General features: G+C 54.6%; 59 protein-coding genes and 2 tRNA genes (1 of these 61 running past the window's edge). 48 read left to right on the forward strand and 13 right to left on the reverse strand.

Translation table 11 applies throughout. The features are described from left to right. The first annotated feature begins 196 nt into the window (after positions 1-196). The 3 genes from AC27KL_RS06225 to AC27KL_RS06235 all read left to right on the forward strand — a co-directional run bounded on the left by AC27KL_RS06225 (position 197) and on the right by AC27KL_RS06235 (position 4,820). Complete coding sequence (locus tag AC27KL_RS06225) at positions 197-1,333, forward strand: 5-methyltetrahydropteroyltriglutamate--homocysteine S-methyltransferase (protein ID WP_340997896.1); 1,137 nt, start codon at positions 197-199, stop codon at positions 1,331-1,333. A 211-nt stretch (positions 1,334-1,544) separates the two neighbouring features. After that, on the forward strand, positions 1,545-2,777 hold the full coding sequence (locus tag AC27KL_RS06230) for an MFS transporter (protein ID WP_487169184.1): 1,233 nt from the start codon (positions 1,545-1,547) through the stop codon (positions 2,775-2,777). A gap of 360 nt (positions 2,778-3,137) precedes the next feature. Further along, positions 3,138-4,820 carry an FAD-dependent oxidoreductase gene (locus tag AC27KL_RS06235; protein WP_487169185.1) on the forward strand — a complete coding sequence of 561 codons (1,683 nt, stop codon included), beginning with the start codon at positions 3,138-3,140 and terminating at the stop codon, positions 4,818-4,820. A gap of 53 nt (positions 4,821-4,873) precedes the next feature. On the opposite strand, the gene AC27KL_RS06240 is transcribed toward AC27KL_RS06235, so the two are convergent. Next, positions 4,874-5,752 carry a LysR family transcriptional regulator gene (locus tag AC27KL_RS06240; RefSeq protein WP_212951341.1) on the reverse strand — a complete coding sequence of 293 codons (879 nt, stop codon included), beginning with the start codon at positions 5,750-5,752 and terminating at the stop codon, positions 4,874-4,876. A gap of 164 nt (positions 5,753-5,916) precedes the next feature. On the opposite strand from AC27KL_RS06240, the gene AC27KL_RS06245 reads away from it, so the two are divergent. Continuing rightward, entirely contained in the window at positions 5,917-7,140 is a 1,224-nt protein-coding gene (locus AC27KL_RS06245; protein ID WP_212951343.1) for an MFS transporter, read from the forward strand. A 66-nt stretch (positions 7,141-7,206) separates the two neighbouring features. Here AC27KL_RS06245 and AC27KL_RS06250 read toward each other — a convergent pair whose 3' ends face one another. Further along, complete coding sequence (locus AC27KL_RS06250) at positions 7,207-7,545, reverse strand: VOC family protein (RefSeq protein WP_036706551.1); 339 nt, start codon at positions 7,543-7,545, stop codon at positions 7,207-7,209. Positions 7,546-7,704: 159 nt separating this feature from the next. Then, positions 7,705-8,595: a LysR family transcriptional regulator gene (locus AC27KL_RS06255; RefSeq protein WP_036706553.1), complete on the reverse strand. Its 891-nt coding sequence runs from the start codon at positions 8,593-8,595 to the stop codon at positions 7,705-7,707. A 166-nt stretch (positions 8,596-8,761) separates the two neighbouring features. Between AC27KL_RS06255 and AC27KL_RS06260 the strand changes: the two genes are divergently transcribed. Beyond that, the gene (locus tag AC27KL_RS06260; RefSeq protein ID WP_487169186.1) at positions 8,762-9,460 is read left to right on the forward strand and encodes an O-methyltransferase; all 699 of its coding nucleotides are present in this window, start codon (positions 8,762-8,764) and stop codon (positions 9,458-9,460) included. Here the strand turns inward: AC27KL_RS06260 and AC27KL_RS06265 are convergent. Further along, positions 9,402-9,962, reverse strand: coding sequence for a peroxiredoxin family protein (locus AC27KL_RS06265; protein WP_487169187.1), 561 nt, complete (start codon positions 9,960-9,962; stop codon positions 9,402-9,404). The two genes, AC27KL_RS06260 and AC27KL_RS06265, sit on opposite strands and share 59 nt — an antisense overlap. Positions 9,963-10,045: 83 nt before the next feature. Further along, positions 10,046-10,720, reverse strand: a complete 675-nt coding sequence (locus AC27KL_RS06270) for a Crp/Fnr family transcriptional regulator (protein WP_487169188.1) — start codon at positions 10,718-10,720, stop codon at positions 10,046-10,048. A gap of 242 nt (positions 10,721-10,962) precedes the next feature. On the opposite strand from AC27KL_RS06270, the gene AC27KL_RS06275 reads away from it, so the two are divergent. The 9 genes from AC27KL_RS06275 to AC27KL_RS06315 all read left to right on the forward strand — a co-directional run bounded on the left by AC27KL_RS06275 (position 10,963) and on the right by AC27KL_RS06315 (position 19,265). Further along, the gene (locus AC27KL_RS06275; RefSeq protein WP_036706557.1) at positions 10,963-11,334 is read left to right on the forward strand and encodes a GntR family transcriptional regulator; all 372 of its coding nucleotides are present in this window, start codon (positions 10,963-10,965) and stop codon (positions 11,332-11,334) included. After that, complete coding sequence (locus AC27KL_RS06280) at positions 11,331-12,227, forward strand: ABC transporter ATP-binding protein (RefSeq protein ID WP_036706560.1); 897 nt, start codon at positions 11,331-11,333, stop codon at positions 12,225-12,227. The genes AC27KL_RS06275 and AC27KL_RS06280 overlap by 4 nt, the downstream gene beginning before the upstream one ends. After that, positions 12,224-12,907 (forward strand): hypothetical protein, encoded by a 684-nt coding sequence (locus AC27KL_RS06285; protein ID WP_036706563.1) that lies wholly within the window; start codon positions 12,224-12,226, stop codon positions 12,905-12,907. The genes AC27KL_RS06280 and AC27KL_RS06285 overlap by 4 nt, the downstream gene beginning before the upstream one ends. Positions 12,908-13,045: 138 nt before the next feature. Beyond that, positions 13,046-13,621 carry a spore coat protein gene (locus tag AC27KL_RS06290; RefSeq protein WP_036706567.1) on the forward strand — a complete coding sequence of 192 codons (576 nt, stop codon included), beginning with the start codon at positions 13,046-13,048 and terminating at the stop codon, positions 13,619-13,621. A gap of 181 nt (positions 13,622-13,802) precedes the next feature. Further along, positions 13,803-14,807, forward strand: a complete 1,005-nt coding sequence (locus tag AC27KL_RS06295) for a LacI family DNA-binding transcriptional regulator (RefSeq protein ID WP_036706570.1) — start codon at positions 13,803-13,805, stop codon at positions 14,805-14,807. A gap of 324 nt (positions 14,808-15,131) precedes the next feature. Further along, complete coding sequence (locus AC27KL_RS06300) at positions 15,132-16,547, forward strand: ABC transporter substrate-binding protein (protein ID WP_036706572.1); 1,416 nt, start codon at positions 15,132-15,134, stop codon at positions 16,545-16,547. Positions 16,548-16,712: 165 nt separating this feature from the next. Beyond that, positions 16,713-17,795, forward strand: coding sequence for a carbohydrate ABC transporter permease (locus AC27KL_RS06305; RefSeq protein WP_036706574.1), 1,083 nt, complete (start codon positions 16,713-16,715; stop codon positions 17,793-17,795). Continuing rightward, on the forward strand, positions 17,796-18,887 hold the full coding sequence (locus AC27KL_RS06310) for a carbohydrate ABC transporter permease (protein ID WP_340997913.1): 1,092 nt from the start codon (positions 17,796-17,798) through the stop codon (positions 18,885-18,887). It abuts the gene before it with no gap. A 293-nt stretch (positions 18,888-19,180) separates the two neighbouring features. Further along, positions 19,181-19,265 (forward strand) — tRNA-Leu (locus tag AC27KL_RS06315). A gap of 166 nt (positions 19,266-19,431) precedes the next feature. Here the strand turns inward: AC27KL_RS06315 and rplD are convergent. Then, the gene (gene rplD / locus AC27KL_RS06320; protein WP_487169423.1) at positions 19,432-19,857 is read right to left on the reverse strand and encodes a 50S ribosomal protein L4; all 426 of its coding nucleotides are present in this window, start codon (positions 19,855-19,857) and stop codon (positions 19,432-19,434) included. A gap of 408 nt (positions 19,858-20,265) precedes the next feature. On the opposite strand from rplD, the gene AC27KL_RS06325 reads away from it, so the two are divergent. The 10 genes from AC27KL_RS06325 to AC27KL_RS06370 all read left to right on the forward strand — a co-directional run bounded on the left by AC27KL_RS06325 (position 20,266) and on the right by AC27KL_RS06370 (position 29,180). Next, positions 20,266-20,350: transfer RNA gene (locus AC27KL_RS06325), tRNA-Leu, on the forward strand. Positions 20,351-20,540: 190 nt separating this feature from the next. Next, the gene (locus tag AC27KL_RS06330) at positions 20,541-21,161 is read left to right on the forward strand and encodes a PadR family transcriptional regulator (protein ID WP_487169424.1); all 621 of its coding nucleotides are present in this window, start codon (positions 20,541-20,543) and stop codon (positions 21,159-21,161) included. Between the two features lie 34 nt (positions 21,162-21,195). Beyond that, a complete protein-coding gene (locus AC27KL_RS06335) occupies positions 21,196-22,830 on the forward strand; it encodes an FAD-dependent monooxygenase (RefSeq protein ID WP_487169189.1) in 1,635 nt (544 codons plus the stop codon). A gap of 32 nt (positions 22,831-22,862) precedes the next feature. Then, entirely contained in the window at positions 22,863-23,297 is a 435-nt protein-coding gene (locus AC27KL_RS06340; RefSeq protein ID WP_339321610.1) for an SRPBCC family protein, read from the forward strand. A 554-nt stretch (positions 23,298-23,851) separates the two neighbouring features. Continuing rightward, the gene (locus AC27KL_RS06345; protein ID WP_487169190.1) at positions 23,852-24,331 is read left to right on the forward strand and encodes a MarR family transcriptional regulator; all 480 of its coding nucleotides are present in this window, start codon (positions 23,852-23,854) and stop codon (positions 24,329-24,331) included. A 102-nt stretch (positions 24,332-24,433) separates the two neighbouring features. After that, a complete protein-coding gene (locus AC27KL_RS06350; protein ID WP_487169191.1) occupies positions 24,434-26,560 on the forward strand; it encodes a monooxygenase in 2,127 nt (708 codons plus the stop codon). Further along, the gene (locus tag AC27KL_RS06355) at positions 26,553-27,038 is read left to right on the forward strand and encodes a nitroreductase family protein (protein WP_487169192.1); all 486 of its coding nucleotides are present in this window, start codon (positions 26,553-26,555) and stop codon (positions 27,036-27,038) included. The genes AC27KL_RS06350 and AC27KL_RS06355 overlap by 8 nt, the downstream gene beginning before the upstream one ends. A 226-nt stretch (positions 27,039-27,264) precedes the next feature. Beyond that, on the forward strand, positions 27,265-27,972 hold the full coding sequence (locus AC27KL_RS06360; RefSeq protein ID WP_487169193.1) for a TetR/AcrR family transcriptional regulator: 708 nt from the start codon (positions 27,265-27,267) through the stop codon (positions 27,970-27,972). Between the two features lie 37 nt (positions 27,973-28,009). Continuing rightward, the gene (locus tag AC27KL_RS06365) at positions 28,010-28,414 is read left to right on the forward strand and encodes a hypothetical protein (protein WP_487169194.1); all 405 of its coding nucleotides are present in this window, start codon (positions 28,010-28,012) and stop codon (positions 28,412-28,414) included. Between the two features lie 16 nt (positions 28,415-28,430). Then, positions 28,431-29,180, forward strand: coding sequence for a hypothetical protein (locus tag AC27KL_RS06370; protein ID WP_487169195.1), 750 nt, complete (start codon positions 28,431-28,433; stop codon positions 29,178-29,180). A gap of 105 nt (positions 29,181-29,285) precedes the next feature. Here the strand turns inward: AC27KL_RS06370 and AC27KL_RS06375 are convergent, their stop codons facing one another. Further along, entirely contained in the window at positions 29,286-30,194 is a 909-nt protein-coding gene (locus tag AC27KL_RS06375; RefSeq protein WP_487169196.1) for a LysR family transcriptional regulator, read from the reverse strand. 206 nt (positions 30,195-30,400) lie between these two features. Here AC27KL_RS06375 and AC27KL_RS06380 point away from each other — a divergent pair, with 206 nt between their 5' ends. From AC27KL_RS06380 to pstB, 4 genes are all read left to right on the forward strand, one after another. Continuing rightward, positions 30,401-31,324, forward strand: coding sequence for a phosphate ABC transporter substrate-binding protein (locus AC27KL_RS06380; protein ID WP_339325201.1), 924 nt, complete (start codon positions 30,401-30,403; stop codon positions 31,322-31,324). 85 nt (positions 31,325-31,409) lie between these two features. After that, complete coding sequence (pstC, locus tag AC27KL_RS06385) at positions 31,410-32,345, forward strand: phosphate ABC transporter permease subunit PstC (RefSeq protein WP_339321601.1); 936 nt, start codon at positions 31,410-31,412, stop codon at positions 32,343-32,345. Continuing rightward, the gene (gene pstA / locus AC27KL_RS06390; protein ID WP_339321600.1) at positions 32,342-33,238 is read left to right on the forward strand and encodes a phosphate ABC transporter permease PstA; all 897 of its coding nucleotides are present in this window, start codon (positions 32,342-32,344) and stop codon (positions 33,236-33,238) included. Before pstC ends, pstA begins: the two co-directional genes overlap by 4 nt. A 14-nt stretch (positions 33,239-33,252) precedes the next feature. Beyond that, positions 33,253-34,011 (forward strand): phosphate ABC transporter ATP-binding protein PstB, encoded by a 759-nt coding sequence (gene pstB / locus AC27KL_RS06395; protein ID WP_212951375.1) that lies wholly within the window; start codon positions 33,253-33,255, stop codon positions 34,009-34,011. A 100-nt stretch (positions 34,012-34,111) separates the two neighbouring features. On the opposite strand, the gene AC27KL_RS06400 is transcribed toward pstB, so the two are convergent. The 4 genes from AC27KL_RS06400 to AC27KL_RS06415 all read right to left on the reverse strand — a co-directional run bounded on the left by AC27KL_RS06400 (position 34,112) and on the right by AC27KL_RS06415 (position 37,146). Then, on the reverse strand, positions 34,112-34,534 hold the full coding sequence (locus AC27KL_RS06400; protein ID WP_340997941.1) for a universal stress protein: 423 nt from the start codon (positions 34,532-34,534) through the stop codon (positions 34,112-34,114). A 15-nt stretch (positions 34,535-34,549) separates the two neighbouring features. After that, on the reverse strand, positions 34,550-35,764 hold the full coding sequence (locus AC27KL_RS06405; protein WP_487169197.1) for an MFS transporter: 1,215 nt from the start codon (positions 35,762-35,764) through the stop codon (positions 34,550-34,552). A 109-nt stretch (positions 35,765-35,873) separates the two neighbouring features. After that, entirely contained in the window at positions 35,874-36,323 is a 450-nt protein-coding gene (locus AC27KL_RS06410) for a MerR family transcriptional regulator (protein WP_487169198.1), read from the reverse strand. A 235-nt stretch (positions 36,324-36,558) separates the two neighbouring features. Continuing rightward, positions 36,559-37,146 carry a helix-turn-helix domain-containing protein gene (locus AC27KL_RS06415; RefSeq protein ID WP_212951379.1) on the reverse strand — a complete coding sequence of 196 codons (588 nt, stop codon included), beginning with the start codon at positions 37,144-37,146 and terminating at the stop codon, positions 36,559-36,561. A 346-nt stretch (positions 37,147-37,492) separates the two neighbouring features. Here AC27KL_RS06415 and AC27KL_RS06420 point away from each other — a divergent pair, with 346 nt between their 5' ends. From AC27KL_RS06420 to AC27KL_RS06475, 12 genes are all read left to right on the forward strand, one after another. Then, complete coding sequence (locus AC27KL_RS06420) at positions 37,493-38,635, forward strand: polysaccharide deacetylase family protein (RefSeq protein ID WP_487169199.1); 1,143 nt, start codon at positions 37,493-37,495, stop codon at positions 38,633-38,635. A 153-nt stretch (positions 38,636-38,788) separates the two neighbouring features. After that, complete coding sequence (locus AC27KL_RS06425) at positions 38,789-39,214, forward strand: phage holin family protein (RefSeq protein ID WP_339321594.1); 426 nt, start codon at positions 38,789-38,791, stop codon at positions 39,212-39,214. Positions 39,215-39,301: 87 nt separating this feature from the next. Further along, on the forward strand, positions 39,302-39,589 hold the full coding sequence (locus AC27KL_RS06430) for a Dabb family protein (protein ID WP_036706623.1): 288 nt from the start codon (positions 39,302-39,304) through the stop codon (positions 39,587-39,589). A gap of 155 nt (positions 39,590-39,744) precedes the next feature. Continuing rightward, positions 39,745-40,170, forward strand: a complete 426-nt coding sequence (locus AC27KL_RS06435; RefSeq protein WP_339321593.1) for a DUF86 domain-containing protein — start codon at positions 39,745-39,747, stop codon at positions 40,168-40,170. 188 nt (positions 40,171-40,358) lie between these two features. Next, complete coding sequence (locus AC27KL_RS06440) at positions 40,359-40,808, forward strand: DUF948 domain-containing protein (protein ID WP_036706628.1); 450 nt, start codon at positions 40,359-40,361, stop codon at positions 40,806-40,808. A 22-nt stretch (positions 40,809-40,830) separates the two neighbouring features. Continuing rightward, positions 40,831-41,193, forward strand: coding sequence for a YtxH domain-containing protein (locus AC27KL_RS06445; RefSeq protein WP_487169200.1), 363 nt, complete (start codon positions 40,831-40,833; stop codon positions 41,191-41,193). 197 nt (positions 41,194-41,390) lie between these two features. Continuing rightward, a complete protein-coding gene (gene racE / locus AC27KL_RS06450) occupies positions 41,391-42,206 on the forward strand; it encodes a glutamate racemase (protein WP_339321590.1) in 816 nt (271 codons plus the stop codon). A gap of 218 nt (positions 42,207-42,424) precedes the next feature. Continuing rightward, positions 42,425-43,624: a M14 family metallopeptidase gene (locus tag AC27KL_RS06455; RefSeq protein WP_487169201.1), complete on the forward strand. Its 1,200-nt coding sequence runs from the start codon at positions 42,425-42,427 to the stop codon at positions 43,622-43,624. 137 nt (positions 43,625-43,761) lie between these two features. Further along, complete coding sequence (locus AC27KL_RS06460; protein WP_036706844.1) at positions 43,762-44,028, forward strand: hypothetical protein; 267 nt, start codon at positions 43,762-43,764, stop codon at positions 44,026-44,028. Between the two features lie 139 nt (positions 44,029-44,167). Then, positions 44,168-44,470 (forward strand): heme biosynthesis protein HemY, encoded by a 303-nt coding sequence (locus AC27KL_RS06465; protein WP_036706845.1) that lies wholly within the window; start codon positions 44,168-44,170, stop codon positions 44,468-44,470. Positions 44,471-44,582: 112 nt separating this feature from the next. Further along, positions 44,583-44,906, forward strand: a complete 324-nt coding sequence (locus tag AC27KL_RS06470) for a hypothetical protein (RefSeq protein ID WP_487169202.1) — start codon at positions 44,583-44,585, stop codon at positions 44,904-44,906. A 251-nt stretch (positions 44,907-45,157) separates the two neighbouring features. After that, entirely contained in the window at positions 45,158-45,982 is an 825-nt protein-coding gene (locus tag AC27KL_RS06475) for an aldo/keto reductase (protein WP_339321586.1), read from the forward strand. 142 nt (positions 45,983-46,124) lie between these two features. On the opposite strand, the gene AC27KL_RS06480 is transcribed toward AC27KL_RS06475, so the two are convergent. Further along, positions 46,125-47,264: a THUMP domain-containing class I SAM-dependent RNA methyltransferase gene (locus AC27KL_RS06480; RefSeq protein ID WP_340997961.1), complete on the reverse strand. Its 1,140-nt coding sequence runs from the start codon at positions 47,262-47,264 to the stop codon at positions 46,125-46,127. Between the two features lie 184 nt (positions 47,265-47,448). On the opposite strand from AC27KL_RS06480, the gene AC27KL_RS06485 reads away from it, so the two are divergent. Then, the gene (locus tag AC27KL_RS06485; protein ID WP_487169203.1) at positions 47,449-48,087 is read left to right on the forward strand and encodes an O-methyltransferase; all 639 of its coding nucleotides are present in this window, start codon (positions 47,449-47,451) and stop codon (positions 48,085-48,087) included. A gap of 116 nt (positions 48,088-48,203) precedes the next feature. On the opposite strand, the gene AC27KL_RS06490 is transcribed toward AC27KL_RS06485, so the two are convergent. Continuing rightward, positions 48,204-49,415, reverse strand: a complete 1,212-nt coding sequence (locus AC27KL_RS06490) for an MFS transporter (RefSeq protein ID WP_212951393.1) — start codon at positions 49,413-49,415, stop codon at positions 48,204-48,206. A 204-nt stretch (positions 49,416-49,619) separates the two neighbouring features. On the opposite strand from AC27KL_RS06490, the gene hemE reads away from it, so the two are divergent. From hemE to AC27KL_RS06525, 7 genes are all read left to right on the forward strand, one after another. Continuing rightward, positions 49,620-50,666, forward strand: a complete 1,047-nt coding sequence (gene hemE / locus AC27KL_RS06495; protein ID WP_339321583.1) for a uroporphyrinogen decarboxylase — start codon at positions 49,620-49,622, stop codon at positions 50,664-50,666. Between the two features lie 71 nt (positions 50,667-50,737). Beyond that, complete coding sequence (gene hemH / locus AC27KL_RS06500) at positions 50,738-51,688, forward strand: ferrochelatase (protein WP_487169204.1); 951 nt, start codon at positions 50,738-50,740, stop codon at positions 51,686-51,688. Between the two features lie 147 nt (positions 51,689-51,835). After that, a complete protein-coding gene (locus tag AC27KL_RS06505) occupies positions 51,836-53,326 on the forward strand; it encodes a CapA family protein (protein WP_487169205.1) in 1,491 nt (496 codons plus the stop codon). 41 nt (positions 53,327-53,367) lie between these two features. Further along, entirely contained in the window at positions 53,368-54,096 is a 729-nt protein-coding gene (locus AC27KL_RS06510) for a glycerophosphodiester phosphodiesterase (RefSeq protein WP_487169206.1), read from the forward strand. 37 nt (positions 54,097-54,133) lie between these two features. Beyond that, positions 54,134-54,748: a fumarylacetoacetate hydrolase family protein gene (locus AC27KL_RS06515; RefSeq protein WP_339321579.1), complete on the forward strand. Its 615-nt coding sequence runs from the start codon at positions 54,134-54,136 to the stop codon at positions 54,746-54,748. 1 nt (position 54,749) lies between these two features. After that, positions 54,750-55,550, forward strand: a complete 801-nt coding sequence (locus tag AC27KL_RS06520; RefSeq protein ID WP_339321578.1) for a DUF92 domain-containing protein — start codon at positions 54,750-54,752, stop codon at positions 55,548-55,550. Positions 55,551-55,710: 160 nt separating this feature from the next. Then, a protein-coding gene (locus AC27KL_RS06525) for an ABC-F family ATP-binding cassette domain-containing protein (protein ID WP_487169207.1) crosses the window boundary here: on the forward strand, positions 55,711-56,836 show its 5' portion. The gene runs 791 nt beyond the window's last position; the window shows 1,126 of its 1,917 coding nt (coding positions 1-1,126); the start codon lies at positions 55,711-55,713; its stop codon lies off the right edge, out of view.

Genomic DNA, 56,836 nt, shown 5'->3' on the forward strand with positions numbered 1-56,836 from the left:
CAATCTTCCGCTCGTGCGGGCGGTTGGTTCGGCCCGATCCGGTCGGGTCTTAGCGGAATTGCTCGGCGGGTATTTTTCTTGCTATAGCCTAAAACTATAACCAGATATAGTTTATTGGAGTTACTTTATAACGTGAGCATTGTGCTATCTTTTTTTAAAAGCCATTCATTCGAATCGGATAAAGGGGATAGGACAAATGAGTATCATCGAACATCAAGCCAAGCAACGAAACAAAACTCCGTTCAGACACGACATCGTAGGCAGCTTTCTTCGCCCGGAAGCGCTGAAAGCCGCGAGAAGAAAATTCCAAAACGGCGAGATTACGGCCGAGCAGCTGAAAAAGGTCGAAGACGAGGAAATCGTCAAGCTGGTCGCCAAACAGAAGGAGGTCGGCCTGAAAGCCGTGACCGACGGGGAATTCAGACGTTCCTGGTGGCATCTGGACTTCATGTGGGGGCTGGACGGCGTCGAGAAAGCGGAAGTCGAAAAAGGCTACCGGTTCCAAGGTGAGGAAACAAGAGCGGAAACCGCGCGTCTGACCGGGAAAATCGGTTTTTCAGACCATCCGTTCGTGGAACATTTCAAGTTCCTGAAAAGCGTTGCCGGCGACGACGTCGTTGCGCGCCAGGCGATTCCGGCACCGGCCCAGTTCCTTGCCGAACTGCAGCGTCCCGAAAACATCTGGGGCACCGAAGCGGTCTACGCCAGCCGGGACGAGCTCATTGCGGATATCGCGCAGGCCTATCGGGCGGCCGTTTTGGCATTTTACGAAGCGGGCTGCCGCAGCCTGCAATTGGACGATTGCACGTGGGGAATGCTGTGCGACCAAAATTACTGGAAAACGCGGCATGCGGCGGGGGAAGACGTGTCGCAAATCGCCGAAACGTACGCCCGCCTGAACGAAGCGGCCATCCGCGATCTGCCGGAGGACCTGGTCGTCACGACGCATGTCTGCCGCGGAAATTACCACTCCACGTGGGCTTCCTCGGGGGGATACGAACCGGTAGCGGAGAAGCTGTTCGGCATCGGGAACATCGACGCGTTTTACCTTGAATTCGATACGGAACGCGCAGGGGATTTTTCGCCGCTGCGTTTCCTAAAAGGCCAGCAGGTCGTGCTGGGACTCCATTCTTCCAAAACCGGCGAGCTTGAAGACAAAGAACAGATCGTCAGCCGGATCAAGGAAGCGACGCAATACGTCGATCTGGAGCATATTTGCCTCAGCCCGCAGTGCGGATTCGCTTCGACGGAGGAAGGCAACATCCTGACCGAAGAGCAGCAGTGGAAAAAACTCGCGTTCATCAAAGAAATCGCCGACGAGATTTGGAAATAATAGAGCGCAAATCCTTATGTTTTGCCTTCAGCCATCCGGCTGAGGGCTCTTTTTTTGCTTCCATGGCAAAGCGACGCCTTTAGCCCTGATCTTGGAAGAACGGGGCTTTTTGCCGTTTATGCAGGAAAGCCGTATTTAAGGATTGACCCTTACCTTGGAGGAGGCCTCATGATGGAATCCTAAAGACGGAAAAGGAAAGGAGTCCAACCCGATGTTATCTTCATTCAAACGGTTTCGCCACCGCTTTATCCGGATTATCCTGATCTCGAATTTGTTTTCGCAGATCGGAATCTGGGTGCGGAATTTCGCGATATTGCTGTACGTCATGGACAAGACGGAAGGAAATGCGCTTTACGTTTCGCTCGTCTCGGTTGCCGAATATGCGCCGATGTTTATTTTCTCTTTTATAGGCGGCGTGTTCGCCGACCGGTGGAAACCCCGGAAAACGCTGGTTTGGTGTGATTTTCTCAGTGCGGCATCGGTAGGGATCGTTTGGCTGGCTCTGTTGAGCGGGCTCTGGGAAGCGGTGCTGCTGACGACGTTGATTTCGTCCGTGCTTTCCCAATTTTCGCAGCCGGCGGGGATGAAATGGTTTAAAATCCACGTCCCGGACGAACTGGCCCAGCCGGCGATGTCCCTGTTGCAGACCTTGTTTGCCGTCTTTATGGTGTTAGGCCCGGTCCTTGGAACGGGCGTTTATCAAACGTTCGGGATTCAAGCGGCCATCGGCATGACGGGGATCTCCTTCCTGATGTCGGCCGCTGTGCTGCTGTTCCTCCCGCCGGACCGCCCCGGCAGCGGGCAGGAAGCGGCAGCTTCGCTTTCCGTGATTCGGGACATGAAGGCAGGGATTCGATATGTTGCCGGCCGAAAAACGCTGCTGCTGCTCAGCCTTTGTTTTCTGCTCGTTGGACTCGGCGTCGGGTTGATCTCTCCGCTTAGCGTCTTTGTCGTCACGGAGAAGCTGGCCCTTCCGGCGTCGGATTTGAAATGGCTCTCCATTCCTTACGGCCTGGGGGAGATCGTCGGCGGCATCGTCACGTTCGCCGCTGCGAGCCGAATTGCGCCGAGCAGGCTGCTGGTGCTGGGACTGCTGGTCAATGCCGCCGGCATGATCCTGACGGGCCTGTCGGGCATGTTATGGCTTGCCATGCTCGCCCAATTTGTCATCGCGCTGCTGCAGCCGGCGATTTTTATCGGCAACCAGACGCTGGTGATGCAGCATACCGAAGCCGAATATATCGGCAGGGTCACCGGAATCCGCACGCCGCTGATGACGGGGGCGATGCTGCTCATGATGGGGCTGGCGGGCGTTTTGAAAAACATGTTTCCGCTTGAATGGATATACGGATTCGCCGGCTTGTGTCTGGCGGCCGGTTGTTTGGCCGTGCTTCCGCTTCTCCGGATCCACGGCGATGCGGGCGGCACCGAAGAGGCGGTATAGCCTTTCCGGCGGCCGGCGCATTTATCGATCTGGAGCATATTTGCCTCGGCCTGCCGTGCGGATTCGTTTCGACGGAGGATGGCAACCTCCCGACCGAAGAGCAGCAATGGGAAGAAACTCGCGTTCATCCAAGAAATCGCCGACAAGATTTGGAAATAATATAGAAGGGCATCCGTATGTCTTGCCTTCAGCCGTCCGGCTGAGGGCACATTTTTTCGCTTCCATTGCCGGTCTGCTTCTGATATATTTACATTATGACCATTAATTCACTAAATGTACACAAAGTAAAATAAAATCGCATGATCCACTACAACAAGCGACCTGCATAAATTTTGAAGCAACCAAAAAAGGGGGATACGTATGGAGAAATGGGATGCGAGTTACGATGTGGTGGTTGTAGGTTCCGGAGCGGGCGGGTTGACCGCTGCCTTGACGGCACAATTGAAAGGGCTTACAGCGCTGGTGATCGAAAAAACGGATCAGTACGGCGGGTCGAGCTCTTTGTCGGGCGGCGCGATTTGGGTTCCGAACAACGTTTATCTCGAACGGGCAGGGTTGAAGGATACGATGGAAAAAGCGGAGGCCTACATCGAAGCGACGGTCGGCGACAGGGTGCCGGCGGAGAGAAAACGCGCGTATTTGACCCGCGGGCCCGAAATGGTGAAATTTTTGCATGAGCATACGAACCATGTCCGGTTCGAATACATACCCGGCTATTCGGATTATTACCCCGAAGCGCCCGGCGGTTTTCCGCAAGGGAGATCGGTGGAGCCCGTCGTGTTCGACCTGAAAAAACTGGGGGAAGAGCGGAAACGCATCCGGCGCGCGAACCTGCCGACCTACGGCATGGTCATGAACGCGTACGAATTCCATAAAGTCAACATGATCACCCGAACGTGGATCGGCAAAAAAACGTCGCTGAAAATCGGCATGCGGCTGATGCGTTCGATATGTACCGGCTACCGCCCGGCAGCCTTGGGGGAAGCCTTGATCGGCCGTTTGCGGCTGTCGCTGATGGAAGCGAAAGGCGATCTATGGCTGTCGACCGCTTTTTCGGATTACGTGACGGAAGGAGGCCGCGTCACCGGCATTCATGCGGTCCGCGACGGCAAGCCGGTCCGGATCGAGGCCAAACATGGCGTCATCCTGGCTGCGGGCGGCTTTTCGCACAGCCAAGAGCTACGGGAAAAGTATTTGCCGCACCCGACGTCCGCGCAATGGACTTCGGCCGCCGAAGGCCAAACCGGCGACATTCTCGCCGCATCGCTTCGCCTGGGAGCCCGAATCGACTTGATGGATCGCGTCTGGGGAGCGCCGTCGGCGGTTCCGCCCGGGGAAAAGCCGTTTTTCCTCGTGGCCGACCGCGGCATTCCCAATATGATGATCGTGAACGGAGCCGGCGAGCGGTACGTCAATGAGGCGGTGCCCTATCATGAATTCGTCGATACGATGTACGCCCAAAACAAGCCTGAAGCGCCTACCACCCCGTCGTGGATGATTTTGGACCAGCAGGCGAAAAACCGCTACATTTTTCTCGGCTTGTTCCCGGGTCAGCCGTTCCCGAAACGCTGGCTGGAAAACGGGTTCGTGAAAAAAGGCAGCACCCCGGCCGAGCTTGCAGGGCAAATCGGCATCGATCCCGCCAGGCTCACGTCAACGTTCGAGCGCTTCAACCGCATGGCGCAAAAAGGCGAGGACGAAGACTTTCACCGCGGCGAAAGCGCCTACGACCGTTATTACGGCGACCCGACGCTCCCGAATCCGAGCCTGGCGCCGATCGCGAAAGCACCGTTTTATGCCGTTCCCGTGGTGCCGGGCGATATCGGAACCAAAGGCGGGCTGGTGACCGATGCATGCGCCCGCGTGCTCCAGGAGGACGGGACGCCGATCGGCGGATTGTTTGCGACAGGCAACTGCTCCGCCGCCGTTATGGGCGAAACGTATCCCGGTCCCGGCGCAACGCTCGGGCCTGCCATGACGTTCGGGTATGTGGCCGCGACCTATTTGGCGGAAACGAAACAAGTCAACCGGATGAAGCTGTAGTTTGAGCGAGCCTTGATCTTCAACGAAGATCGGGGCTTCCGGCCGTTCCTCCGCTATGATTTGAGGCGTTCCTCGGCAAGATGGATGAAAGCCTGCGCGGCATGGCCCAAATATTTATCCGCCCGGTAAATGATGCTCATTTCCCTGTACGGCGGATCATCATGGATGGGCAGGAACCGCAGCTTGGGGTCGCCGATGGCTTCAACCAAAGCAGGCGTCTGCACGGTGACCCCCATGTTCTCCCGGACAAACCGGAACAGCGAAGGGTTGGACGTCGTCTCCACGACGATGTTCAGGTTAAAACCGTGTTTCCGGCAGAATTGCTCGACGAGCTCCCTTCCCCAGAACCCTTTCGGATACATAATGACCGGCAGGCCGTTCAGCTCGTTCAAGGAGACCGAATCCCTGCCGGCGAACGGATGCTCTGCAGATACCACTACGCCGTACTCCTCCCGGGGCAGGCAGCGTAACACGAGCCGGTTGTCGTAAAGCGGCTTGAGCGAGATGCCGATGTCGATTTCCGCACGGAGTACGAGATCCGCCACATCGACGGCCGAGACGATTTTGAGCCGGACGTTCGGATACCGGTTGCGGAAATCGATGAACATCGGGGTCAGGCGGAAATCGAGCTCGGAAGGCAGCACCCCGACGCCGAGCGTACCGCCTTGGTGATGGCGAAGCTCGCCGATCTCCAGCTTGGCGTTCTGCAAATTTTGAAACATTCCCCGTGCGTGCTTGAGCAGGACCGCGCCCGCATCGGTCAACGCGATCCGTTTGCCGATCCTGTCGAACAGGGGCATGCCGATCTCTTCCTCCAGCGCTTTGATCTGCAGGCTTAGATTCGGCTGGGAGATGCCCACCTTATCCGCGGCCTTCGTAAAATGCAGCTCCTCGCAAACGGCCATAAAATACTCCAACTGTCTCAGTTCCATATATCCACTGCACTCCGATCCTCAACCAAAATGTTTTCCGCCTGAAGGCGGCGGTTTCTTCGTATCATTTGTATAACAAATTATTATTATAACTTCAATATAATTGATAAATGATTCCTCTCCAAGTAAGATGTGTTCAAATCGATCTGCAAGGAGAGGGAATGATGAAAAAAACTTCACGGTTCATGATGGCTGCGGCCTTTATTTTAGCTTCTTTGAATCTGCGGCCTGCGATGAACTCCGTCGCGCCCATGCTGCAAGCCATCCAGCGGGATTTGGGCATGAGCGCCTTGACGGCAAGCCTGCTCACGTCCATTCCTGTGCTGTGCATGGGGATTTTTCCGGCCTTTGCGGTCAAGCTGGGCCGGCGTGCCGGGCTGGAGCGCGTCATCGCCTGGTCGATTGCGGTCATCGGCATCGGTACGGTGCTGCGGTGGTTTACCGGGTCGCCATCGTATCTGCTCATGACCTCGATTTTGGCCGGGCTCGGGATCGCCGCGGCGGGACCGCTTCTGTCGGGCTTCATTAAGCAGTACTTTCCGACCAAGGTGCCTTTCATGATATCGCTTTACACCGTATCCATGGCGGTCGGAGCCACGCTTTCATCGGGGATGTCCCTGCCGCTGGCGGACCGGATCGGTTCGTGGCGCGAATCGTTGGCAATTTGGGCCGTCCTGGCTGCCATCGCCCTGCCGGTATGGCGGTGGTCGGTTCTTCGCCATGCCCGGCCGTCCGCTGGAGAGGCGCAGACGAATCGTACGGCCGGATTGCCCTGGCGCAGCGGAAAAGCATGGGTTCTTACGATGTCCTTCGGCCTGCTGGCCGTCTTGTTCTTCTCGGTCACGGCTTGGCTGCCGCCGGTCGTGGAGCATATGGGTTACGGCAAAGCATATGCGGCGAACATGCTCGTCCTGTTTTCTGTGACGCAGATTCCCGTCGGCCTTCTGTTCCCTCATCTGCTGCGGCGTTTTCCTTCCCGCCGTTTCTGGCTGGCGCTGGGCGCGCTGGCGATGGCCGCCGGCTTCCTGATGCTCTGGATTTCGGCGGCGCCGTGGCTTGCGGCGATTCTGATCGGCATCGGCCCCGGCGTGCTGTTTCCGGTTAATCTGATGATGCCGATCGAGGCGGTAAGCGATACGGAGCAGGCGACGGCCTGGTCGGCCATGACCCAGTCGGCCGGATACGTGATCGGTGCGCTGGGACCGATGCTGCTCGGCGTAATCCACGATGCTGCGGGCAGCTATGCGCTGCTGATCCCGGTGCTGCTGACCGTCACGCTGGCGATGGCGGCGGTTCATCAGCTGGCGGCGAAGGCGGCCAAGCCCGAAGCGCCGGATGTTTTAAACAAGCCCAGAGAAAAGGAAAAAGCCCTTCCTTTGGCAGAGTAAGGAAGGGCCTTGGATGGAACATGTTCACGCCTGCCTGCCGACCGTTCGGAACCGCCCCTTAGCCGTTTAGCAGAGCACTTCGACCGTAAAACCGCCCGGCGCCTCGACATAGAACGTGTACCCGTGCGCATGCTGCGGAGGCTTGACGTCGTAGCCGTCCTCCAGAAGCCTTTGGTTGATGCGGTCGACCTGCTCTTCGGTCGGCTGCGGGAAGCCGACGTGGAACGTTTTGGGGTACTGCACCTCGCGGCCCTTCATCAGCGTCAGGACAAAGCCGTCATCGTCCAAGAGCACGGCGAAGTTGTCGCCGCGGGTAGCCCGGCAAACCAGGCCGAAATAGGTCTCCAGAAACGACCGGGACGCCGCCACATCGGTCACCGTCAAATTCAAATGGTTGATTTTCATATGTCTCCTTCTTTCCAAGTGGAGTATGGAATCGTCATTCACCTTTATTATATGACCTTCATGCAAGTGATAAGGTTACGGCATCATGGAGGGCAAGGGCTCAACTTGAAACGGATAAAGCAGTATAGTCCTCGTTAATCATGGGAACGTAGGGGACGGTTATTGCGGATGTTGGCGAATCAGCTCCACGAGATTGCGGGCCGCGGCGTTTAGCGGCTCGTTTTTGCGCGTGCAGATCGCGATGACGTTCTTTAGGTCGATGCCATCGACGTATACGCGGCATAACTCGCCCCGGGCGACATGCTCGCGGACGACCAGCGACGATACGAAGTTGGCTCCGTACCCGGCGATGACGGCCGTAATCGCTTCATGCAGCCCGTTGAACTGCAGGGCGATTTTCGGTGCGGGAGCGCTGTACGTCCGGCATAAAGCCAGCAGCCTTTCCCGGGTGGAGCTTCCTTCTTCGCGCATCACGAAAGGCTCCTTCACCATCTCGTGAAGCGAAACCCGGCGGCCGGCGTATTTATGGCTCGGCGCCACCACGAACCACAGCTCGTCTTCGAACAATTTTTCGGTGTTCACCGAATCCGGATATGCTTCCGGCAGCCCGCCGTAAATCGCCAAATCCACTTCGACGTTCAGCAGCTGCTTCAGCGCTCCGCTGGAATTGGTCGTCGTAATGGACATTTCGACCTGCTCGTACCGCTGTTTGAACTTGGCGAGCCATGAAGGAAGGAGGAACTGCGCGGGAAGATACGTCGCTGCGAGCCGGATTTGCCCGTCCATCCCCTGACGGTAATCTTTGGCGAACTGCTCGATTTGCTGCTCGACGGCAAACAGGCGTTTGGCCAAAACGGCGACCTTCTCCCCGGCATCGGTAAGCGCGATGCCCCGGCCCTGCGGGACCATAAGCGTTAAGGCCAGCTCTTTTTCGAATTTTTTGATTTGGGCCGTAATGGCCGGCTGGCTGATGTTCAGCAGCTCGGAGGCGCGGGTGACGCTGCCGGTGTTGGCAATTTCGTGGAACAGGCGCAAAGCGTGCAGGTTCATCGTTTCTCACCTCGGATTGATTCATATATGTAATGTATGAAAACGTTAAAAAGATATATTATTCTTATCATTATATTCCGGCTACAATAAAATCAAAAGCTGATTCTCTCCAATTTCAGGTCGGCTTTTCAAAAAGTGGATGCGAAATGCGAGGAGGAGATGGAACATGAAACAAACGTGGGAACAAGTGGATGAGTATATTACGGATTTGCTTTGCCCGAACGATTCGATTCTGGATGACGTGCTTGTCGCGAACCGGCAGGCGGATCTGCCGGAAATCGACGTGACGGGAAACCAGGGAAAGCTGCTGCAGCTGCTGGTGCAAATGCAAGGGGCGAAGCGGGTGCTGGAAATCGGAACGCTTGGCGCTTACAGCACCATTTGGATGGCAAGAGGGCTGGCGGAGGGCGGAAAAATCATCTCGCTTGAGCTGGAGCCGCATCATGCCGAGGTGGCGAATGCCAACATCAAACGCGCCGGGCTGGAGCATGCGATCGAAGTTCGGCAGGGGAATGCGCTGGAACTGCTGGAGGAATTGGAGCGGGAAGGGACGGAGCCTTTCGATTTCATTTTCATCGACGCGGACAAACCGAACAATCCCCATTATTTGGAGTGGGCGCTTCGCTTCTCCCGTCCGGGCACCGTCATCGTCGGGGACAACGTCATCCGGGACGGGGAAGTTGCCAGCCGTCACAGCACCGATCCCCGGGTACGAGGCGTCAGAACCTTTTTCGATATGATCGCCGGGGACCCGCGCATATCGGCGACCGCGATTCAGACGGTGGGCAGCAAAGGGTATGACGGTTTTATGATCGGGATCGTGCAGCAAACCGTTCAATCGCCTCAAAAGGCAAATGATCGGTAATGAGACTGCCGTAGTGGGCGACCTGAACGATTCCTTGTTCATCGATCAGAAATTCGGCCGGAATCCGGTTGAAATTGGAGCCTTCCTCCGGAATCAGTTTGAATCCGGCTGCTTCCACCCGGGCCGTAATCTCGTGAATGTCCGGCTGCGCTAACGTTGCCTTCATTTTCGCTTCCGAAGATTCGACGCCGTACCGCGCGTAAATTTCTGCCTCAGGATCGGCAATAAGCGGGAAGGGGGCGTTTTGCCGCCCGACGTATTGGCGGAGGTTTGCCTCCGGAGATTCGAAAAAGGCGACGACCTCCATCCCTTGCCGCTTCCACGTTTCATATCGCTTTATAAATTGCTGCACCCGTAAATTGCATAAAGCGCAAGCGGAGTTGCGGAAAAAGGCGAGCAGAAGGTTGCGGCCCGCATAGGCGTCCGGCGTGACGGGTTCCCCGTTCTGATCCGCCGCTTCAAACCATGGGGCGGCATCTCCGGGGCGGAGCTGATTGTTCATCGTGAATCCCTCCTAATGATCGGTAAAAGGCGTTTCTCGCCCGTACCGCTACCTTATCAGGAAGGTGCCGCCTCTTCTGTGACTTAGTCACCCAACATGTCTTCAAGCCTGTTTCTCTGCAAGATTTTGATCCGTCCCCGCCCGGTTTCCACCCATCCGCTGCGCGCAAACTTAAGAAGGGTCCGCGAAACGACCTCGCGCGCTGAATTCATTTCCTCGGCCAGCTCTTGATGCGTCGCGGCTACGAGCGGCTCCTGTTCGGTGGTCACGCGCAACAATGCTTTGGCGAGCCGCTTTTCTACGGGCATCCGCTCCTTTTCTCCCATCATGTCGATCATCCGGAACGTGCTTTCGAGCAAACCTCCGAAAACGGTGCTGCGGAACGACTCATGGAACTGCACCCAGCGCAAGAAACTGCTCCGGAGCACAAACAGCACGTCCACGTCCGTTTCGGCTACCAAATAGGCGGGATAGTCCCTTCCGCTCAGCCCGCTGAGCACAAGCAGCGAACAGATTTCCCCCGCGGAAAGCCTGTTGAGCACCGTCTCGTTTCCGTTTTCGTGAACCGCCGTAATCCGGGCCGTTCCGCGGAGCAAAAACATGCCGTACAACGATGCATCCTCCCGCTGGAAGATGTTCGATTTGGCCGGGAACCGTTTGACATGCGGCCGGGCTTGCTCCCATTCTTCCTGAGAAAGACCGCTCAGGGATGGGAAGACGTCGAGCAGGTTCGTTTCTTTTATCGTCTCTATGCTCATCTGTTACTCCCTTTCGATGGTGGTATGATCCCGGATGGCGCCGGTAATCTTCGGCCTCTATCATATCATGGCTTGCAAGATGAATTTGGTGGTTATTTAGGTTCGAGACCAATGTGAGGGTTGGACCGAGTCCGTTGTGACGCGGCCCGGCCCTTTTTTATGTTTTCCGGTTGACAGGAGGAAAGTTTTGGCATATATTGAGGTTAGTTACTTGAGTAATTAACCAGTTGGGTGGTGGAGAAATGGGGCCTATTATGGATGACGGCCGTCCAATATTCATACAAATCGCCGAGAAGATTGAAGACGACATCATTGCAGGGGGGCTGCCGGAGGAGTCGCAGGTCCCTTCGACAAACCAGTTTGCGTCCTTTTACCAGATTAATCCGGCCACCGCGGCCAAGGGAGTGAATCTTCTGGTGGATCAAGGCATTCTGTATAAGAAGAGGGGGATCGGCATGTTCGTGGCGTCGGGAGCAAGGGAGACGCTGATCGAGAAACGGAAGGAGCAGTTTTTCGAGCAGTATGTCATCACGATGGTTCAGGAAGCGAGGAAGCTTGGCATTACGATCGACCAATTGACCGACATGGTCCGGAGAGGGGATGGGAAGCAATGAACCGCATCGTAGAAGTAAACCGGTTAAATAAAACGTACGGCAGCGAAACCGTCATCCAAGACGTGAGCTTTACGATCGAGGAGAACAAAATTTACGGCCTTCTCGGCAGGAACGGAGCGGGCAAAACGACGATCATGCACATGATCACGGCCCAGCTGTTTCCGTCGGGCGGGGAGCTGAAGGTATTCGGGGAACATCCTTACGAAAACAACCGGGTGCTGACCCGGATGAGCTTCATCAAGGAAAGCCAGAAATATCCGGACGTGTTCCGGATCGCGGACGTGCTGGACATTGCGGCGGACCTCTACCCCAATTGGGATCAAGGTTTCGCCGAGCAGCTGATCGAAGATTTCCGGCTCCCCGTCAAACGCCGAATGAAGAAACTGTCGCGGGGCATGCTTTCCTCGGTCGGAATCATCGTGGGCCTCGCCAGCCGAGCGCCGCTGACCATTTTCGACGAGCCTTATCTGGGGCTGGATGCGGTCGCAAGGAACCTGTTTTACGAACGGCTGCTCGAAGACTATGCGGAACATCCGCGAACGGTCATTTTATCGACGCATTTGATCGACGAGGTCAGCAATATGCTGGAGCACGTCATCGTCATCGATAACGGAAAAATCCTGCTGGACGAAGAGGCGGACAGCCTGCGCGGCAAAGCGTTTACCGCCGTCGGTCCTGCTGCAACCGTCCGCGCTTGGGCGGCAGGGAAACAGCTTATACATGAGGAAGCGATCGGCGGCCTGATGTCGGCATCCGTGCTGGGAAATTTAAGCGCGGCAGAGCGGCGGGAGGCGGAAGCGCAGGGCATCGAACTGGTCCCCGTATCGCTGCAGCAGCTGATCGTTCATTTAACGAGCGGCAAAACGAATGGAAAGGTGGCTGAACTCGGATGAACCGGATGGCAGGAGTCATGAAAATGCATTGGAGAGACAAATGGAGCTGGATTTTTATCCCGTGGGTCGTCGTGCTGTTCAGTTTTGCGACCAACCTGACCATCGGCGGATTGACCGGGGGAGAGGAAAACATCAACTCGGGCGGTCTCTCATCGATATTTATTTATATTTTTGTGTGCAGCTTGATCGTGCAGGGGCAGACCTTTCCTTTTGCGTTGGGGCTGAACGTGCGGCGGCTGGATTTCTTTGCGGGCACGAGCGCGATGGGCGTGTTGGTCTCGGCGGCTTCGGCGGTTGTTCTGCTTCTTTTTTCGCTCGCGGAGGAATTGTCGGACGGCTGGGGCGTCAGCGTGCATTTCTTTAACCTTCCGTTTATGGACGGCATTTCTCCGCTCGGACGGCTCGGCATCTACTTTGTCGTGATGGTGCATATGTTTTTCCTGGGCTTCGTGATCGCCAGCATCTACCGGCGGTTTAAAAGAACCGGCATGTTCGTGTTTTTTGCGGCGCTTTTTGTCCTGATGAGCGTGGCCACCTTTGCGCTGACGTATTTTAATTTGTGGCTCGATCTGTTCGGCTGGTTCGCGAATCATTACATGGACATTTTCGTCTGGATGGCTCCGATCGCGGTTGTGTACGCGCTGTTGTCTTACGCCATGATCCGCCGGGCGACCATCTGAGGAACGCAGGGACGTGGCAGAAGCGGGAGGAATCGGCTGAACCCGTTGCCGCATCATGCATAAATTCCGGATAAAGAGCGAAGTTTATGGGATGGAAAACAATTCTAAAAACCATGATCGCTAAAGGAGATTTTGACGATGCCGTTAGGTGCACACGAAGCCCACGAACTCAACGAATTGCTGCTCAGCTGCACGAATTCCATCCAAAGCATGGCGCTTTTCATCGATCAGGCGACCGATCCGGTCTTAAGAAACATGATCACCCGCCATTATGCCGTGCACGTTCAGGATTACAATATGAAGGTCGAATACGCGAACCGCTTCAGTTCGCCCGATCAGCTCAACGTTCCGGCCATGCCGATGAATCCGCCGATGCCTGCGATGAATCCGGGTCCGCAGCAGTATCAGCCGCTTCAGCCGCAGGTGAAGCTCCATCAGCTGGACGACCGCGCGATCGCGACTTCTTACCTGCTGACATTAAAACGGGCCGGCCGGGAGTATGCCTGGTCCGCATTCGAATGCTCCACGCCGCAGCTTCGTTCGTTCCTGGAGAACGCATTCCAGATGTGCTCGCACCAGGCTTTCGAAGTTTGGCAGTACATGGCTTCCAGAGGTTATTACGCGGCCGTGCCGGCTTCACAGGACGTGCTGCAGCCGATGCAGCAAATGTACAAATCGGTGCCGGAACATCAGCCGGGCCGGTTGTACAGCTGACGACCGCGATCCGTTTATTGAGCCGCGTTTGCGCCAAGGTCCCTTGCGAGAGGGGCCTTTTTGCTTGTGCGGAACAAGCTGCAAACCCCGTCTGAAAGCGCTTCAAAAAATGTATTGCCAACGATAAAATCCCCTGCTATAATCGCCTTGAAAAGGTTTTCTTGTAAAGGAAGTTTTGACGATGAAGCCAACGATTAGAGATGTTGCCAAAATGGCGGAGGTATCCATCAGCACCGTATCCCGGGTGATGAACGCGCCCGAGTCGGTCAACGAGAACAAAAGGATCCGCGTTTTGGAGGCCATTGAGAAGCTTGGTTACCAGCCGAATTCGTTTGCGCGCGGACTGATTTACAACAAATCCTTTACGTTCGGCCTGCTGATTCCGGATATCGAAAACGTTTATTACACCGGGATTATCCGGGGCATGCAGGACGCATGCATCAAGCTGGGGTACAGCCTGATGATCTGCAATACCGACAGGGACCGAAGCAGGATGCTTTCGTATATCGACGCGTTTCACGAAAAGCAGGTGGACGGGATCGTATTCGCAAGCGACATGATGTTTCCGGAATACCACGAGAAGCTGGTCCGCTGCAAAATTCCGTTTGTGCTGCTGTCGACGCATTCCGAGGAGTTCGAGGTTCCCTGCGTCGAAATCGATGACGAGCAAGCGGCTTACGACGCGGCGAAGTTCCTCATCGAGCTCGGCCACCGGGAAATCGGGATGATCGGTTTCGACCACGAAAATTCGATCTCCGGGCCGCCAAGGTTCAAAGGGTTCGCCAAAGCCATGCTCGAAGCGGGGCTTGAACGAAACGTCCAGAGGGTAAGGGGAGCGGCGCACAGGTTTGAGCAGGCTTATCAAGCCGCGCATGAATTGTTCACCGATTTTCCCGAGCTGACCGCCGTCTTTTGCGTGGCCGACGAATTCGCGATGGGCGTCATCTCGTATTTGAAAGACCGCAACATATTGGTTCCGGGCCAGGTATCGGTCGTCGGCTTCGACAACCTCCGGTTCGCGAACATGTTTATTCCGAAGCTGACGACGATCGCGCAGCCGATGTACGACATGGGCTACCGCGCGGCCGAGAAGCTCCACGAATTGGTGACGACGGGCAAGGTCGAGGTTCTAAGGGAAAAGATGGAGCATAAATTGATTGTCAGGGAGTCTTCGCGGGAAAGGTGAGGCGTTTGCGGCGCTGGATTTGAAAAGCTTTTCAGAATGTCGCATCCCGGTTGGTTTTGCATGCTGCGCAGCCGGGTAATAGAGAGGGTTCCTATACTTATGAAAAAACATGGTTTGACTTGAATGAATTGAAAACGCTGTATTTTGAAAATAACCTTGATTTTGCAAGGAGGTGATCCGAGCATCCGCTGCATCTGTTCACCACGCGCCGAGACCGGAAAAGACAGTCCTGCGGCCGTTTGACGAAGACGCTTGCCTATCGTTGGCGCCAGAAAAAGTCAATCGACGTTTTTCAGCCTATTTCTAAAAAGGGGATGTTAGTGTATGACCAAAGGAAAAAAAGCCAGAACATCTTTGCTGCTCTCGCTTTGCTTGTCTTTTACGATGCTGCTGAGCGCCTGCGGAGGATCGGGGGATGCCGGGCCGACAACGGAACCTGCCGCCTCCGGAGGAGACAAAAAAGATACGGCCCAGGAAACCGCCGCGCCGGAAACCGGCACCGGCTCGCCGCTCGAGCTGGCGCTGCAGGGCAAATATAAAGGAACGAAAGTGACGATGTTCGGACCGTTCGTCGACGTCGACCAGAAGAAATTTGAAGAAAGCATCAAGGACTTCGAAGACAAAACCGGCATCGACATCCAGTACGAAGGCTCCAAAGAATTCGAGGCGACGATCAACGTCCGCGTCGACGGCGGCAACGCGCCGGATATCGCCGACTTCCCGCAGCCGGGCTTGCTCGCTTCGATCGCGAAAACCGGCAAAGTCGTCGATCTGACGAACATTCTCGATCAGGAAAAGCTGAAGAAAAACTACAACCAAAGCTGGCTGGACATGGCCACCATGGACGGCAAAGACGGCAAAATCATGGCCGGGATCTGGAACCGGAGCAACGTGAAAAGCCTGGTGTGGTATCCGAAAAAGCAATTTGAAGAAGCCGGCTACAAAGTGCCCGAAACTTGGGACGAGATGATGGCCTTGACCGAGCAAATCGCCAAGGACGGAGATCCGGCATGGGCGATCGGCATCGAAAGCGGCGCCGCCACCGGCTGGCCGGGCACCGACTGGATCGAAAACATCATGCTGCGCACGACAACGCCTGAAAACTACGACAAATGGGTCAAGGGCGAGCTGCCGTTCACTTCGCCGGAAGTGAAAAACGCGTTTGAAATCATGTCAAAAATCTGGATGAACAAAGATTACGTGTACGGCGGCACCAAATCGATCGTCACGACGGCCTTTGGCGACGCGCCGAAGCCGATGTTCGAAAATCCGCCGAAAGCCTGGTTTAACCTGACCGGCAACTTCATTACCAGCTTCTTCCCTGAAACCGCGAAAGTGGATCAGGACTACGACTGGTTCTACCTGCCGCCGATCGACGAAAAATACGGCAAGCCGGTGCTCGTCGCAGGGGACATTTATGCGATGTTCAACGACCGTCCGGAAGTGCGCGCCGTCATGGAATTTTTCACGACCGGCGAGTCCATCAAGTCCTGGGTGCAGTCCGGCGGCGTGATCGCGCCAATGAACGACGCCCCGCTGGAATGGTACAATTCCGAATCCGACAGACGGATGGCGAAACTCGTGCAGGACGCAACGACGCTTCGTTTCGACGGCTCGGACCTGATGCCGGGCAAAGTCGGCGCAGGCTCCTTCTGGAAAGGCATGACCGACTACGTCAGCGGAACCGCTTCGCTGGATGAAGCGCTGCAGCAAATTCAAAAAGGCTGGGACAACAAATAACGCAAATCATGGATCCATCGAACGAATCGGGGCGGTATGCGGCTGTGCGGCCGCCCCTTTTTTCCAAAGAATCTATATCCGATGATCCCTGCTTTAGCGGCGGCGCGCAATGCCGACGAAGCCGCTTACCGGGGGTTTTGAGATATCGAAGGGCAGGAACGACTTATGAATACGCAAGCGAAAAAGAATTTCAGCCTGAAAGCCGCGCTGCTCTTTGTCGTAGTGCTGCTGCTTAATATATTTGTCCACGGAGCCATCTTCATGCTGTTCCGGGATTCGACGCTGAATCCGCTGTTGACGGCGCTGTTTGCGGTCATATGGGGAGTCGCGGGCGTTTACTTGCTGTACCTTTCGTTCAGTTGGGCGGTAGAGCAGTTTCCGGAGCAGATCAGCCGCAGGATGCTGCCGTACGTTTTCATCGGGCCGGCCGTTCTTTTGCTGGGTTGGCTGCTGGTGCTGCCGGCGCTGCGGACGCTTTATTTAAGCTTTTTTAATGCATCTTCTGATAAGTTCGTCGGTCTGGGCAACTATCTGGCGATTTTCAGCGACCGGCTCCTCGCGACCGCTTTGCGCAACAACCTGCTGTGGGTATTCGTCGGTACGCTGGCCTGCGTGGCCCTCGGGCTGCTTATTGCCATCCTTGCGGACCGGAGCAGTTATGAGCGGATCGCAAAATCGATTATTTTCATGCCGATGGCCATTTCCTTCGTGGCTGCGGGCGTCATTTGGAAATTCGTTTATTATTACCAGCCCGGCACCGAGCAGATCGGCCTCCTGAATGCGATCGTGATCGCGCTTGGGGGCGAGCCGCAGGCCTGGGTGACCATGCTGCAGCCATGGAACAACTTTTTCCTGATCATCATCCTGATTTGGATGCAGACAGGCTTTGCGATGGTGATTTTTTCGGCGGCGATCAAAGGCGTTCCCGACGACATCCTGGAAGCGGCGCGCGTGGACGGGGCGGGGGAGATCCGCATCTTTTTCCGCATCATCATCCCGTATATCTCGACGACGCTGCTGACGGTCACGACGACGATCATCGTGTTCACGCTGAAAATATTCGACGTCGTCATGGTCATGACGGGCGGCCAATACGACACCGAAGTGGTGGCGACGCAGTTTTACCGGCAGTTCTTCATGTACCGCAACTTCGGGTACGGTTCGACGCTGGCGATTGTGCTCCTGATCGCGGTGCTGCCTGTGATCTACTTCAACCTTCGCCAAATCCGCAAGCAGGGGGGATTCTAAATGGCCGGAAAAAAGAAGAAAAAGGGCAAAAAGTGGCTCGTTAACCTTATCCTTGGCATCATTTGCTTCATTTGGCTGATTCCGACCGTGGGCCTGCTGATTTCTTCCTTCAGACCTGCCGCGGATATTCTCCAGACCGGCTGGTGGAAGGTGTTCCCGCATCAGGAATGGAAAACGACGGATACGATCAAGCTGTCCAGGGACGTGGACCTGCGCCAGCCGATCGAAGTGAACGGCAAAACCTACTCCGACGATCAGCTGAAAGCGGGCGTGAAGTCGGGAGACGAGCGCCTTATTTGGGAGAACCGCCGCAACCGCGAGATCAGCGTGCAAAAACCGGGTTGGGTGGCGAGCACCCAGCTGACGCTCGACAACTACAAAAACGTCATTTCCGGCAAAGAGTACACGCTGAAAGGACCGGACGGCAGCGAAACGAAGGAAAAGGGAACGGGCCTCTCGCAAGCGTTCTGGAATACGCTGACGATCGCCATCCCGGCGACCGTCATCCCGATCCTGATCGCTTCGTTTGCCGCTTATGCCTTCGCTTGGCTGCGGTTCCCCGGCCGGAAAACGCTGTTTGCGGTCATCATCGCGATGCTGGTCGTTCCGCTGCAGGTGGCGCTGATACCGGTGCTGAAGGATTATACCGCGCTGGGCCTGAACGGCAGCTATCTCGGCATCTGGCTGGCGCATTCGGCTTTTGGCCTGCCGCTGGTCACTTATTTCATGTATAACTTCATCAGCCAGCTGCCGAAGGATTTGTTCGAATCCGCCTTTATCGACGGCGCGAGCCATTTTACCATTTTCAGCAGGCTGATTTTGCCTTTGTCGGTGCCTGCGCTGGCTTCGATCGGCATTTTCCAGTTCCTGTGGGTATGGAACGATTATCTGGTTTCGCTCATCTTTATCGGCAACCAGCCGGAAGTGCAGGTCATGTCGATGAAGATCGCCGACCTCGTCGGCTCCCGCGGAAACGACTGGCACCTGCTGACGTCCGCTGCCTTCATCTCCATGCTGATGCCGCTGGCGATTTTCTTCCTGCTGCAAAAATATTTCGTCAGAGGGTTGATGGGCGGTTCGGTGAAAGGGTAAACGAGGGAAGAAGTTCCCGCTTAATGATAACATCGAAAAATACCGCATTCATGTTTTGCGTTATTTGGTCACGAACATGGGGCATGTCCGGAAAGAGCGCCGGAAAGGGGGCTTTGCGCGGATGTGCCCGTGTTTTTTCGGGGAGGGCCCGGGCATATGCGGAGGACGAAATTGGCGTCTTTTATTCTGGAGAACTTTTTCTAACAAAAATGCTTGACGATGAGAGGCTTGTCATGATATGATCTATCTTGTCGCCGCGAAAGAATACTTTCGACGAAGACGATGACCGATATGCGGTCGTGGCGGAATTGGCAGACGCGCACGGTTCAGGTCCGTGTGGGCTAACCCCCCGTGGAGGTTCGAGTCCTCTCGACCGCATTACATCAGAAAAAGCTCGCAGATTGCTTTTATAGCCGTTTGCGAGCTTTTTTGTATTTTTATCATGAAGTTGTTGTTCTCTACCAGGGCAGAAGGGACTTTGAAACGGTCACAGAGCTTAGAAGTCATGAGTACGGATTCAAGTCATGTATGGTATTTGCCTCATTTACGAGTACATTTCTGTGATCATCGTGACGGCTTCTTTGGCGATGATGAATCGATCGCATTTCAGAATTTGGTATACGTTGAGGGAATCGGCTGCGGCCGTTTCCGCCCCAGGGATGTTATTAGCGCTTTTCATCACAATGTTACCGATAGTAGGCGTAACGATCAGCGCCTTTTTATCCGCCCCAAGAACATGAAGCATAGCTACGATGGTCTTCGTCCTGTGATGTTCCCACTTGATCTCGTCGACGACAATGAATTCTTTGTTTTGGACCTTGCTGGACAATGCCGATTTTAGAGCGAGCCGCTTCACCTTTATATTGAGCTTGTATGATAGGCGGGTTGCTTCAATTCGGTCAATATCCGTTGAATCATTTCGTATTTTGAAGTTGATTTCATGTTTTTTCCGTGATGCTTGCAGCTTCAGTCGCTACATGCATCGATCGATAGATGGATAACGCTCCGGCATCCGTTTCATGTGATCGTGAACCGTACCAACGGACAATGAACGATTCACACCATTGTTTACAACCTCAAACATGTATTTCAGCCTCCTCAAATACAAAATCTAACCCCATGAATGGATTAGATCCGGTTCTCCCCGAATGAAATTACCAGCATTGCAGCACAACCCGTTTCGCTTTTCAACTTGGCATCTCGTCCATGCGCTGAGCGATCAAATTGGCGGTTGAAACGGCGGCGAGCTGCTGCAACTTCCCAGCGCCAAGGCTTGTCCACGCTTGAACTGATGTGCAAAAAAATGATTATTGACACTATTAGAAAATTGGTATATTATATATTCTGTTGCTGCTAAACAATGCAACGGTGGAAATATGCGGTCGTGGCGGAATTGGCAGACGCGCACGGTTCAGGTCCGTGTGGGCTAACCCCCCGTGGAGGTTCGAGTCCTCTCGACCGCATCCAATAAAAAGCTCTTGAATTTGTCTTTAGACAATTCAAGAGCTTTTTTGCGTATTCGGAGCGCGTGCGAGATTGGATCGTCGGATGGCCGATCTCTCCAGCTCTTTTTGCCCGAGTGCGCCCATTTTACGAAAATTTCCATAGGGTGGACTTATTCGCTTGACGCGTCATATTATTAATATTATGACTATGAATAACAACACGATCAAAAAGTCGCCTGTCGCATTAGCCATTCTTTGTTTTCTGATCGAGGAGCCCATGCATCCTTACCGTATGCAGCAGCTCATTAAGGAGAGGGGGAAAGAAGAAGTCATCAACGTTCGCCACCGAACGAGCATTTACCAAACGATCGACCGGCTGCATCGGGACAACGCCATTGCGATCCAAGGGAAAAAGAAGAATGAAGGGAAGCCGGATTTAGTCGTTTACGAAATTACGGATTTAGGCCGAAATGCCGCTTATTCATGGATTCGGGAAATGATCTCGACGCCTGCCCAGGAGTTTTTGGAGTTTCCCGCCGCCGTATCTTTTCTTGCGCTGTTAACGCCCGAAGAGGTTGCATCGTTATTCGCCAAAAGATTGGGCACGCTTGAAGGCATGCTCGCCCGGCTCGAAGATCAGATGCAATCGGAAACAGCGATGGGTCTGCCGCGCTTGTTTTTGCTTGAATCGGAATATCAGCAAGCGCTGTATTCGGCTGAAATCGCATGGCTTCAATCCGTTATCGCGGATATCCAAGCCGAAAGGCTGAAATGGAGCATGGAAGAACTGCGCGAGACAGCCCGGCGTTTGGAGCACGGCTTCGAATGAAAACCATTTTAGTTCCGAAAGGACGGATGTTGGAATGAATACACTCCTTGATCACTCCCCGTTTGATGAAACGGTTCCTGTCCTCGTTGTCGGAGGAAGCCTGGTGGGGCTTTCCTTCTCCCTTTTTCTGGCGCGCCAGGGAATACGGCCTTTGGTCGTCGAACGCCATCCGGGTACGTCGATTCACCCGCGCGTGTCGAGCCTGACGGCCCGAACGCTGGAAATATTCCGCTCGGCCGGAATCGAAGATGAGATCCGCCGCGAAGAGCCTCCATTCCCGCGGGAATTCGGCGTCATGTTCGTCGAAAGCTTGGCCGGACAAACGTTTGATAACCTGATGGAGGATATGAGCGCTTATTTTACGGATCTTAGTCCCGTGGAAGGAAACGGCATTGCCCAGGACCTGCTGGAGCCCGTCCTCCGGGAACAGGCCGAGCAAGCCGGCGCCCGGTTGCGATACAACACGGAAATGATCGAGTTTGAAGCCGACGGGGACGGCGTTTTGGCCGTCATTCGCGATCGGATCAGCGGGGAGACGCGCACGGTTCGGGCGAAGTATTTGGTTGGGGCCGATGGAAGCAAAAGCGGGATCCGCGCCAAATTAGGCATTGGCCAGCACGGGGAAGGGACGCTTTGCCATCTGGTCAGCATGGTTTTCGATGCGGATATTCATGAACTGTTTGCAAGCCAAAACGCGCATATGTGTTTTTTTGCCAACGATACGACAAGCGGCAGCCTTGTGTTGTACCCTGGAACGCACAGAAGACCGCATATGTACCGATTGGACGTTGTATATGATCCGGAGGAGGAAAGCATCGCCGATTATCCGAAGGAACGGTGCGTGGAGCTCATTCGGGCAGCGATCGGAATTCCGGGCATTCCCGTAACGGCCAAAAAGGTGCTGACTTGGGAAATGGCCGCGCGCGTCGCTGACCGCTTTCAACAAGGCCGCATTTTTTTGGTCGGCGATTCGGCAAGGGTTCAACCTCCAAGCGGCGGTTTGGGAGGCAATACCGGCATCGCCGAGGCGCAAAATCTCGCCTGGAAGCTGGCCGCGGTCTTGCGCGGGGAAGCCGGTCCGGATTTGCTGGCCACTTACGATGCGGAGCGGCGTCCCGTTGCGGATTACACGGCGGAGCAGGTCGTCATGCTGTCCCAGCAGCGCGAACATGAAGGGTCGGAGGGAATTAGCGTCAACACCCTCCATGTCAACATGGGTTACCGTTACCCGGAAGGCGCGATCGTGCCGGAATCCGGCGGGGAGCACCTCCCGAATGCGCAGTCGCCCGAGTTATGGACGGGACAGCCGGGAACCCGAGCGGCGCACGTCGTTCTGGAGCGGGACGGTCAGACCTTTTCAACATTGGACCTGTTTGGTTCCCGGTTCGTGCTGCTTGTCGGCCCTGAAGGACAAAACTGGATGGATGCGGCTCGACGTGCCAAAGATGCGCTCCATCTTCCGATGGATATCTATCGGATTAGCGATCATGAAGGTGATTTGGGCAATCCCGGGAACGATTTTCTCGATGCTTACGGAATCGCCTTGGCGGGAGCGGTCATCGTGCGGCCGGACGGTTACATCGGATGGCGGAGCAAGGCTGCCGAAACGGATCTGGAAGAAATGGAACGGGCGTTAACGGGTGCCTTATCGACCATTCTCTTTCGTTAACCCCTATACCCATGAAGGAAAGGAAGATGACCATGCTTGCGTTTGAGCATACGGAAACCTATGATTATCCTGCTTCGGGCGTTTTTTCGCGTCTCATTGATCTGGAGGAACGGGCTGCCTGGATTAAAGGCATTATCGAAACCCGCGTGACGCCTGAAGGACCGGTCCGGGTCGGGACCGAATATTTCGAAAGCGGAAAATACTCGGGCTTCAAAAGCGAAAAAACGATGGTCGTGACCGAACTTGTTCAGGATCAGTTGCTGATCTTGGAGACGGCGCCCAATGAAAAACAATCCTTTCGCGAAAGCTACCGTATTGAGCCGATCTCCGACGCGTCCTGCCGGGTTCATTTCGCCATTCAAGTCGGCAACGTGCCGAAGGTGGCCGAATTTTTTATGCGCCAATCGATGAAAAAGGAGCTGCCGCAAACCGCAGCCGGTTTGAAAGCGGTCCTCCAGGACTTATAAAAGGCTATTTTTTCACCCATTATCTTAACAATTAAGATCGTTGGTTTGAGAGAAAAATCCGACAAAGGCGACAGGGCGGCGTTCGCTCATCACAATTAAAAAGGCTTGCAGATTGCTGATAGGCGGTTTGCGAGCCTTTTTTCGCTGGCCCATAACCGTGGACGATTCGACGGCCGTCGCTCGGAAAGCGGCTGGCGGATCTCCCGCGCCATGGATCGGCAACTTGAACAATAATCGGTTTATGAGCCGCCGGCATTTGGTCGAGTGATCTCACATCCCAGGAACGAGTTGACAAAGAAAAAAACAAAACATAAAATAAAATTGTTTCATATGAATAAATATTTTAATTTCATGACCGAATTTTCTTTTAATTAAGCAATTTATATTTATTCTATAGAAACCATAACAAAATATTAAGGGGGTTATCCATAGTCTGAAAAACTGAATTAGCCGTTTCATTCACGGCTAAAATTCCTCCGGTTTGCTCATATTGTTTCTTGTGAAACTAATTTTAGATATAATTAAGAAAAAACGAGTCGAGGAGTTTGCCAATCATGAACAATACGAACCGGATGGTCAAAATTGCGATCCATGACAATTTCATTCGATTCCTTGAGCAAAAGGAACAATATGAGAACCGGGAAACCGCCGTTTTTCTGGAAGAACTCCGGAAAACGATCGAAGTGGAATCCACCCTGAACATGACGGAGCTGCACACCATCGCATGCATCGGGGAGCAGGAGCCGATCAATGTCACTTCGATCGCCGAAAAGATGAATCTAAGCAAAGGAAACACCTCAAAAATTACCAACAAGTTATTGAACGCAGGCTGGGTACGCAAGACGCAGCTCAACGATAACAAAAAAGAAGTGTATTTCCGGCTCACGACGGCCGGGAAAAAGCTTTTTGCCCTTCATGATGAACTTCATCACAAGGAACAGCAGAGGATGTACGAGTTTTTGGATAAATACAGCGAATCCGAACTTGATTTTATAAAGCGGCTGTTGGGAGATCTGTCGGACTTCTACCGTTAAGGACAGCGGTAAAGACGGCGGTGGATCCGTCCATGGCCTGGGGAGGCCCTCTTTTGTCGCTTTTATCTTCCAAGTTCGGGTTTGGGGAAAGAGGTCATGGCTATGGATTATGATGTGATACTGATCGGCGGAGGACCCGTTGGCATGATGCTGGCAGGAGAGTTGGCTTTGGCCGGCGTCAACGTCTGCATACTGGAACGATTAAAAAGCACCACGCCGTTTTCGCGCGCGCTTACCGTTCATCCGCGAACGCTTGAAATCATGGATATGCGCGGCTTGAAATCGAAGCTGCTGGATAGAGGGCGCCGTTTGCCGATGGGGCATTTTGCCTCATTGGATACGCCCTTGGACTTTTCGGTTTTGGATTCTTCCTCCAATCACACCTTATTTTTGCCGCAAAGCGAAACGGAAGAAGTGCTGGAGCAGTGGGCGCTGGACTTGGGCGTAGAAATACGGAGGGAAACGGAAGCTTTATCCGTGCATCAGGATGAGGAAGGCGTTGCGGTGCGCATGTCGGGCCCTCAGGGGGAGAGTACGCTCAGATCCGCGTACGTCGTCGGCACGGACGGGGCCAAAAGTTTGGTCCGAAAACAAGCGGGCATACCGTTCGAGGGCCACGACGCGACGTTTATGGCTATTTTGGCGGATGCCGCCCTTCCCGGCCTTCCGCCGATGAGCGTTATCTCCCGCATGGCGGAGAAGGGAATCGTATCGATTTTCCCTATCGATTCGACGACTTATCGAATATTGATGCTGGATCCGGAAAGATCGTCTGCATCCAAACAAGAGCCGGTTACGTTGGAAGAATTGCGATCGGCGCTGATGCGGACGGCGGGAAGCGATTTTGGGCTAACTGAAGCGAAGTGGGCGTCGCGTTTCGGGAATGCCACGCGGCAAGCGGGCCGCTATCGGGACAATCGGCTGTTTCTCGCGGGAGATGCCGCACATATTCATTTTCCGGCGGGAGGGCAGGGGATGAACGTCGGCCTTCAGGAAGCGGTGAACCTGGGATGGAAACTCGCCGGAGCGGTTCAAGGCTGGGCGCCGGAGTGGCTGCTCGACAGCTATCACGCAGAGCGTTTTCCTTGGAGCACGGCGATGCTGGGCAATACGGAAGCGCAGTTTACGCTGATGGATACGAGTCCCGGCGTCATGGAACTCCGGAGCATCATGTCGAAACTTCTTCTTCATCCGGAGGTGAACCGTCAGATGGCGGAGCAAATTTCCGCCTTCAATGTCCACTACGCGCCCGATGATCAAGCGCCGTACCATGCATTAAACGGAAAGCGTTCGACAGAATTGATTCTGCGGCTGAAAAACGGCGATTTGGCCAGTACTTACCAACTGCTCCGGTCAGGCAAGTTTCTTTTGCTGCATCTGTCTTCGGACGCGAAAAACAGCGGGGAGTGGGATCGTTATGGGCATCTTCAAGTGATCGAAGCTTCATTGGCTGCGAAAGCGCCCCATTGGGACGATGTTCACACCGCTTTGATCCGTCCGGACGGCCATATCGCCTGGGCGGTGCCCGTGTCGGACCCGGATCCGGCAGGCGCGATCAGGGACGGCGTCGTTCGTTGGGCAGGGGAATTGAGCAGCTTGACGGGCGGTTCGGGCGAACAAAAGCCGGGGGGGGGAAATAAAATGGATTTCATGAAGACGATCCAGGAGCGCAGAAGCATCCGCAGGTTTCGTTCATCCCCCGTGGACCCGGAGCTGGTGTTCACATTGCTTCGCGAAGCGCAGCAGCTGTATTCATACGGGGAGGCCGCCGCTTTCCGGTGCGTGTATGCGGGAACGCCGGATTCCAGGGAGCGTCTGGCCGCCTGCATGCTGGAGCCCATGGTGAAGAACAGGCTGGTCAAATGGCTGCCGGAGAAAGTACGGGATTTCGTCCGGAAAAGGTTCACAGATATACCGGGCCATCTTGCCGTCATTGCCGTCACCGGTCCGGACAGGAGGGAAAGCGACCTGAATTATGCTGCGGTTTGCGGGATCATGCAAAATTTTCAGCTTGTGGCCTGGCAGCGGCGGCTTGGAGTGCTGTGGGACACGGAACCGATGATCCAAAGCAAAGAGTTATTCGATCTGTTCCACATGAAGCCCGAAGAGAGGCTTGTCGGGATTTTTCACCTCGGATTTTTCGATAAAATACCGAAGGCCAGGGCAAGGACGCGAGCGGAAAAGAAATGGACCGTTTTGCCGGGAGGAGGAGGGGGACTTGTTGAATGATGCTAAAACCCGTTCCGGCGAAGTCCATTCATTAAAATATAGCGATAAATCCGTGTCGGAAAATCACGTACTCGATTTATTGAATATAGCCGTATGGGCTCCGAACGACGGACTGCGGGAGCCTTGGCGCTTTATCTTCATGGGACCCGGCAGCATGGACATCATGCGCGGCTTGCAAGATCAGGCTCCAGCCTGCCTGGTATTGGTCGTAAAAGAAGAGCATGACCTTCATAAAAGGGAGGAAGATGTTGCGGCGACCTGCTGCCTTATGCAGAATTTTCGCCTGCTGGCGCGGGAAAACAATCTCCATGTCCGCATGACGATGAATGATTGGATCTATGACAGAACTTGTGCCGGGCGTTTGGGTGTCCAAAAAGATGAACGGATCGTTGCCGTCTTGGAAATGGGTTATCTTGAACCAACGTTTGAACCTGTGGCGGCAGGGAATATGCCGGACCTTACGTTTGAGTTGTTGTAAGAAATTTTGGCATGTTTCTAGCGGTTCTCGGGCGATCCCGGCCGCTTCTCGGAAACAGGCTCGCAGATTGCTTTAAAAAGCAGCTTGCGAGCCTTTTGGCATATTCCGTTTGGACTTCCGGTCAACTTAGGTTAAAAATCCGTCTTTACTTTTTCTCAGCATATGGTATATATTGTTAGTGAGTTAGTCAGATAACTAACTTGATGAAAAAAAGGAGATCATACTCATGGCTAAACCGAATGTCGTTTCCAAGCAGGAGCTGATCGAAGCAGCCAAACAATGCATCGTGGAGCAGGGTTTGGAGAAATTGACTTTAAAAATGGTGGCGGAGCGCATAGGGGTGACGCAAGGAACGGTGTATTATCATTTCCAGACGAAAGACCGGCTCATGCTGGACGTCGTGAAAGACGTATGCGAGCGCTCATGGAATGCGTTCTCTGCTTTGCAGACCAAGGAGTTTGTCGTGTCGGAGGCGCTGGGAGCGGCCAAAGAACGGGGAGGGCCCGATTCCTTTTTTCACCGCTTGTTTCTATCGCTTGTCGTGTTCGGCCTGAAACATGAAGAAACGAGGAAGGAGCTCGGCGCCCTGATTTCGTTCGAAAACGGGGTGCTGGCGGAGAAGCTGCGGCAGCTTGCCTTCCCGGCACAAACGCCGCCTTTGGCGGAGCCTTCCGGGAGCGGGGAGCGGCAGCAAACGGATCTGCCGAAGGGCGGGGAACGGCGCCAAGAGCGGCCGGGGGCCGCGATCGCCGCAAACGAGGCGGAAGGCCGCCTTATGGGCATGTCGTTCGAGGTTTGGGCCATCGTCATTAACGCGATTTTTGACGGCTTGGCCGTGCAGAGCCTGGTTTCCCCCGAGCTGGACCGGGAAAAGGTGTTTGCGGAGCTGGGCGTTTTCTTTGAGCATTTACTTCGGAAGGCTGGAACGGACTAACATCTATTTTTGCATGGAAGGGAGCATTGGATTGGGCATGTTTTCGGAAAAAATGGGATTGACGCTGTTGTTTTCGGTGGGGGTATGGCTTGGGGCGACGCTGTTTTTTGTTTTTTTTGGCGGCATGGTGCTGGTCAGCCCGTACCGGCAGAGCTTTTGGCTGCCGTTTCTTTTGCTGGAGGCCGCGACGGGCGTCGTGCTGTACGTCGTGTTTGCGTTGTTTCGCCGGTTCGATCCGAGTCCCTACGCGGCCGTAAGGCTTGGCGTGGTGGGCAGCGCCGTCGGTTTAATCCTGGACACGTTTGTGATATGGAATAAGGGCGTCTTTTTTGCAGAGTTGTCCGATGAACAGCTGCTGGCCTTCGTCATTTGGATGGCGTTTGCTTACGGGTTGTATTTGCTGCTGCCGCTGCTGACGGTCAAAAAGGGGACGCCGTTTTGAGAGGAGCCAAGGACGCATGCTGCGGAGCAGGGACGATATTTTACGGGATATAACGGAATTAATTTTACTTCATCAACAGGGGAAGCTTGGCGGCGAGAAGATGCCCGAGGACGAACACCCGCCCCTGGATCCATCATCGGCGGCCAGCTATCATTATTTTACGCTGCCGATGGCGCTGAATTACCAGCGGAATTCGTATGCGCTTTGGGAGAGCGCTCACCGGACGTTTAACGATCCGGACACGATGGACGTGTTTGATCCGGCGGCGGCCGCTGCCATGGATGCGGAGGAGCTGCGGGAAAAGCTGCTGAAATATAAGGTCGCGCTTCAACCGAACAAGCAGCCCGCCGTCTGGCGGACGCTGTGCGTCACGATCATGGATTTGCTGGACGGGGACTTGCGGAACCTTTTCCGTCAAAACGGGAATTCCGTCCTCCGGATCAAGCAGCATATCATGCAGCATAAAAAAAGCTTCCCTTATCTGGGCGGCGATAAAATCATGAACTACTGGCTGTACGTGATGGAACAGTACACGGACGTTGCCTTTCCGGACCGGGAATGCATTACGGTGGCGCCCGACACCCATGTCCTTCAATCCAGCGTCAAACTCGGGATCCTGACCGAGGAGGAAGCGGCCGCCCCGAAGGCCCGGGAGCTTGCGGCTTCCAGATGGGAAGACCTGCTGCAGGGCAGCGGGCTGTGCCCGATCGACATCCATACGCCGATGTGGCTGTGGAGCCGGAGCAAATTTGCGGCGCCGGTGTAGAAATGTTGGCATCACATTTTGAATCGAAGCAGGCTGCTTTTCTTCAATATAAAAAGATAAAAAGGGGCGTCTCTCAAGATCCAAATGATCCGGGGAGATGCCTCTTTATCCGTTTTCGGCCTGTTCCCGCACGTATTGGATAAACCTTTCGCAAACGGGCGAAGCCGGCTGATCGGCATGGCACGCAAGCACGCCGGTCACGGTTGGATCGGCCTGTCCGGGCAGCGGCAGCGAACGGAGCGCACCGGACGCAAGCTCCTCCCGGATGCCGGAAAGCGGGAACAGGCTGATGAATTCACCGGACCGCACCATGTTTTTTACGATTTCCGGCGAATCGGCCGCCGTCCGCTCCCAAAGATGGATCCCGGAAGCGGCCGCATACGAGCGCGAGTAGTCCGTCATAAACGCCCCCTCGCCGTGCTGCGCGAAAAACTGCTGGGCGATGAGCTTCTGCGTCACCGACTTGAGTCCGGCAAACGCATGTGTTCCGGAAAAAATAAGCTCGATGCGATCTATTGAGATCTTTTCTTCTTTTACCGGCTTCTGCCCGTCCGGCGAACCCTCGGCTTCGGCATAATAAAACGCCAAATCGGTTTCCTGGTTCAGCAGCCGCTCTTTGACGAGGCGGGTGGGTGTGACGTTCAATTCGATTTGGACGCCCGGATGCAGGCTGCAAAAGCCGCTGATCAGCTCCGGAAGCACGTAAGACCCCATCATGCCGTCGGCCCCGATGTGCAAGCGCCCTTTGTTGAGATCCGCGTAATCCTGAACCGCTTTGCGGGCTTCCTGCGCCATCGCCGTCATTTTCACCGCATACGGATACAGCGCCTTCCCGGCCTCGGTCAGCCAGATGCGGCCCCTTTTCGTCTCAAACAAGGCTACCCCCAACTCTTCCTCCAGGCTTTTCATATGAAACGTCACGGTCGGCTGCTTCATATCCAGCTCCCGTGCCACGTCCGTCACTTTTTTCAGTTTCTCGATCAGAACGAGGATGTGCAATTTTAACAAATTCATGGGGATCCCCCTGGTGATCATCAAATTCTTAACTACTATTATAGATTTATTCTATTTAATTATAAATAGATTATATATTTTTTTATTCTTCATTTTACAAAACGCAACATTTTATAAAACGATAGGGAACTACAATGAGTTTGTAGGCAGCAAAGAGAGCTGCCGGGAGATCACTCAAAAACAGGGGGAACCAAAAGATGATCAAGATGAAAAAATCGCTTCTCATGCTGTGCACGTTGGCGCTGGTTGTTATGCTGGCCGCATGCGGCAGCAAAAATACCGAAGACACGAGCAGCGCTTCCGGAGCTGCGACAGACGATAAATCCTCGGCCACGGAACTGAGCGGCTCGATCCTGGCGGTCGGCTCGACGGCGCTTCAACCGCTCGTCGAACAAGCTGCGCAAAAATTCATGGCGGAATCCCAATATTCCAAAATCCAGGTTCAAGTGCAAGGCGGCGGCAGCGGCACCGGTTTGACGCAAGTTGCAGGCGGGCAAGCCGACATCGGCAACTCCGACGTATTTGCGGAAGAAAAGCTGAAAGACGAAGCCAAGGACCTGGTTGACCATCAGGTGGCGGTTGTGGCCATGGCGGCGGTAACCAATCCGGACGTCGGCGTAGACAGCCTGACGAAGCAGCAGCTGGTCGATATTTTCACGGGTAAAGTCACGAACTGGAAAGAAGTCGGCGGCAAAGACGAAAAAATCGTCATCGTCAACCGTCCGGCAAGCTCCGGCACCCGCAAAACTTTCGAAAAATACGCACTTGGCACTTCGACCGAAGATCTGAAAGGTTCCATCCAGGAAGAATCCTCCGGCACGGTCAAAAAAATCGTGGCTGAAAGCCCAGGGGCGATCGGATACCTGGCACTGTCTTACCTGGACGACAAAGTGAAAGTGCTCAAATACGAAGGCGTGGAAGCAACGGTTGAAAACGTAACGTCCGGCAAATATCCGGTATGGGCTTACGAGCATATGTACACGAAAGGCGAACCTAAGCCTGAAGTCAAAGCGTTCCTTGATTACATCGCTTCGGATGCCGTTCAAAACGGCGACGTCGTAGAGCTTGGCTACATTCCGGTCAGCAAAATGGAAGTCAAACGCGACGTCGAAGGCAACATTACGAAGTAAGCCCTGACCGAGCGCAAAACCTCATGGCAAGAAAGAGGCGAAAGGGAATTTCGCCTCTATTTTCACATTAGAAAGAAGGACAACGATGAAAACCATTGATGAAAGGCCTGTTCAAGTTCAGCCTGCGCGCGGCACCCGCTGGAAAAAACATCATGCTGAAGATGTCGCGGGCCGGAGCTATACGTTCATTTGCGCGGCTCTGCTCATTGTCATCATATTATCCATCGTCTATTTCGTCGCGTCCAAAGGACTTGCGACTTTCTTTCGCGATGGCGTCAGCCTGAGCGATTTTTTGTTCGGCACCACCTGGGACCCGGAAGGCAATAACGGCGAGCCGATGTACGGCGTGCTGCCGTTTATCTTCGGGTCGTTCGCCACGTCGGTGCTGGCTGCGCTGATCGCAAGCCCGCTCAGCATCTGCGCTTCGCTGTTCATGACCGAAATCGTGCCCGGCTGGGGCAAAAAGCTGCTGCAGCCCGTCATCGAGCTGCTCGCCGGCATCCCTTCGGTCGTTTACGGATTTATCGGCCTGACCGTCGTCGTGCCTTTTTTGCGGAACGTGTTCCCCGGACAAGGGATCGGGATCGCGGCGGGGGCCATCGTTCTTTCCGTCATGATTTTGCCGACGATTACGAGCGTGGCGTCGGACGCGTTGGCGTCGCTGCCGCGCGGCCTGAAGGAGTCTTCGTTTGCGCTGGGGGCGACCCGCTGGCAGACGATCTCCAGAGTTATTTTGCCAACCGTTTTGCCTTCTATTCTGACGGGCGTCGTGCTGGGGATGGCTCGCGCCTTCGGCGAAGCGCTGGCCGTGCAGATGGTTATCGGCAACGCGCCGCATATTCCGCGGTCGCTGTTTGAATCGGCATCGACGCTTACGAGCGTCATTACGCTGGATATGGGCAACACCGTCATGGGATCCGCACACAGCAACGCGCTGTGGAGCATGGCGCTTGCGCTGATGTTCATGACCTTCGTATTTGTTATGATCGTCCGGCTTTTGGAAAGGAGACATCGGATTTGAGAGCGAAACTGACTGACAAAATTGCCACTTTCTTCATCGTGGTGTTTTCCTTGTTGATCGTCGCGGTGCTCGTAGGGCTGATCGGCTTTATTTTGGTGCGGGGGCTCAGCCATATCGACTGGCATTTCCTGACCTCCGTTCCGCAAACGATCCGCGCCGGAGGCGGCATTGGGCCGCAGCTGTTCAACTCCTTGTTTTTGCTGGTTCTGACCCTGATCATTACGATTCCGCTCGGACTCGGCGCAGGGATTTACATGGCCGAATACGCGAAGCCGGGCAAAATCACCGGCACGATCCGCCTGGTCGTCGAAGTGTTGTCCTCGTTTCCGTCGATCGTGGTCGGTTTGTTCGGCCTGCTGCTGATCGTCAATACGTTCGGATTCGGATTTTCGCTGTTCTCCGGCGCGTTGGTGCTGACGATTTTCAACCTGCCGCTGATGGTGCGGATTACGGAGCAGGCGTTCCGCAGCGTGCCGAAGGAGCAGAAGGAGGCGGGGCTTGCGCTCGGGCTGTCCAAATGGAAAATCATTTCCTCGGTCCTGTTCCCGGTGGCTCTTCCAAGCATCGTGACCGGTACGGTTCTTGCCGCCGGCAGGGTGTTCGGGGAAGCGGCAGCGCTGCTCTTTACGGCAGGGATGTCCACGCCGCGCCTGGATTTCACCAATTGGAACCCGCTTAGCCCGACGTCGCCGATCAATCCGTTCCGTCCGGCCGAAACGCTTGCCGTGCATATTTGGAAAATCAACAGCGAAGGCCTGGCGCCGGACGCGGCCCAAATCGCCGCAGGCGCATCGGCCGTGCTCGTCATTCTCGTGCTGCTGTTTAATCTGTTCGCTAGGTGGCTTGGCGGCGTGTTGTACAAAGCGATGACGGCATCCAAGCGCATGGGATAGGAGGGACATCATACATGAACAACGCAACGTTTCGAACAGAACATCTCAGCGTATTTTACGGGCAATACGAAGCGGTTAAAAATATCAGCCTGAGTTTCCCGGAAAAAAGCGTCACCGCCCTGATCGGTCCTTCGGGCTGCGGCAAATCGACGTTTTTGCGCTCCTTGAACCGGATGAACGACGAAATTTCCCAGGCCAAAATCAAAGGGCGCATCTGGATCGACGGGGTGGACATCAACGACCCGGGCACCGACGTCATTCAGCTTCGCCAAAAAATCGGCATGGTCTGGCAGAAGCCGAACCCGTTTTATAAATCCATTTACGAAAATATCGCCTTCGGGCCGAAATATCATGGCATCAAAAATAAAGCAGAGCTGGATGAAATCGTGGAGACAAGCCTGCGCAAAGCGGCGCTGTGGGACGAGGTCAAAGACCGCCTGAAGCAGTCGGCCTTGTCCTTGTCCGGCGGCCAGCAGCAGCGTCTCTGCATCGCAAGGGCCTTATCCGTCAAACCGGGCATTTTGCTGCTCGACGAGCCGGCTTCGGCGCTCGACCCGGTATCGACGGCGAAAGTCGAGGAGCTGATTACAGACCTGAAAAAGGAACTCAGCATCGTCATCGTTACCCATAACATGCAGCAGGCGGCGCGCATTTCCGATTACACCGCGTATTTTTATTTGGGAAGCCTGATGGAGCATGATACGACGGAAAAAATCTTTACGAATCCCGAGCAGCAGATGACGCAGGATTACATTTCGGGAAGGTTCGGTTAATTGTTCTCCGCCGGAACCGCTGTCCGTGCCAAAAAAAGGGTACCCCCTGGTTCGCTGAACCTTCGGGGATACCCTTTTTGGCATGCTCTTTTCGAACCCGCTATCTGACGATCATGACCGGACAGTGGGCATGCTGCACGACGCTGTGGCTGACGCTGCCGATCAGCAGTTCCGACATCAGGCCGATGCCCCGGCTGCCCATGACGATCAGGTCGGCGTGCTGCTCCTCGGCCGTTTTGCAAATGACGGAAGCGGGGTCTCCGGTTTTGGTGTACGTTTCGAAACCGATCCCCTGCTTGGAGAGGGATGCCGTGGCCGGAGCCAATACTTTTTCTCCTTCTTCCCGGATGTGCTCCTCCAAATCGATGCCTACAGGCGGCTCGTTGATGGAGATGGAGGGATTCACATGAAGAAGCGCCAGTTCCGGCACGTTTTTCAAGCTTTGCATGAGCCGTACGGCCGTATCCAGCGCGCGGCGGGCATGCTCGGAACCGTCAAGCGGCACGAGAATTCGATTATACATGAAGAGGACCTCCTTTTAATGGCCTTCCGCCCGGTCAACATGCTTCAGATGACGGCGGCTGGCAAGTAAAACGATGACACCAATAAATACCATCAATCCGCCAAAATAAAACGGCGTTTCGGCATGGTACCATTCCGAAAGCTTGCCGGCGAGCCAAGGAGAAACGGCGCCCCCAAGGAAACGGACGAAGCTGTATGCCGCGGAAGCGACGGAACGTTCCACCGGTGCAGCCTGCATGACGGCCGTCGTGATCAGCGTGTTGTTGATGCCGAGGAAAATGCCGGCCACGATGACGCAGACGATGACGGTTTTCGGCGAGTGGTTGTACGTGCCGATCCCCATGATGACGAGGACGATCGTAAACAGCGTAAGCACCGTGCAAATCGATTTCACGACGCTAAACCGTTTTTGCAGCTTCGGAGCGACAAATACGGACGTGAAGGCAAGCAGGATGCCCCATCCGAAGAAGACGTAACCGAGACCGTGCTCATCCAGTTCCATGACGTACGGAGAGTAGGCCATCAGCGTGAAAAAGCCGAAGTTGTACAGGAATGTGGTGATTCCGAGCGTCAGCAGGGCCGGATAGGACAGCGCCTTGAACGGGTCGGCCAGGGTGCTGGCTTTTTTCGGCTTCGGAATGGACGGAAGCATAAAGATGACGAAGATGAAAGCAAGAAGCATAAGGACCGCAACGCCGAAAAACGGTCCGCGCCAGCTGATGGAGCCGAGCTCCCCGCCAAGCAGCGGTCCGACCGAAATGCCGAGGCCAAGCGCGGCTTCGTACAGGATGATCGCTTTAGCCGTGCCGGACGTGGACAGGCCGACGATGGCGGACAAGGCGGTAGCGATAAACAGGGCGTTGCCCAGTCCCCAGCCTCCGCGGAAGCCGACGATTTGGCCGATCGTGTCCGAAAATCCCCCAAGCGCGGAGAAGATGATGATGAGCAAAATGCCGGTAAGCAATGTTTTTTTGATGCCGATCCGGCTGGAAATGACGCCGGTAATGAGCATGGCTACCCCGGTCACCAGGTTGTAGCTGGTAAACAGGAGGGACACCTGGCTTTTGCTGGCATGCAGCTGCGCGGCGATCGCAGGCAAAATCGGGTCGACGAGTCCGAGACCCATAAAAGAGATGACGCAGGCAAAGGCGATCGCCCATACCGCTTTGGGCTGGGAAAGCAGCCCGGCTTTCCTCTGTTCAAGTTCCAAAGGTTCAGTTGCTTTAGACATGGAATACATTACCTCACTTTGCGTAAATGGTTTTTCAATTTTCAGAAGCACGTACCGCAAAAAAACGAAAGCTACAGGCTTTACGGCAGAAAAAAAGACCCCATTGCTCCTAGTCCAGCTGCTTCGGGCCGTTCTCCCCATCGAATGTTTGCATGAAAGCGCCGAGACGGTCCTTCGTACGTTCCAGCTCGGTCTGCATCGCCTTCATTTTTTCGATTTTGTTGCGAATCAATTCGATTTGCCTGTCGAGCGACTGCTGCATATGCGCTAGCTTGGATTTCTGTTCTTTCCGGTCGTTCGTGTCGAGGTAGGACTTGTGATGCTTTTTGTATGCATCCGAGACGGACAGATAGTGTACAAGCTCTTGCAGACTGAAGCCGAGGATTTCCTTGGCAACGACGATTTTCTTCAAATAATCGATATGCTCCCGGGTATAAATCCGGATGCCGCCTTCGCTCCGGTCAGGGGGAGGAAAGACGCCAAGCTCTTCATAGTAACGAATCGTTCTCTTGGTCAACCCGCATTCCCGGGCGACATCATCGATTTTGTACTCATGCATGTCTTTCCTCCCTTCGCGTTTGTTTTATGACATTCATCATTTTAATCCTGTTTAACGTTAACGTCAACGTCAACTTTCGGGTGAGCGATTATTTTTTCGAGCTTATCGTCCGAGACATGGCTCTGTCTGAAGCCGTAGTTAATATGCCCAAACGAAAACAGCTCTATAAGCCGGAAGGATTGCCGGATCATAGAGCTGTTTGCCAAGGGGTTGGCTTGGTAAACGCCGTATTTGGTTAGGATTCGTTTAAAACGCAGTCCGCAAACAGGATGAATTTCGGGATGCGGAAAAAAAGCTCGGCCCGGTCCTGAAAGCTTGGGGATGGCAACGTTCCTTGGTGCAGCCATTTGCGAAACGTGCCGGGGTGGATGTCCATCCATTCGCTGACGTCGCTGACCGAAAGGTCATGGACCATGCAAAGCCCCGTTAAAATTTTGTTGTCGACAGGCGAACGGGTTAACGTTCTCCGCATAAATCTGGACGGTGAAGGCTGACATATGATCGGGCTGCTCGAAGTAACGGAGCGGTTAAACAGGATATGGTGGGGATACCCGAGAAACTGGCATACTTTGTCCAGATTTTTTTTGCCGGGGATCCGGCCTTCATACACCCAGGCGCTGACGCTTCGGGAGGAGACGCCGAGCTCCTCGGCAAGCTGCGATAGCTTGATGTCGTTGACCATCAGCACCGCCAGCAACACCCGGTTGCGGATCTGGCAGCGGGAAGGCTTGCGGAAGCGTTTGACGCGAATGCCTTTTCCCAAATATTTGCGGTTGATCAGAGACCACGCCTGAATTGAATGCTGTTCTTGTTGTGTAGGCATATTTCCTCCGAAGATTTTTCTTCAAATTCTACATTTTATAAGGCTTCTTTTCAATAGTAACTATCGCCCATTTTTATGCCTTTCTTCCTAGTGCGGTATGTTTTTTTCGACATTTGCAGGCTGTTGGTCACAAATAGGGTTCCATGAATCTCCTTCATTTCCTAATATTTACGAAAAGATGACAGCAATGGTTACTGAATTGAAATTGAAACGACCGGCGGAGTCGGGTACAATGCAGAGGAACTAGATTGCTAGATTCGAAGTTTGGATTTGAGGAAAATGGTTTAATAGATTCCTTGAGACTGCAAATCTATGCAAAATACGCGTAAAAGGTTGGTAGAGAGAAGTGAAAAAGGTTTTGCAATGCTCCAAATGGATGTTATCCCTGATCCTGGTCTTCGGCTGCATTTTTTCCGCCGGACAAGGCAGCGCGACTGCGGCGGGGAGTTCGGCGGGCGCCGCGACGTCGTCCGTATTCGTTGCCGTGAACGACACGCTGGTTACTTATCCAATGTCGCCCATCATACATAATGGCACTTTATACGTTCCTTTGGTTCAAACCGCTTCGGCCATGAATCTTACGGTGCAATACGCAAAGGGGAACGTGAAGCTGACCCATCGGGGCGGCGCTTCGGCGACGCTTCCGGCAGACGGCAAAAACACGCTCGTCAAAAACGGCAGAACGTTCATTTCGTTCCGGATTTTAAGCCAAAAGTTCGGGTTTGCGCTGTCGTATTTGCCGAAACAAAACCTGTACCGCGCAATAAACGGCGGGGCGGCGCTGACGGATGCGCAGCTGGCAAACAAATACGCCGGTTATATCCAGCAGCATAAGCCGAAGACTCCGGCTCCAACGACCAAGCCGGCGGCAGGAGCGAGAACGATTTATATTACCTTTGACGACGGTCCGTCCCCGTATACGCCGCAGCTGCTCAATGTTTTGAAACAGTATAATGTAAAAGCGACGTTTTTCATGCTCGGCAACCAAATCTCCCATCATCCCGCATCCGTGGCGCGCATCGTCAAGGAAGGGCACGGCGTAGGCTTGCACGGCATGACGCATCAGAAGGACAAGTTCTATGCATCGCCGTCTTCGGCGCTGAACGAAATGAACATGGACAATGCCAAACTGCACCAGGCCGCGAACGTGTACACGAAGCTGATCCGGGTGCCTTACGGCAGCAAACCGTATTTTACGAAAGCTTACCGCGACCAGACGGCTGCTTACGGTTATCGCCTGTGGGATTGGAACATCGACTCCAATGACTGGAGATACCAAAGCAACCCGCAAAAAATTTACGACAACGTCATGAGAGACGTCAAAAATATGAAGAAAAAAGGAGTCACCCCGATCGTCTTGTTCCACGACCAGCATGCGACGGTAACGGTTTTGCCGCAGCTGATCAAGGCCATTCAGGCGGAAGGTTACACGTTTAAGCCGCTGACAAACGATATGAAGCCGATGAACTTCTGGAACGACGAACGGTAATCTTGCATTTTTACGACATAAAATATACCACAGCAGCATCCGCTACCTCGCGCGAATCTATGAAATAGGCCGGCAATTAAGGCGATCCGGCTTCGCAGAACGCGTCCTCCCTTCATAAGATATAGAAGATGATAGGAAGGGAGGCGCAGTTTTATGAATTTACTTGCCGTCAATAGCATCAGCGCGCTCGCCGGCAGTATTATCGCGATTGCATTCGGGGGATGGGATCCGTTGCTGTGGTTTTTTTTGTTCACCATCGTGGTCGATTACGTGACCGGTTTGCTGGCTTCGATCAAGGAAGGCTCCGGATTGAAAAGCGACGTCGGCTTCTGGGGCTTGACCCGGAAGGCACTTATGCTGGTGGTCATTGTTTTGGCCCATCAGATGGACGTGCTTCTAATGGGGGGGACCGATGTCCTCGAGACGGGAGCTATTTATTTCTATTTGGCGAACGAGCTGATATCGATCACGGAAAACTACGGACGGCTTGGACTGCCCATGCCCGACAAATTGCGGAGAATGATAGCGGTGCTTAAAAACAAAGACAGCGATAAAGAGCAGGACCCGCCGAAACGATAACCTCTCCGGGATGCTTCTCTTTCCCAAAGCGGGAGGATATGGTATATTTTTTTTGTAACCTTACGACTCGTACAAGGAGAACAGGCCATGATCAAGCATATCGTTTTCATTAAATTGCAAGACCGATCTCCGGAAAGCGTTGACAAAACGGCGGCCGTTTTGCGTGCCATGGAAGGGAAGATCCCGCAGCTGCGCGCAATCGAGGTAGGCGTTGACATCGTTCATTCGGAACGTTCGTTCGATATCGCCCTGGTGACTGAATTTGCTTCCCTGGACGATTTGCAGGCATACCAAGTGCATCCCGTCCATCAGGAAGTCATTCGCCATTTGAACGAAACGAAAGAATTATCCCTTAGCGTTGATTACGAAATCTAGCAGATAGGAAGTACGAATTATGAGCGATCTGGAATATCCAATGGAAACATTGTTCCTGCTTGTCGTATTTGTCGCAGCGATTTTCGTCATGTTTTTCTGGCTGAAGCGCCGCGGCAAAAAAGGCAAATAACATTCGCAGCTTGGAGGTACAAACCGTGTATTATGTAAATCAGGAGCAGATTCAGCTTCGTCTGGACGCGATTCCGGAAATTGCCGAAGCTCTCAAGCGGACGGCTGAAGCCTGGGATGGCAGCGTCATGCTCGGCATGGTTCAGGAACGGGCGCTGCATTTGGCGATCGAGGTCGTTACCGATGTCGGCAGTTATTTGATCGACGGCTTTATTATGCGGGATGCCAGCAGCTACGAAGATATTATGGAAATCAACCATGAAGAGAAGGTATTCGATGACGACATTTACCGCGTGCTTCGCGAACTGGTCGGCCTCCGCAAGCCGTTGGTTCAGGAATACTATTCCTGGAATCGCGCCGAGATTCACCCGCTCACGCCGGTGCTGCCGGACATTCTGGACCGATTTGCCGTTCAGGTGCGGGAATATATCCGGCAAGAGCTTGGACATTAATCGTCGTTTCTTAAAGCCTGCATGGACTGCTTAAGCCCATCCTGAAGACCGGATCGGGCTTGTTGTTTTTTCGCGGGCCGATTTTTTTCGAAATACGCCTAGTCCTTTGTGTCAGGACAATCTCCCCGTGCTTATAATATCCTAACAAATGGGCATTAGCCCGTAAGGGTGAAGGGAGTGACACCGTCATGTCGGAATGGGGCGCCATAGGGTTTGCCTGCGGATTCGCGATATTCGCCGTTTTTGGGCTGATTCTGCTGCATACGATCCGGAGAGTGCTGCTTCGAACCGAGGATGTGCTTGGAAAAGCGGGGCATGAGATTTCGCAGCTTGCCGCCGAGTCCAAGGAGCTGCTTGCGCAGACCTCGGCGACGCTTTCCCAGCTGAAAGCCAGGACCGAGGAAGTCAAGCCGTTCTGCGAGTCGCTGAAGCTTGCGGGTGAAAGCCTGTCGAACACGGTCCAGCGGGCGGACGCCATTGCGCAGCTCGTGACCGATACGGCCATGGAACGCTTAGAAAAAGCGCGCCGGGAAAACGAGCTTCGTCTGGCGGAAGCTTTCCGGTGGCTGGATGCGGGGTTATCCGTATGGCAATCCATCAAACGGCAGTCGCCATCCCCTGCGGACGATGATGCCTGAGCGCAAAGGAGAGATCAGAGCGATGAAGGAAAAAAACAAAAGCTTGTTGTGGGGCGCGTTAATCGGCAGCGTGGTAGGTTCGGTCACGGCACTTCTCTTGGCGCCGAAATCCGGCAAGGAACTTCGTCAAGATATCGCTGAAGGCGCAAGAACGATCGGCACGAAAACGCAGGAGTTTGCAGGGAAGGTCAGCGAGCAGGGCGTTACCTTGATCGAAAGGGTGAAGGACACGGCCGGCAACGTCATTTCGGATATCCGCGGATGGCGCAAGACGGACGAAGACGAAGAAGAGGTCGGGCTGGCTCAAATCTCATCGATCCAGGAAAGCGGCGAAAAGACCATCGTCTCAAGCAAAGATTCGAAAGAAGACGCCGGAGAGCTGTAATCGGCAGGCGTTGCGGGCGGGTCCGTTCCCCATGGGCAGGGGATAACCGGGCCTGCTTTTGCTGCGTTTTTGCGCGGGCAGCGGCTTCCGCCTTATTTTGCATTATTAGCGTAAATGCCGGAGGTACCTTTGGCATCATCCATTCATATGTTAGCAAATGAAAGAGCATAAATCGACAAGAAGGAAGCGGTGTGTTCGTGCAGCAAGCAATCGCGATATTAGACTCGGGCGTGGGGGGATTGACGGTCGTCAAAGAAATCATGAGACAGCTCCCACGGGAAAAAATCATTTATTTCGGAGATACCGCCCGCACGCCATACGGACCCCGTTCGTCCGAAGAAGTAAGAAAATTTACGGAACAAATCGTTGATTTTCTCAGCCAGTTCAATCCCAAGGCGATCGTCATCGCCTGCAACACGGCAACGGCCGCGGCACTGGAATATATTTCGGAAAAGGTGCCCATTCCGGTCATCGGCGTAATTCACCCCGGTGCAAGGGCGGCCATCAGCGCCACGAAAACCGGTCATATCGGCGTCATCGGTACGATCGGAACGATCCGGAGCGGCGCGTACACGGCGGCCTTGAAGCAGCTTTCCCCTTATGTGCACGTGGTGAGCGAAGCTTGCCCCGGGCTTGTTCCGCTTGTGGAACAGGGACAATTCCGGTCGAACGAAACGACGTCCGTCGTTGAGGCATCCCTCCAAAACATGCGAAGCTCTTCGATCGACTGCCTGATTTTGGGCTGCACGCATTATCCGTTTTTGAGAGATACGATACAAGAGGTCATGGGAGAGCAGGTGAAGCTGATCAGCTCGGCGGACGAGACGGCGAGGGAGGTCAGCACGATCCTGTACGACAAGGGGCAGCTTGCAAGCAGCGACGAAAGCCCCGTGCATCAATTTTTTTGCAGCGGAGACCCGGAAATGTTCCAGAAAATCGCCAAAACATGGTTGGGCGAGCAAATCCGGCGAACTCCCGTCGTCTGGCAGGTTTCAAAATTCATGGAAGACTAAGCCAAGGAAAGGGCTCCGGAATCGCCGCGAGCCTTTTCCTTTTTTTTGGTTGGATGGGCTTCGTTCGATCAACCCCCTTCAGGTATGGTGACCCTCAAATCGAAACCAAAGCTTCGCTTGGTGGGGCATAGAAGCATGGTCCAAGGCATGGGCGTCATAAAATCAATAAAGCACGATCACATGCGGCTGCCGCGCAGTCCGCAGGAAAGGAAGACGCCATGCAGCAATATACCGTTAACAAAGGGGATACGCTGGATCGGATCGCCGCCAGCAGAGGGTTATCCCGCACTCATATTATCAATGCAAATCCATGGGTTGGAGAACAGCCTTACCTGGTGCCGGGACAAATCATATTTTTGCCGTCCTCCCCGCGGAGGAGATATGTCATACAGCCGGGAGACAGCCCGGATAAGGTAGCGGCTGCTTTTCGCATTCAGGAGGCTTCCTTGCTCGAAATGAATCCCGGGCTTTCCCGCAGCTATTTTCCGGAGGGGCGGGTGCTGGTGCTGCCCCATGCCGAAAGCGACCGGATCGTCCGCCTTGAAGGAGAATACGGCTATAGGCATCTGTGCCGCGACATCGTCAGGCTGTCGGAGGCGTATCCGCGGCTTTCCTCGGGAACGATCGGCGAAAGCGTGCTGGGCAAGCCGATCCCTTACGTCAAAATCGGCAACGGGAAAAAGGTGATTCATGTGAACGCTTCCATCCATGCCAACGAATGGATCACGACCCCATGCATCATGCATTTTATAGAGGAGTATGCGGCGGCCTTGAAGTCGGGCATGCGCTGGAACGGCTACGATCCCCGCCAGTGGTTCGAGCAGTGCACCCTTTGGGTCGTGCCGATGGTCAATCCGGACGGGGTGGAACTGGTCCAGGAGGGCGTCCAGCCGAGCAATCCGTATTACGGCATGCTGACGGCATGGAATGGAGGCCGAAGCGATTACCGCCACTGGAAGGCCAACATCAACGGCGTCGATCTGGGCGACCAGTTTCCTGCCCATTGGGACGAAGAGGTCCAGCGGCGCGGGAAAAAATCCCCCGGGCCAAGGGACTATGCGGGCACTTCGCCATTGTCCGAGCCGGAAGCGGAGGCGCTTGCGGCGTTTACGGTCAAAACGTCGCCGGATGCGGCCGTTTCGCTGCACAGTCAGGGGCAGGAGATTTATTGGAACTACCGCAATTACGAACCGAAGGAAAGCCGGGAATGGTCGCGAAGGCTCGGCCAGGCCAGCGGTTACCGTCCCGTGAAGCTGGAAGGCAGCGATGCGGGGTATAAGGACTGGTTTATCCAGGAATTCAGGCGCCCGGGATTTACCGTCGAGATCGGGCTCGGCAAAAATCCGCTTCCTTTGGAGGATTTCGACAACATCGCTCTGGAAACGGGATTGGTCGTCGGCGAACTGATGTCGATATGAAAAGGTTAATGAAACATTTTCTGTAAAGATACGTATACTACAGGTGAGGAGGCGGCCGCAGCCGTATCGGAGTGGTTGTCTCCTCTTGCGATGATCATGAAGGTACCCCGAAAGGCCAGATGAAGGGAGCGGTGAGCATGAAATGGAGAAAGCTGCTGTCGATCAGGCGCCTGTCGCATATGCCTGGCCAATTATGGATGTATCTCACATCCCCGCAAGTTTCCTTTGTGGACAAGCTTCTTTTTTTGGTTCCTGTCGGGCTGTATTGGGTTTTGCCGGACGTGATGCCTTTTGTTCCGATCGACGATATCGGCGTCACGCTTATTGTCATGGGTTGGTTCGTTGCCCGAATGGAACGGAAGTATCCGTCCATCAAGCTGCCTCCGCCGGGAGGGAACCGCTGAAGCGGTCCTTGCGGGCTTGCACGGATTCTTTTAAGATAAAAGGTACATGCAGCGGCGCGCAAGCCTGGCGCCGGCCGGCATGTTGCTGTTGATTGGGCAATATGATTTTATCCTCAGGAACGGGAGATGTCGTGAAGCGATGAAATGCAAAATTACGCGCAATGCGGCCAAAGTGCTGCAAAAAGAACTGGATAAAGAGGAAAACCGCGATCTGAAGCTTCGCGTGCTCGTCACGCATGCCCACGGAGATCACGCCCACTATGGATTGGATTTGGACAAGCCGGGCGAAAACGACGAAGTCGTCAGCACGGACAAAAACATCGATGTGCTGCTGGACCGGAACGAGCCGATGCTGGACGGGGTCAAGATCGATTATTTGTATTTCCCTGAGGAAGGTTTCGTCATCACCAATCCGTCGAAGGGCAATCGCGGCGACCATTAAACCGCGTTTGTTCCGCATTGCAGGAAAAAGAGGGCGTCACGCATAGTTCCTCGCGCGAAGCTCCATCCTATAGGGTGGATAGCAACTTTTCGAGTGAAGGAGAGAGCAGCCCATGGCATCCAGATACGATTCCAGCCTGCAATCGCAAAATCCGATTTCCCAAGCCCAAAATTCCGTGGAGAAGCTGCATTATGCGGTGTCTCAGGCGATGTCCCATCCGAACGAACGGATGATCGAGCAGGCGCAAAACCGTCTGGTCCATACGGAACAGGCCGTACGCCAAGCGGGGCAACAGCTTGAACGGACAAGCCGTGGAATTGGCCGAAGAAATGCTGGCAGAGGAAAAGAGCCGTCTGGCTTCCCTTACGTCCCGTCAGCAAGGAGAACAAACGAAATAAGTTGCGTGTCTAAAATCCTGCGAAGCCCAGCTTTGTAGGATTTTTTATATTATCAGAAAGCATAAACTACGGAGCTGTCGCTTCCTGATATTGCAAGAAAAACTTCATCTCAACGCCGTCTGTCTGCTGAGAAAGTACGTCGATAGACGTTTTTTTATGCGCACCCGTCCGCAGGAGGACTCATGCCGGCCGGCACGAAAAGGAAAGGTTTTTTTGGGGGCCGGACGGGTGTGCTATAATGGACATGCATTTACGATAAAATTGTTTAAGGGGAAGGAGCGGATCCAACATGAAACATATTGCCGACCGCACGACGCTGAACAATGGAGTCACCATGCCATGGTTTGGCTTCGGTACATATCAGGCCAAGGGCGACGAAGTGTACGAAGCCGTCAAGGTTGCGCTGGAAGCGGGATACCGGAGCATCGACACCGCCGCCGTCTACGGCAACGAGGAAGAAGTCGGCAGGGCGATTGCCGACAGCGGCGTCGCCAGAGACGACCTGTTCGTAACGACGAAGGTCTGGAACGACGATCAGGGGTACGACTCCACGCTGCGCGCTTTTGAAGCAAGCCGGAAGCGGCTTGGACTTGACGTGATCGACCTGTATTTGATCCACTGGCCGGGCAAGGATAAATTCAAGGATACCTGGAAAGCGATGGAACGCCTTTATGAAGAAGGCAGCATCCGCGCCATCGGCGTCAGCAATTTCCATGTTCACCATTTGGAAGAGCTCCTGAAGGACAGCCGCGTCGTTCCGGCGGTCAATCAGGTCGAGCTTCACCCGCGCCTGAGCCAGCGTCAGCTTCGGGAATACTGCAGCTCGCACGGCATTCAGATCGAAGCCTGGAGCCCGCTTATGAAAGGAAGATTAAGCGATAACGAGACGCTGCTGGAGATTGCCGGGAAATACGGCAAAAGCCCGGCGCAGGTCATTTTACGCTGGAACCTCCAAAGCGGGATCGTGACGATTCCGAAATCCGTTACCCCTTCGCGCATTCGGGAAAACGCGGACATTTTCGATTTTGAGCTGACTTCGTCCGAGCTGGAACGAATCGATGCGCTGAATGAGGATCAGCGGGTCGGAACGAATCCGGACGAGCTGATGTTTTAAGCAGGGGACGTTCGTATTGAACGGACGGTATCCATAACATTGTTTTTTTGCCGAAAAACCCCGGACCTTCTTCTTTCGGAAGGAGGCCGGGGTTTTGGCGTGTGTTTCAAGGTTTGGCGCGAACCGTTTGTCCGCGTGGAGATTAAGGCTTGCGCGGCGGAAGCGGGCCGAAAAACTGGTAATATTGGCATTCGATCCGTCCGTTATACAGCTTGCGCCGTTTATCCGCTTTCCGTCCGAAATAATGTTCGAACTGCTTCGTCGGACTGATGGCGAAAAAGGACCAGGTCGGCAGCTGGGCGGCGGTAAAGCCGAGCTGGCGGATCATTTTTTCGACTTCGTCTTTTTCGCTCAAGCGTTCGCCGTAAGGCGGGTTCGTGATCAGGCAGCCGTAGTCGCCCTCGGGTTTGATTTTGGCGGCGGGCAGGACGTGAAACGCGATATCGCGGCCGAAGCCGGCGCTTTTTGCGGACGCTTGGGCGATTTCGATCGCCTTCGGGTCGATGTCGCTGCCGGTAAGCTGGAGCGGCTCATCGTCGCGAACGGCATCGAAGGCTTCCTCCCGGGCTTCGCTCCAAAGCCGCTCGGGAATGATGCGCCAATGCTCGGAAGGAAACGAACGGCGAAGTCCGGGCGCAATGTTCCAGCCCATCATGGCGGCCTCGATCAGGATGGTGCCCGAGCCGCAGAACGGGTCGTACAGCGGGCGGGAAACGTTCCAGCGGCTGAGCTGGAGCATGGCGGCGGCCATCGTTTCCTTGATCGGCGCTTCCGTCACGAGTTTGCGGTACCCGCGTTTATGCAAAGCCGGACCCGTCGTGTCCAGCGTCAGGAGCGCGACGTCTTTGTGCAGGTTCACTTCGATGACGTAACGCGCGCCGTTCTCCTGGAACCAGTCCGTGCGGTAACTTTGCTTGAGCTTCTCCACGATCGCTTTTTTTACGATGCCTTGGCAGGCGGGGACGCTGCTCAGCTGCGAGTGATGCGAGCGCCCTTCGACGGGAAATTCCCCGTCAACGGGAATCCATTGCTCCCAAGGGAGCGCTTTGGTTCCTTCGAACAGCTCGTCGAAGGTTTTGGCCGGAAACTCTCCCATTTTGACGAGGATCCGGTCCGAGGTGCGAAGCCACAGGTTGCAGCGGCAGATGTCTTGCAAATCGCCGGCGAAGGTAACGCGTCCGTTTTCGACCTCCATGTCGCTGTAACCCAATTCTTTAAGTTCGCGCGCCACGATCGACTCCAGGCCCATCGGTGCGGTAGCAATCAATTGCAAGCGGGACATAAGCTTTTTTTCAACTCCATTTTCGTCAGGTGCGATTCGTATGTAACCTAAGCGTCGGCTAGGCCGACGGAATGGGATTGAATCCCTCCAATTTCATTCTATAATAGTATAGGGTAACGCAAGGCGAGACACAAACCTTTTAAGGCTTTCGATTTTTGAATGCGAATGTGAGGAGAATTCATGTATGAATCCTGAAGAATACGCGGACCGTTTTCTTGAAAATGACGAGCTGCTGGCCCGCGTCCAACAAAATATCGCGGATCGAGGCATGCCGGCCATTTCGATCGCGCCGGGATACGGACGTCTGCTGACGATGCTGGTGGCGGCGACTAAAGCGAAACAGGTGCTGGAGATCGGGGCTTTGGGCGGCTACAGCGGAATCTGTCTGGCCCGAGGGCTGTCTCCGGAGGGACGGTTAACGTCGCTGGAGCTGAAGCAGGACTATGCCGACCTGGCGTTAGCGCATCTCACGGAAGCGGGATTTGGCCATCAGGTCGAATTCAAGGTGGGGCTGGCGGCGGAAAGCCTCGAACAACTGAAGCAGGAAGGCCGGACCTTCGATTTCTTTTTTATCGATGCCGATAAGGAGAATTATCCGGCATACCTTGAATATGCCATCGAACTGGCCAATCCCGGTGCGATCATTGCCGGGGACAACACGTTTTTGCGCGGCAGAACGCTGAACCCGGACAAAAACGGGCCTTCGGTACAGGCGATGCGCCGTTTCAACGAGCTGATGGCGACCGATGAACGACTGATCGGCACGATTTTGCCGGCGTACGACGGGTTGGCCGTAGCAATGGTGAAGCCGCGTCGGCCTTAAATCCGCGCAGGCCAAAAAAGGTGGGCAGGATACATCCTGCGCCACCTTTTTTTCGAATGCCCGCCAAAACCATCGGACGGTCTTTTACGGGGACATGCCGGATTTGCCGGTTCCGATTACCGGAACTGCGGCGAATTTCCTTTTTTATACAGCTTAAGCCGCACCCACACCATGTTGAGCAGAAGCAGGCATCCCGATATGATAAACAATCCCTCGATGCCGATAAAGCCGGATAAAAATCCGCCGACGAGCGCGCCCAGCATGTTGCCGAGCGCCAGCGTGCTCGTGTTGAAGCCGAAGGCCCGGCTTTCCATGCCGTCCGGCGTGTACGAACGGATCAGCGCATTGACGCTCGGGAGCAGGCCGCCCATAAAAACGCCCATCAGGAAACGGACGATGATCAGCTGCCATACCGATTGGACGAAGGCCTGCGGAATCAGCATCACGCCGGCGCCGATCAGGGCATAGGTCAAAATGCGGTGCGCCCCCACCTTGTCGCTCAGCTTGCCGAGAATCGGCGAGGTGATCATGTTGGACAAACCGGTGACGGCGCTGACCATGCCCGCCCAGAAGGCCAAATTCGCAGCGGATGCATGCAGCTTCTCGACGTACAGCGGCAGCAGCGACATTGGGCTCATCATCGCAAACTGCAGCAGGAAGGTCACGGCGAACAGCGCCGGAAGCTGCGGGATTTTCGTCAGCTCCTTGAAGCCGGCAAGCACGGATGCCTGCGGGATTTTTGCCGCTTGTTCGCGGTTGAAATTTTCTTTGACCAGGAACAGGGCCAGCAGGGAAGCCGCAAAAATAAGTACGCCGATGATATAGAAAATAGGACGGAATCCGAACAAATCCGCAAGGCCCCCGCCGATCAAAGGCCCAAGAATGGTTCCCGCCACCGAGCCGGACTGCATGATTCCCATCGCAAAACCCATCCGTTCTTTCGGGGTCGTGCTGGACACCAGCGAAATCGAAGCGGGGTTAAAGCCGGAGATCGTTCCGTTCAGCAGCCGGAGCAGCAGCAGTTCCCAAGGGGTGCGGGCAAACCCCATCAGCGTGATGACGATCGCCATGCCGAAGCCGGAGCGGAGCAGCATGATTTTCCGGCCGTACCGGTCGGCCAGCTTGCCCCAAAGCGGCTGGAAAATAAAAGACGTCATGAAGTTGGCGGCAAAAATCAAACCCGCCCATAAGCCGATCTCATGCTCGCCCCGCACGCCCAGATCTTTCGCCAGATACAGGGACAGGAACGGGGTGATCATGGTCATTCCGGAGTTGACCAGAAACTGGCCGATCCAAAGCACAATCAAATTGACTTTCCACGATTTCAATGTGCTTTTCACTTCCTTTCTCTTGTGACTGCAAATTCAGCATGAAAAACACAGGTTATTCCAGTATAGCATATTTACCCAAAGGACCATGTCACAGTTGTCATACTATTGTCACCCGAACGGAAAGACATCCGGTTGTTACCGACTTTTAAAAAGGGCATAATATAGATTAGAGAAATTCTAAAAAACATTGGAGGCCCCTTCATGACCTACAACGATACGCTCATACGCGCCAGCTACAAGCAGGAAACGGATCATGTTCCTGTCTGGTATATGAGGCAAGCGGGCAGGTACGACCCTGAATACCGCAAAATCAAAGAGAAATATTCGCTGCTTGAAATTTGCCGGCAGCCGGAGCTTGCGGCCGAAATCACGATGATGCCTGTACGGAAGCTTGGCGTGGATGCCGCGATTTTGTATTCGGACATCATGAATCCGGTCGCTTCGCTCGGCGTCGATTTCGATATCGTCAAAAATATCGGTCCCGTGATCGATAACCCGATTCGGAGCAAGGCGGATGTGGAGAAGCTTCGCCCGATCGACGTGGACAAGGACTTATCCCATATCATGGAAACCATTCGCATCCTCGACAAGGAGCTTCAGGTGCCTCTCATCACGTTTGCCGGAGCGCCGTTTACGATTGCGAGCTATCTGATCGAAGGCCGTCCGTCCAAAAGCTATATTTTGACGAAAACGCTGATGTACGGCGAACCTGAAGTGTGGAAGCTGCTGATGGATAAGCTCGGCGATATGGTCATTACATATGTGCGTTCCCATATCGAGAACGGCGGCAAAGCGTTCCAGCTGTTCGACAGCTGGGTCGGAGCGCTTGCCCCGAAGGACTTCCAAACGTATGTCCTGCCTACCATTACCCGTATCTTTGCCGAACTTTCGGATTTGAATGTACCGAAAATATATTTTCCGGGCGTCAGCTCCGGCGAGCTGCTCCCGACGCTGAAAGAGCTTCAGGCGGACGTCATCGGGCTCGACTGGCGGGTATCCATCGCGGAAGGCCGCAAGCGCACGGGCGGCAAATTTGCGGTGCAGGGCAACCTGGATCCTTATATTTTGACGGCTCCTATGGAAACCATTAAACAATATGCCAAGGAATTGATTGATGAAGGGATCCAGGAGCCGGGATATATTTTCAACCTGGGGCACGGCCTGTTCCCGGAGGCATCGCTGGATAAACTGAAGGAATTGACGGATTATATTCATGAGTACTCGGCGGCGGCGTTAAAAAACAAGTAAGATTTCGCATGAAATCATAAAAAAGAGCGTAAACCATCAAGTTCAATATTTAAGTAAGAGGTGACTGCTTCGTGAAAACCAAAATCGGCGTTCTCGTCATGTCCTACGGCACTCCGGAAAGCATGGAAGGCATTGAGGCATACTATACGCATATCCGCCGCGGACATGCGCCATCCCCCGAGCAGCTGGAAGAGCTGTCGGATCGTTACAAAGCCATCGTGGGCGGCGTGTTCCCGCTTCGCGAAAACACGAACAACCAGGTGGAGAACCTGCAGGAAGCGCTGGATACGGACAGCCGTCTGCTCGACGTGGAATACGTCTGCTATCAGGGGCTGAAACACGCGAGTCCGTTCATCGAAGACGGCGTGGAGCAAATGGCCAAAGACGGCATCAAAAAAGCGGTGGGCATCGTGCTGGCCCCGCATTATTCCACGATGAGCGTCGAAAGCTATGTCAAACGCGCCCAGGCCAAAGCGGACGAAGTCGGGGTCCAATTCACTTTCGTCAAAAGCTATCACCTGCATCCGCAGCTGATCGAAGCGTTCAGCCGCCGGGTGAACGCGAAGCTCGACCTGTTCAAGGAAGCGGGAGCCGAACGCGGCGAAGTCCGCGTTTTGTTCAGCGCGCACAGCCTGCCGGAAAGAATTTTGAGCATGGGCGATCCGTATCCGGAGCAGCTGCTCGAGACCTCCCGCGCCATTGCAGAACAGACGGGCATTACGTCCTGGCAGTTTGCATGGCAAAGCGCCGGGCGCACCGCCGAGCCGTGGCTTGGTCCGGACATCCTCGATACGCTGCGGAACCTCAGCAAAGAGCAGGTCAAAAACGTGCTCGTCGCGCCGATCGGATTTGTGTCCGACCATCTCGAAGTGCTTTACGATCTGGATATCGAAGCGCAGGAAGTGGCGAAGGAGCTGGACATGCGCCTCATGCGCATCGACATGCTGAACAGCGATCCGCTGTACATGGAAACGCTGCGCGACGCCATCGTCGAACAGCTTCAACAAGCCGGAATGGCATAAATTGGCCATCGATCAAGGAACCCCCCGCAGACGCGAGGGGTTCTATTTGCTTTGGCGGACCTGATATAATAGTATGGATTCTGGAGGAAATCTACTAAAAATTAGGATTTTCAAAGATTCCAAACTGTTTATATTTAAGGAGGAGCGATGTATCCGCCCAGATCACAGAAGAAACGTTCCGGCTCCAAAAACCGGAAGCTGAAGCAGAGGCGGGTGTGGCTGACCGTCAATGCCTGTCTGCTTATGATGATTGTCATTTTGCTTGCCGTTTATTTTCTTGCCGATTATCGGCAGAGTGCGGCCGGGGTTCCGCCGCAGAAACCTGCGCCCGCCAATACGGAACAACACGAATCCCCGCCCGAGGGTCAGAAGGAGAACGGCACGCCGCCGGATGCAGCGGCCGATGACGGGAAGGACCGTCCTGAAGGGGGGAATTCCGATAAAGCCAAGGACTCGGTAGAGGAACAAGGCGAGCCGGAAACAAAACCGCAGGAAACGAAACCCGAGGAAAGTGAGCGGCCGGAGCAGAAAACGGCGGATAAGCCGCAGGACGAAGGAAAGAAGCAGCCGGCAGGGCAGGCCGAAAAAAATCCTCCCGCCGATGCCGCGGAAAAGAAAACCGGCCCAAAAGACGCCGGCCAAGAGGACTCCGACGCGCCGAAGGGACATAAGATAGTAAAGGATAACGGCAAATCCGTCACGATCCATTTTGTCGGCGACATGATTTTTTCGGGCAAAGTGGAAACGCTGCTTGAGAAAAAAGGCTATTCATACCCGTTTGCTTATTTGGGAGACATGTTCAAAAAAGACGACCTGACGCTCGGAAATCTCGAAACGCCGGTGACGACGGGCGGAGTAGGCGCAAAAAACAAGCAGTTCGTGTTCAAGTCTTCGCCGAAAGCGCTGGAGGCGCTGCGGGCCGCGGGAATGGACGCGGTCAATCTCGGCAACAACCATATCCTCGACCAAGGCGAGGTCGGTTTGCTGGACACGATCAAATATTTGGACCAAAGCGGCATTCAGTACGTCGGTGCCGGCAAAAACGCGGATCGCGCCTACCAGCCGATGTATTTCAATCGCGGCGGCATGACGATTGCCGTGATCGGCGCAAGCCGGGTATATCCGGAAACCAATTGGGCGGCGGGAGCAAACAAGCCCGGCGTAGCCAGCGCATACGATAAGGCGTCGCGCGTCATTGCCTCGATCACCGAAGCCCGCAAAAAAGCCGACCTGGTCATCGTCATGGTGCATTGGGGGATCGAACGCGCCCTCACGCCGAATGACATTCAGAAAAAGCTGGGGCATGATTTCGTCGATGCGGGAGCCGATTTGATCATCGGAGGGCACCCGCATGTTCTGCAAGGGATGGAGCAGTATAAAGGAAAATGGATCGCTTACAGCACGGGGAATTTTATTTTCACGAAATCGAGCACGCCGTCGACATGGAAAACGGCCGTGTTTCAAGCCCGTTGCAAAACATCAGGCTGCAGCATGAAGCTGGTTCCTTACCATGCGGAGCTTGGGCAGCCGGTGCCTATGAACGCGCAGGAGGGCGGCCGCCTGATGAAAGAGCTGCAAAATCTATCGATCGGCGGCGTCAAAATTTCAGCGGACGGAGTCGTCACGCCGGGTTCATGAGCGGACGGCCTTCGGACGCCGACAAGTTTGGGGGGAGAAGGTTGAACAATCTGTGTGTGGCCCACCGCGGTTTTTCCGGCAAAGCGCCCGAAAATACGATGGCGGCTTTTCGGATGGCCTTGGCCGAACCTTATGTTCAGTGGATGGAAATCGATACCCAACTTACGATTGACGGGATTCCCGTGGTCATTCATGATTTCAGCTTGGACCGGACGACGACGGGCACCGGCAAGGTCAAGGATTATACCTGGCAGCAGCTTCTCCGGTTCGACGCCGGAAGCTGGAAAAGCAGGGAATACCATGGGGAGCACATCCCTTCCCTCACCGAGGTGCTTCACCTTTGCTGCGGCCGGGTCCGGCTGAACATCGAGCTGAAAACTTCGGGAAACATGTATCCGGGCTTGGAGCAGGCGGTCATCGAACGCGTCGCTTCATACCATATGGAGCAGGATGTCGTCCTGACGTCGTTTGACGCCGGGGCGCTCCGGAAAGTAAAGGAGATCAACCCGGATATGCAAACGGGACTCATCATCGACGCCAAACCCAAGGATCTCGTGGAACGGCTGCAGTCGCTGGGTTGTTCCTTCCTGTCGATCGGCTACCCGAATTTGGATTCCGAATTGTTTCAAAGACTGAAGTCGGCGGGCATCGAGGTGATGGCCTGGACCGTCGACGATCCGAAGCGAATGAGACGGATTGCCGATATTTCTCCGGAAATTTTGATCTGCACCAACCGGCCTGACGTATGGAAAAAAACGTTTATCCGCTAAGCATCATCCTATTTTAACTGCAAAGGAAGAGATCATGATGATTCGAAACGTATATTGCGTCGGACGAAACTACAAACTCCACGCCGCCGAACTTGGCAACGACGTGCCTGAGGAGCCGATGATTTTTTTGAAACCGTCCCATGCGGTCGTACGCTTGGAAGGGCAAACGCTTGAGCTGCCGCAAAACAAAGGCGAGGTCCATTACGAGGGGGAGCTGGTTCTCCGCGTGAGCCGCGCCTATGAACCGGGCGTAAAGGTGGACGACCTGGTGGACCAAATGGCGCTGGGCATCGACTTTACGCTGCGGGACGTGCAGACGGGGATCAAGAAAAAAGGGCATCCGTGGACGGCGGCCAAAGGCTTCAAAAATTCCGCCCCGGTGTCCGGATTCATCGGATTTCCCGGCGCAGAAGCGGCGGGGAGCGAGGATTTCACGGTACATAAAAACGGCAAGGAAGTGCAGCGCGGAAATATCAAGGAGATGATTTTTCCGTTGCAGGAAATCGTCGATTACATCGGCACGCATTACGGGCTTGGCGAAGGGGATGTCATTTTCACGGGAACTCCCGCGGGCGTAGGCCCCTGCGCTTCCGGAGATGCCTTCGAGCTGTACTGGGGAAACCGGCTTCTCGGAAGCTGCGTGATCGGCTGACATGGTTTGGCTGATCGGCGCGCTTTGCGCCCTCGCCGTCGCCGGGGCAGCTTACCGGAAAAGGTCGCTCACGCTTTCCGGCGCCGCCGCCGCGTTCGTCATGGGCACGATTTATTTTGGAGCGGGCAACCTGCTCTGGTTCGGCATTCTGCTGGTGTTTTTCGTCAGTTCTTCGCTGCTGTCGAAATTCAAGCAAGCCAACAAAGCAGAGCTCGAAAAATCGTATGCCAAAACCGGGACGCGGGACGCGGGCCAGGTTTTCGCCAACGGCGGCGCAGGCATGCTGCTGTGCCTGTTCCATGCGATTTGGCCCCATCCCGGCTGGATTTATGCGTTTATCGGCGTCATGGCGGCCGTCACGGCTGACACCTGGGCGACGGAATGGGGAGGGCTGAGCCGCAGGCCCCCGCGTTCCGTATTAACCGGAAAAATCGTTCCTCCGGGAACGTCGGGCGGCGTGACGCTGATGGGAAGCTCCGCGGCAGCGGCCGGCGGTCTCTTGATCGCGCTGTTCGGGTGGTTGTTCGCCTTGTTGTCCGGAACGGACGTTTTCTGGGGCGGCGTGTGGCTTGCGGGGCTTACAGGCGGACTAGCCGGCGCGTTTGCCGACTCCTTCCTCGGAGCGACCGTACAGGTGATGTACCGATGCCCGGTATGCGGCAAAGACGTCGAGGTGCTTGAGCATTGCGGGCAACCGACCCGCCGGATTCGCGGCTGGAGGTGGATGAACAACGACGCGGTCAATTTCATTTCTTCCTGCATCGGCGGCCTTGCAGCCTGGCTCCTGGCATTGGTTGTCTGATCTGCTCCATCTTTCAAGCGATAAAAAAACCGTCCCTTCCGGACGGTTTTTTTGGTTTCATGTACGGGCGGTGAACGTACCTTTTGTTCCTATCGGACCGGACCGTATGCTAAAATAGCAATATGCTTTTCAATTTCAGAGATAAGTAGGGAAAAACGATATGAACATCATGACCGTTGAACATATATCCAAAAGTTACGGCGAAAAAGTGTTGTTTAAGGATGCCTCGTTTGGCATGGGGGATCAGGATAAAATCGGCATCGTCGGCGTCAACGGAACGGGGAAATCCACGTTTTTGCGCGTCATTGCCGGTTTGGAGCCGCCGGATGAGGGGAGTATCTCCCTCGGAAATCAGGTGAGGGTGCGTTTCCTGGCGCAAAACCCCGACTTTCATCCCGGCAATACGGTCCTGCAGCAGGTGTTTGAAGGGAATGATCCCAAGCTGAAGGTCGTTCGGGATTACACGGAAACGATGGAGCTGCTGGAGCTGAATCCGGCCGATGAGGCGCTGCAGGAGAAGCTGCTGAAGCTGAACCAGCAAATGGACGCGCTGCAAGCATGGCAAATGGAAAGCGAAGCCAAAACGATTTTGTCCAAGCTGGGCATCACCCGTTTTGACGCGGCCATGGGCTCGTTGTCGGGGGGACAGCGCAAACGCGTCGCCTTGGCGCAAGCGTTGATCGAACCGTGCGAGCTGCTCATTTTGGACGAACCGACGAACCACATCGACAACGATTCCGTCGTTTGGCTCGAGCAGTATTTGCAGAAGCGCCGCGGCGCGCTGCTGATGATCACGCACGACCGCTACTTTTTGGACCGGGTGGCCACCGTGATGCTGGAGCTGGATCAAGGCCGGTTGTTCCGCTACGAGGCCAACTATTCCAAATTTCTTGAGCTGAAGGCGGAAAGGGAAGAACGGGAGGAAGCATCGGAGCAAAAAAGGCAAAACCTGCTGCGAAACGAGCTCGCCTGGATTCGGCGCGGAGCCAAAGCAAGAACGACCAAGCAGAAGGCGCGGATCGAGCGTTTTGAAGCGCTGAAGGAGCAGCAAGGGCCGACGCGAAGCGGCACGATCGAAATGTCGGCGGCTTCGGCGCGTTTGGGGCGCAAAATCATCGAATTGGAGCATGTGGGCAAAAATGCAGGCCCCAAGGTTCTGATCCATGATTTGAACTATATCAGCGTGCCGGGCGACCGGATCGGTATCACGGGGCCGAACGGAAGCGGGAAGTCGACGCTGCTCAACCTGATCGCCGGCAGGCTGGAGCCGGACGAGGGGGAGATCA

It is taken from the genome of Paenibacillus sp. YAE3 (genome assembly GCF_057546105.1).

Coding starts and splice junctions, on each gene's coding strand:
- AC27KL_RS06255 (WP_036706553.1), bottom strand. CDS start 8,595: ATGAACCTGCACGCTTTGCGCCTGTTCCACGAAATTGCCAACACCGGC.
- AC27KL_RS06515 (WP_339321579.1), top strand. CDS start 54,134: ATGATTCGAAACGTATATTGCGTCGGACGAAACTACAAACTCCACGCC.
- AC27KL_RS06405 (WP_487169197.1), bottom strand. CDS start 35,764: ATGTCTAAAGCAACTGAACCTTTGGAACTTGAACAGAGGAAAGCCGGG.
- AC27KL_RS06335 (WP_487169189.1), top strand. CDS start 21,196: ATGAATACACTCCTTGATCACTCCCCGTTTGATGAAACGGTTCCTGTC.
- AC27KL_RS06305 (WP_036706574.1), top strand. CDS start 16,713: ATGAATACGCAAGCGAAAAAGAATTTCAGCCTGAAAGCCGCGCTGCTC.
- AC27KL_RS06360 (WP_487169193.1), top strand. CDS start 27,265: ATGGCTAAACCGAATGTCGTTTCCAAGCAGGAGCTGATCGAAGCAGCC.
- AC27KL_RS06365 (WP_487169194.1), top strand. CDS start 28,010: ATGTTTTCGGAAAAAATGGGATTGACGCTGTTGTTTTCGGTGGGGGTA.
- AC27KL_RS06245 (WP_212951343.1), top strand. CDS start 5,917: ATGAAAAAAACTTCACGGTTCATGATGGCTGCGGCCTTTATTTTAGCT.
- AC27KL_RS06345 (WP_487169190.1), top strand. CDS start 23,852: ATGAACAATACGAACCGGATGGTCAAAATTGCGATCCATGACAATTTC.
- AC27KL_RS06300 (WP_036706572.1), top strand. CDS start 15,132: ATGACCAAAGGAAAAAAAGCCAGAACATCTTTGCTGCTCTCGCTTTGC.
- AC27KL_RS06330 (WP_487169424.1), top strand. CDS start 20,541: ATGAATAACAACACGATCAAAAAGTCGCCTGTCGCATTAGCCATTCTT.
- AC27KL_RS06295 (WP_036706570.1), top strand. CDS start 13,803: ATGAAGCCAACGATTAGAGATGTTGCCAAAATGGCGGAGGTATCCATC.
- AC27KL_RS06410 (WP_487169198.1), bottom strand. CDS start 36,323: ATGCATGAGTACAAAATCGATGATGTCGCCCGGGAATGCGGGTTGACC.
- AC27KL_RS06340 (WP_339321610.1), top strand. CDS start 22,863: ATGCTTGCGTTTGAGCATACGGAAACCTATGATTATCCTGCTTCGGGC.
- pstB (WP_212951375.1), top strand. CDS start 33,253: ATGAACAACGCAACGTTTCGAACAGAACATCTCAGCGTATTTTACGGG.
- AC27KL_RS06445 (WP_487169200.1), top strand. CDS start 40,831: ATGAAGGAAAAAAACAAAAGCTTGTTGTGGGGCGCGTTAATCGGCAGC.
- AC27KL_RS06265 (WP_487169187.1), bottom strand. CDS start 9,962: ATGAACAATCAGCTCCGCCCCGGAGATGCCGCCCCATGGTTTGAAGCG.
- AC27KL_RS06280 (WP_036706560.1), top strand. CDS start 11,331: ATGAACCGCATCGTAGAAGTAAACCGGTTAAATAAAACGTACGGCAGC.
- AC27KL_RS06250 (WP_036706551.1), bottom strand. CDS start 7,545: ATGAAAATCAACCATTTGAATTTGACGGTGACCGATGTGGCGGCGTCC.
- hemE (WP_339321583.1), top strand. CDS start 49,620: ATGACCTACAACGATACGCTCATACGCGCCAGCTACAAGCAGGAAACG.
- AC27KL_RS06235 (WP_487169185.1), top strand. CDS start 3,138: ATGGAGAAATGGGATGCGAGTTACGATGTGGTGGTTGTAGGTTCCGGA.
- AC27KL_RS06380 (WP_339325201.1), top strand. CDS start 30,401: ATGAAAAAATCGCTTCTCATGCTGTGCACGTTGGCGCTGGTTGTTATG.
- AC27KL_RS06375 (WP_487169196.1), bottom strand. CDS start 30,194: ATGAATTTGTTAAAATTGCACATCCTCGTTCTGATCGAGAAACTGAAA.
- AC27KL_RS06275 (WP_036706557.1), top strand. CDS start 10,963: ATGGGGCCTATTATGGATGACGGCCGTCCAATATTCATACAAATCGCC.
- AC27KL_RS06290 (WP_036706567.1), top strand. CDS start 13,046: ATGCCGTTAGGTGCACACGAAGCCCACGAACTCAACGAATTGCTGCTC.
- AC27KL_RS06310 (WP_340997913.1), top strand. CDS start 17,796: ATGGCCGGAAAAAAGAAGAAAAAGGGCAAAAAGTGGCTCGTTAACCTT.
- AC27KL_RS06430 (WP_036706623.1), top strand. CDS start 39,302: ATGATCAAGCATATCGTTTTCATTAAATTGCAAGACCGATCTCCGGAA.
- AC27KL_RS06285 (WP_036706563.1), top strand. CDS start 12,224: ATGAACCGGATGGCAGGAGTCATGAAAATGCATTGGAGAGACAAATGG.
- AC27KL_RS06475 (WP_339321586.1), top strand. CDS start 45,158: ATGAAACATATTGCCGACCGCACGACGCTGAACAATGGAGTCACCATG.
- pstC (WP_339321601.1), top strand. CDS start 31,410: ATGAAAACCATTGATGAAAGGCCTGTTCAAGTTCAGCCTGCGCGCGGC.
- AC27KL_RS06470 (WP_487169202.1), top strand. CDS start 44,583: ATGGCATCCAGATACGATTCCAGCCTGCAATCGCAAAATCCGATTTCC.
- AC27KL_RS06520 (WP_339321578.1), top strand. CDS start 54,750: ATGGTTTGGCTGATCGGCGCGCTTTGCGCCCTCGCCGTCGCCGGGGCA.
- AC27KL_RS06415 (WP_212951379.1), bottom strand. CDS start 37,146: ATGCCTACACAACAAGAACAGCATTCAATTCAGGCGTGGTCTCTGATC.
- AC27KL_RS06455 (WP_487169201.1), top strand. CDS start 42,425: ATGCAGCAATATACCGTTAACAAAGGGGATACGCTGGATCGGATCGCC.
- AC27KL_RS06240 (WP_212951341.1), bottom strand. CDS start 5,752: ATGGAACTGAGACAGTTGGAGTATTTTATGGCCGTTTGCGAGGAGCTG.
- AC27KL_RS06460 (WP_036706844.1), top strand. CDS start 43,762: ATGAAATGGAGAAAGCTGCTGTCGATCAGGCGCCTGTCGCATATGCCT.
- AC27KL_RS06370 (WP_487169195.1), top strand. CDS start 28,431: ATGCTGCGGAGCAGGGACGATATTTTACGGGATATAACGGAATTAATT.
- AC27KL_RS06230 (WP_487169184.1), top strand. CDS start 1,545: ATGTTATCTTCATTCAAACGGTTTCGCCACCGCTTTATCCGGATTATC.
- AC27KL_RS06260 (WP_487169186.1), top strand. CDS start 8,762: ATGAAACAAACGTGGGAACAAGTGGATGAGTATATTACGGATTTGCTT.
- AC27KL_RS06505 (WP_487169205.1), top strand. CDS start 51,836: ATGTATCCGCCCAGATCACAGAAGAAACGTTCCGGCTCCAAAAACCGG.
- AC27KL_RS06480 (WP_340997961.1), bottom strand. CDS start 47,264: ATGTCCCGCTTGCAATTGATTGCTACCGCACCGATGGGCCTGGAGTCG.
- AC27KL_RS06350 (WP_487169191.1), top strand. CDS start 24,434: ATGGATTATGATGTGATACTGATCGGCGGAGGACCCGTTGGCATGATG.
- AC27KL_RS06485 (WP_487169203.1), top strand. CDS start 47,449: ATGAATCCTGAAGAATACGCGGACCGTTTTCTTGAAAATGACGAGCTG.
- AC27KL_RS06270 (WP_487169188.1), bottom strand. CDS start 10,720: ATGAGCATAGAGACGATAAAAGAAACGAACCTGCTCGACGTCTTCCCA.
- AC27KL_RS06425 (WP_339321594.1), top strand. CDS start 38,789: ATGAATTTACTTGCCGTCAATAGCATCAGCGCGCTCGCCGGCAGTATT.
- AC27KL_RS06440 (WP_036706628.1), top strand. CDS start 40,359: ATGTCGGAATGGGGCGCCATAGGGTTTGCCTGCGGATTCGCGATATTC.
- AC27KL_RS06400 (WP_340997941.1), bottom strand. CDS start 34,534: ATGTATAATCGAATTCTCGTGCCGCTTGACGGTTCCGAGCATGCCCGC.
- AC27KL_RS06465 (WP_036706845.1), top strand. CDS start 44,168: ATGAAATGCAAAATTACGCGCAATGCGGCCAAAGTGCTGCAAAAAGAA.
- AC27KL_RS06225 (WP_340997896.1), top strand. CDS start 197: ATGAGTATCATCGAACATCAAGCCAAGCAACGAAACAAAACTCCGTTC.